General features: G+C 60.5%; 58 protein-coding genes and 1 tRNA gene (1 of these 59 cut by a window edge). 31 read left to right on the top strand and 28 right to left on the bottom strand.

Annotation, left to right across the window (positions count from 1 at the left end; genetic code table 11):
- Window positions 1-175, bottom strand: the beginning of a protein-coding gene (locus ACI2KA_RS12930; RefSeq protein WP_404502605.1) for a deoxyguanosinetriphosphate triphosphohydrolase. Its footprint begins 1043 nt before the window's first position; only the first 175 of its 1218 coding nucleotides appear in the window; the start codon lies at window positions 173-175; the stop codon falls past the left edge of the window.
- Window positions 176-390: 215 nt separating this feature from the next.
- On the opposite strand from ACI2KA_RS12930, the gene erpA reads away from it, so the two are divergent.
- Window positions 391-723, top strand: a complete 333-nt coding sequence (erpA, locus tag ACI2KA_RS12925; protein ID WP_404502603.1) for an iron-sulfur cluster insertion protein ErpA — start codon at window positions 391-393, stop codon at window positions 721-723.
- Between the two features lie 310 nt (window positions 724-1033).
- Window positions 1034-1831, top strand: coding sequence for an exodeoxyribonuclease III (gene xth / locus ACI2KA_RS12920; protein WP_404502601.1), 798 nt, complete (start codon window positions 1034-1036; stop codon window positions 1829-1831).
- 51 nt (window positions 1832-1882) lie between these two features.
- On the opposite strand, the gene exoR is transcribed toward xth, so the two are convergent.
- The 8 genes from exoR to ACI2KA_RS12880 all read right to left on the bottom strand — a co-directional run bounded on the left by exoR (window position 1883) and on the right by ACI2KA_RS12880 (window position 10797).
- The gene (exoR, locus tag ACI2KA_RS12915) at window positions 1883-2677 is read right to left on the bottom strand and encodes an exopolysaccharide production regulator ExoR (protein ID WP_404502599.1); all 795 of its coding nucleotides are present in this window, start codon (window positions 2675-2677) and stop codon (window positions 1883-1885) included.
- Window positions 2664-2972: a hypothetical protein gene (locus tag ACI2KA_RS12910; RefSeq protein WP_404502597.1), complete on the bottom strand. Its 309-nt coding sequence runs from the start codon at window positions 2970-2972 to the stop codon at window positions 2664-2666. Before ACI2KA_RS12910 ends, exoR begins: the two co-directional genes overlap by 14 nt.
- Before the next feature lie 269 nt (window positions 2973-3241).
- Complete coding sequence (locus ACI2KA_RS12905; protein WP_404502595.1) at window positions 3242-4525, bottom strand: outer membrane protein transport protein; 1284 nt, start codon at window positions 4523-4525, stop codon at window positions 3242-3244.
- 454 nt (window positions 4526-4979) lie between these two features.
- Complete coding sequence (locus ACI2KA_RS12900) at window positions 4980-7823, bottom strand: valine--tRNA ligase (RefSeq protein WP_404502593.1); 2844 nt, start codon at window positions 7821-7823, stop codon at window positions 4980-4982.
- Window positions 7824-8041: 218 nt separating this feature from the next.
- A complete protein-coding gene (gene popZ, locus ACI2KA_RS12895) occupies window positions 8042-9019 on the bottom strand; it encodes a cell division protein PopZ (RefSeq protein ID WP_404502591.1) in 978 nt (325 codons plus the stop codon).
- 397 nt (window positions 9020-9416) lie between these two features.
- Complete coding sequence (locus ACI2KA_RS12890) at window positions 9417-10088, bottom strand: protein-L-isoaspartate O-methyltransferase (RefSeq protein ID WP_404502589.1); 672 nt, start codon at window positions 10086-10088, stop codon at window positions 9417-9419.
- A 242-nt stretch (window positions 10089-10330) separates the two neighbouring features.
- Window positions 10331-10404 (bottom strand) — tRNA-Cys (locus ACI2KA_RS12885).
- Window positions 10405-10644: 240 nt separating this feature from the next.
- A complete protein-coding gene (locus tag ACI2KA_RS12880; protein WP_404502587.1) occupies window positions 10645-10797 on the bottom strand; it encodes a DUF3309 family protein in 153 nt (50 codons plus the stop codon).
- 748 nt (window positions 10798-11545) lie between these two features.
- Here ACI2KA_RS12880 and ACI2KA_RS12875 point away from each other — a divergent pair.
- Window positions 11546-11851, top strand: a complete 306-nt coding sequence (locus ACI2KA_RS12875; protein WP_404502585.1) for a hypothetical protein — start codon at window positions 11546-11548, stop codon at window positions 11849-11851.
- Window positions 11852-11934: 83 nt separating this feature from the next.
- A complete protein-coding gene (locus ACI2KA_RS12870; RefSeq protein ID WP_404502583.1) occupies window positions 11935-12180 on the top strand; it encodes a DUF982 domain-containing protein in 246 nt (81 codons plus the stop codon).
- Window positions 12181-12695: 515 nt separating this feature from the next.
- Here ACI2KA_RS12870 and wrbA read toward each other — a convergent pair.
- Window positions 12696-13295, bottom strand: coding sequence for an NAD(P)H:quinone oxidoreductase type IV (gene wrbA, locus ACI2KA_RS12865; RefSeq protein ID WP_404502984.1), 600 nt, complete (start codon window positions 13293-13295; stop codon window positions 12696-12698).
- 277 nt (window positions 13296-13572) lie between these two features.
- On the opposite strand from wrbA, the gene ACI2KA_RS12860 reads away from it, so the two are divergent.
- From ACI2KA_RS12860 to ACI2KA_RS12835, 6 genes are all read left to right on the top strand, one after another.
- On the top strand, window positions 13573-14364 hold the full coding sequence (locus tag ACI2KA_RS12860; protein ID WP_404502982.1) for a competence/damage-inducible protein A: 792 nt from the start codon (window positions 13573-13575) through the stop codon (window positions 14362-14364).
- Between the two features lie 104 nt (window positions 14365-14468).
- Window positions 14469-15314: a universal stress protein gene (locus ACI2KA_RS12855; protein ID WP_404502581.1), complete on the top strand. Its 846-nt coding sequence runs from the start codon at window positions 14469-14471 to the stop codon at window positions 15312-15314.
- 295 nt (window positions 15315-15609) lie between these two features.
- Window positions 15610-16107 (top strand): xanthine phosphoribosyltransferase, encoded by a 498-nt coding sequence (gene gpt / locus ACI2KA_RS12850; RefSeq protein ID WP_404502579.1) that lies wholly within the window; start codon window positions 15610-15612, stop codon window positions 16105-16107.
- Between the two features lie 830 nt (window positions 16108-16937).
- A complete protein-coding gene (locus ACI2KA_RS12845; protein WP_404502577.1) occupies window positions 16938-20756 on the top strand; it encodes a vitamin B12-dependent ribonucleotide reductase in 3819 nt (1272 codons plus the stop codon).
- A gap of 113 nt (window positions 20757-20869) precedes the next feature.
- On the top strand, window positions 20870-21148 hold the full coding sequence (locus tag ACI2KA_RS12840) for a BrnT family toxin (RefSeq protein ID WP_404502575.1): 279 nt from the start codon (window positions 20870-20872) through the stop codon (window positions 21146-21148).
- Entirely contained in the window at window positions 21138-21470 is a 333-nt protein-coding gene (locus ACI2KA_RS12835; RefSeq protein ID WP_404502573.1) for a helix-turn-helix domain-containing protein, read from the top strand. Before ACI2KA_RS12840 ends, ACI2KA_RS12835 begins: the two co-directional genes overlap by 11 nt.
- A 6-nt stretch (window positions 21471-21476) precedes the next feature.
- Here ACI2KA_RS12835 and ACI2KA_RS12830 read toward each other — a convergent pair whose 3' ends face one another.
- Entirely contained in the window at window positions 21477-22802 is a 1326-nt protein-coding gene (locus tag ACI2KA_RS12830; protein ID WP_404502571.1) for an Nramp family divalent metal transporter, read from the bottom strand.
- A gap of 318 nt (window positions 22803-23120) precedes the next feature.
- Between ACI2KA_RS12830 and ACI2KA_RS12825 the strand changes: the two genes are divergently transcribed.
- Together ACI2KA_RS12825 and ACI2KA_RS12820 are read left to right on the top strand one after the other, a co-directional pair.
- A complete protein-coding gene (locus ACI2KA_RS12825; protein WP_404502569.1) occupies window positions 23121-23486 on the top strand; it encodes a VOC family protein in 366 nt (121 codons plus the stop codon).
- A 198-nt stretch (window positions 23487-23684) separates the two neighbouring features.
- On the top strand, window positions 23685-23912 hold the full coding sequence (locus ACI2KA_RS12820) for a hypothetical protein (RefSeq protein ID WP_404502567.1): 228 nt from the start codon (window positions 23685-23687) through the stop codon (window positions 23910-23912).
- Between the two features lie 31 nt (window positions 23913-23943).
- On the opposite strand, the gene ACI2KA_RS12815 is transcribed toward ACI2KA_RS12820, so the two are convergent.
- Window positions 23944-25677 carry an ABC transporter ATP-binding protein gene (locus ACI2KA_RS12815; RefSeq protein ID WP_404502565.1) on the bottom strand — a complete coding sequence of 578 codons (1734 nt, stop codon included), beginning with the start codon at window positions 25675-25677 and terminating at the stop codon, window positions 23944-23946.
- 233 nt (window positions 25678-25910) lie between these two features.
- Between ACI2KA_RS12815 and ACI2KA_RS12810 the strand changes: the two genes are divergently transcribed.
- On the top strand, window positions 25911-27146 hold the full coding sequence (locus tag ACI2KA_RS12810) for an AI-2E family transporter (RefSeq protein WP_404502563.1): 1236 nt from the start codon (window positions 25911-25913) through the stop codon (window positions 27144-27146).
- 244 nt (window positions 27147-27390) lie between these two features.
- Here ACI2KA_RS12810 and ACI2KA_RS12805 read toward each other — a convergent pair whose 3' ends face one another.
- Window positions 27391-27846 carry a GNAT family N-acetyltransferase gene (locus ACI2KA_RS12805; RefSeq protein ID WP_404502561.1) on the bottom strand — a complete coding sequence of 152 codons (456 nt, stop codon included), beginning with the start codon at window positions 27844-27846 and terminating at the stop codon, window positions 27391-27393.
- 106 nt (window positions 27847-27952) lie between these two features.
- Here ACI2KA_RS12805 and ACI2KA_RS12800 point away from each other — a divergent pair, with 106 nt between their 5' ends.
- Window positions 27953-28372 (top strand): hypothetical protein, encoded by a 420-nt coding sequence (locus tag ACI2KA_RS12800; protein ID WP_404502559.1) that lies wholly within the window; start codon window positions 27953-27955, stop codon window positions 28370-28372.
- Between the two features lie 175 nt (window positions 28373-28547).
- On the opposite strand, the gene ACI2KA_RS12795 is transcribed toward ACI2KA_RS12800, so the two are convergent.
- From ACI2KA_RS12795 to ACI2KA_RS12785, 3 genes are all read right to left on the bottom strand, one after another.
- Window positions 28548-29702: a DUF2336 domain-containing protein gene (locus ACI2KA_RS12795; RefSeq protein ID WP_404502557.1), complete on the bottom strand. Its 1155-nt coding sequence runs from the start codon at window positions 29700-29702 to the stop codon at window positions 28548-28550.
- 106 nt (window positions 29703-29808) lie between these two features.
- Window positions 29809-30426 carry a flavin reductase family protein gene (locus tag ACI2KA_RS12790; protein ID WP_404502555.1) on the bottom strand — a complete coding sequence of 206 codons (618 nt, stop codon included), beginning with the start codon at window positions 30424-30426 and terminating at the stop codon, window positions 29809-29811.
- Window positions 30426-31007 carry a nitroreductase gene (locus ACI2KA_RS12785; RefSeq protein ID WP_404502554.1) on the bottom strand — a complete coding sequence of 194 codons (582 nt, stop codon included), beginning with the start codon at window positions 31005-31007 and terminating at the stop codon, window positions 30426-30428. The genes ACI2KA_RS12790 and ACI2KA_RS12785 overlap by 1 nt, the downstream gene beginning before the upstream one ends.
- Window positions 31008-31117: 110 nt before the next feature.
- Between ACI2KA_RS12785 and ACI2KA_RS12780 the strand changes: the two genes are divergently transcribed.
- The 4 genes from ACI2KA_RS12780 (at window position 31118) to ACI2KA_RS12765 (ending at window position 35445) form a co-directional block, all read left to right on the top strand.
- Window positions 31118-32110 carry a hypothetical protein gene (locus tag ACI2KA_RS12780; RefSeq protein WP_404502552.1) on the top strand — a complete coding sequence of 331 codons (993 nt, stop codon included), beginning with the start codon at window positions 31118-31120 and terminating at the stop codon, window positions 32108-32110.
- Between the two features lie 313 nt (window positions 32111-32423).
- Entirely contained in the window at window positions 32424-33575 is a 1152-nt protein-coding gene (locus ACI2KA_RS12775; RefSeq protein ID WP_404502550.1) for an ABC transporter substrate-binding protein, read from the top strand.
- Window positions 33575-34654: a FecCD family ABC transporter permease gene (locus tag ACI2KA_RS12770; RefSeq protein ID WP_404502549.1), complete on the top strand. Its 1080-nt coding sequence runs from the start codon at window positions 33575-33577 to the stop codon at window positions 34652-34654. The genes ACI2KA_RS12775 and ACI2KA_RS12770 overlap by 1 nt, the downstream gene beginning before the upstream one ends.
- Complete coding sequence (locus ACI2KA_RS12765) at window positions 34651-35445, top strand: ABC transporter ATP-binding protein (RefSeq protein WP_404502547.1); 795 nt, start codon at window positions 34651-34653, stop codon at window positions 35443-35445. Before ACI2KA_RS12770 ends, ACI2KA_RS12765 begins: the two co-directional genes overlap by 4 nt.
- A 64-nt stretch (window positions 35446-35509) precedes the next feature.
- Here ACI2KA_RS12765 and thrS read toward each other — a convergent pair whose 3' ends face one another.
- From thrS to ACI2KA_RS12745, 4 genes are all read right to left on the bottom strand, one after another.
- Complete coding sequence (gene thrS, locus ACI2KA_RS12760; RefSeq protein ID WP_404502545.1) at window positions 35510-37510, bottom strand: threonine--tRNA ligase; 2001 nt, start codon at window positions 37508-37510, stop codon at window positions 35510-35512.
- A gap of 125 nt (window positions 37511-37635) precedes the next feature.
- Window positions 37636-38160: a DUF1697 domain-containing protein gene (locus ACI2KA_RS12755; RefSeq protein WP_404502980.1), complete on the bottom strand. Its 525-nt coding sequence runs from the start codon at window positions 38158-38160 to the stop codon at window positions 37636-37638.
- A complete protein-coding gene (yidD, locus tag ACI2KA_RS12750; RefSeq protein ID WP_404502543.1) occupies window positions 38157-38516 on the bottom strand; it encodes a membrane protein insertion efficiency factor YidD in 360 nt (119 codons plus the stop codon). The genes ACI2KA_RS12755 and yidD overlap by 4 nt, the downstream gene beginning before the upstream one ends.
- 3 nt (window positions 38517-38519) lie before the next feature.
- On the bottom strand, window positions 38520-38966 hold the full coding sequence (locus ACI2KA_RS12745) for an iron-sulfur cluster assembly scaffold protein (protein ID WP_404502541.1): 447 nt from the start codon (window positions 38964-38966) through the stop codon (window positions 38520-38522).
- Between the two features lie 282 nt (window positions 38967-39248).
- Between ACI2KA_RS12745 and folE the strand changes: the two genes are divergently transcribed.
- From folE to ACI2KA_RS12725, 4 genes are all read left to right on the top strand, one after another.
- Window positions 39249-39875: a GTP cyclohydrolase I FolE gene (gene folE, locus ACI2KA_RS12740; RefSeq protein ID WP_404502539.1), complete on the top strand. Its 627-nt coding sequence runs from the start codon at window positions 39249-39251 to the stop codon at window positions 39873-39875.
- Between the two features lie 128 nt (window positions 39876-40003).
- Window positions 40004-40456: a phosphoribosyl-AMP cyclohydrolase gene (gene hisI / locus ACI2KA_RS12735; protein WP_404502537.1), complete on the top strand. Its 453-nt coding sequence runs from the start codon at window positions 40004-40006 to the stop codon at window positions 40454-40456.
- A 95-nt stretch (window positions 40457-40551) separates the two neighbouring features.
- Window positions 40552-41487, top strand: coding sequence for a patatin-like phospholipase family protein (locus ACI2KA_RS12730; RefSeq protein ID WP_404502535.1), 936 nt, complete (start codon window positions 40552-40554; stop codon window positions 41485-41487).
- 29 nt (window positions 41488-41516) lie between these two features.
- Entirely contained in the window at window positions 41517-41873 is a 357-nt protein-coding gene (locus tag ACI2KA_RS12725) for a hypothetical protein (protein ID WP_404502533.1), read from the top strand.
- 51 nt (window positions 41874-41924) lie between these two features.
- Here ACI2KA_RS12725 and ACI2KA_RS12720 read toward each other — a convergent pair whose 3' ends face one another.
- Together ACI2KA_RS12720 and ACI2KA_RS12715 are read right to left on the bottom strand one after the other, a co-directional pair.
- Window positions 41925-42359, bottom strand: a complete 435-nt coding sequence (locus ACI2KA_RS12720) for a CBS domain-containing protein (RefSeq protein WP_404502531.1) — start codon at window positions 42357-42359, stop codon at window positions 41925-41927.
- 177 nt (window positions 42360-42536) lie between these two features.
- Window positions 42537-43274, bottom strand: a complete 738-nt coding sequence (locus ACI2KA_RS12715) for a rhomboid family intramembrane serine protease (protein ID WP_404502529.1) — start codon at window positions 43272-43274, stop codon at window positions 42537-42539.
- A gap of 353 nt (window positions 43275-43627) precedes the next feature.
- Between ACI2KA_RS12715 and ACI2KA_RS12710 the strand changes: the two genes are divergently transcribed.
- Together ACI2KA_RS12710 and ACI2KA_RS12705 are read left to right on the top strand one after the other, a co-directional pair.
- Window positions 43628-44185, top strand: coding sequence for a PAS domain-containing protein (locus tag ACI2KA_RS12710; RefSeq protein WP_404502978.1), 558 nt, complete (start codon window positions 43628-43630; stop codon window positions 44183-44185).
- A 183-nt stretch (window positions 44186-44368) separates the two neighbouring features.
- A complete protein-coding gene (locus ACI2KA_RS12705; RefSeq protein ID WP_404502527.1) occupies window positions 44369-44986 on the top strand; it encodes a PilZ domain-containing protein in 618 nt (205 codons plus the stop codon).
- A 176-nt stretch (window positions 44987-45162) separates the two neighbouring features.
- Here the strand turns inward: ACI2KA_RS12705 and ACI2KA_RS12700 are convergent, their stop codons facing one another.
- On the bottom strand, window positions 45163-45453 hold the full coding sequence (locus tag ACI2KA_RS12700; RefSeq protein ID WP_404502525.1) for a hypothetical protein: 291 nt from the start codon (window positions 45451-45453) through the stop codon (window positions 45163-45165).
- A 239-nt stretch (window positions 45454-45692) separates the two neighbouring features.
- Between ACI2KA_RS12700 and ACI2KA_RS12695 the strand changes: the two genes are divergently transcribed.
- Window positions 45693-46298 (top strand): transglutaminase-like cysteine peptidase, encoded by a 606-nt coding sequence (locus ACI2KA_RS12695; protein ID WP_404502523.1) that lies wholly within the window; start codon window positions 45693-45695, stop codon window positions 46296-46298.
- A gap of 96 nt (window positions 46299-46394) precedes the next feature.
- On the opposite strand, the gene ACI2KA_RS12690 is transcribed toward ACI2KA_RS12695, so the two are convergent.
- Window positions 46395-46829, bottom strand: coding sequence for a DUF1489 family protein (locus ACI2KA_RS12690; protein ID WP_404502521.1), 435 nt, complete (start codon window positions 46827-46829; stop codon window positions 46395-46397).
- Window positions 46830-46894: 65 nt separating this feature from the next.
- Window positions 46895-48298, bottom strand: coding sequence for an L-serine ammonia-lyase (locus tag ACI2KA_RS12685; RefSeq protein WP_404502519.1), 1404 nt, complete (start codon window positions 48296-48298; stop codon window positions 46895-46897).
- Between ACI2KA_RS12685 and ACI2KA_RS12680 the strand changes: the two genes are divergently transcribed.
- Together ACI2KA_RS12680 and ACI2KA_RS12675 are read left to right on the top strand one after the other, a co-directional pair.
- Complete coding sequence (locus ACI2KA_RS12680) at window positions 48297-48623, top strand: hypothetical protein (protein ID WP_404502517.1); 327 nt, start codon at window positions 48297-48299, stop codon at window positions 48621-48623. The genes ACI2KA_RS12685 and ACI2KA_RS12680 overlap by 2 nt on opposite strands.
- A gap of 390 nt (window positions 48624-49013) precedes the next feature.
- Entirely contained in the window at window positions 49014-49364 is a 351-nt protein-coding gene (locus ACI2KA_RS12675; RefSeq protein WP_404502515.1) for a hypothetical protein, read from the top strand.
- Window positions 49365-49434: 70 nt separating this feature from the next.
- On the opposite strand, the gene ACI2KA_RS12670 is transcribed toward ACI2KA_RS12675, so the two are convergent.
- Both ACI2KA_RS12670 and ACI2KA_RS12665 read right to left on the bottom strand, forming a co-directional pair.
- Window positions 49435-50199 carry a phosphodiester glycosidase family protein gene (locus tag ACI2KA_RS12670; RefSeq protein WP_404502513.1) on the bottom strand — a complete coding sequence of 255 codons (765 nt, stop codon included), beginning with the start codon at window positions 50197-50199 and terminating at the stop codon, window positions 49435-49437.
- A gap of 106 nt (window positions 50200-50305) precedes the next feature.
- Window positions 50306-50467, bottom strand: a complete 162-nt coding sequence (locus ACI2KA_RS12665; RefSeq protein ID WP_004442283.1) for an entericidin A/B family lipoprotein — start codon at window positions 50465-50467, stop codon at window positions 50306-50308.
- Between the two features lie 192 nt (window positions 50468-50659).
- Here ACI2KA_RS12665 and ACI2KA_RS12660 point away from each other — a divergent pair, with 192 nt between their 5' ends.
- Both ACI2KA_RS12660 and ACI2KA_RS12655 read left to right on the top strand, forming a co-directional pair.
- Entirely contained in the window at window positions 50660-51436 is a 777-nt protein-coding gene (locus ACI2KA_RS12660; protein WP_404502977.1) for a formyl transferase, read from the top strand.
- An 88-nt stretch (window positions 51437-51524) separates the two neighbouring features.
- Complete coding sequence (locus ACI2KA_RS12655; RefSeq protein WP_404502511.1) at window positions 51525-52445, top strand: methylenetetrahydrofolate reductase; 921 nt, start codon at window positions 51525-51527, stop codon at window positions 52443-52445.
- Between the two features lie 27 nt (window positions 52446-52472).
- On the opposite strand, the gene ACI2KA_RS12650 is transcribed toward ACI2KA_RS12655, so the two are convergent.
- Window positions 52473-53411: a LysR family transcriptional regulator gene (locus tag ACI2KA_RS12650; protein ID WP_404502509.1), complete on the bottom strand. Its 939-nt coding sequence runs from the start codon at window positions 53409-53411 to the stop codon at window positions 52473-52475.
- Window positions 53412-53650: 239 nt separating this feature from the next.
- Between ACI2KA_RS12650 and ACI2KA_RS12645 the strand changes: the two genes are divergently transcribed.
- Together ACI2KA_RS12645 and ACI2KA_RS12640 are read left to right on the top strand one after the other, a co-directional pair.
- On the top strand, window positions 53651-53869 hold the full coding sequence (locus ACI2KA_RS12645) for a hypothetical protein (RefSeq protein WP_404502507.1): 219 nt from the start codon (window positions 53651-53653) through the stop codon (window positions 53867-53869).
- Window positions 53870-54138: 269 nt separating this feature from the next.
- The gene (locus ACI2KA_RS12640; RefSeq protein WP_035222987.1) at window positions 54139-55179 is read left to right on the top strand and encodes a GlxA family transcriptional regulator; all 1041 of its coding nucleotides are present in this window, start codon (window positions 54139-54141) and stop codon (window positions 55177-55179) included.
- Window positions 55180-55408 lie beyond the last annotated feature (229 nt).

Here is a 55408-nt window from a genome sequence, read left to right as displayed (position 1 = left end):
GCTTCAGGCGGCGAAAGGCGGTCGTGTGGACGATGCGATCCCGGTCGCGCTGGAATTCCGAGCGCGTCAGGCTTCCGGCTTCGGGAAAAAGACGCCCGCGCGTGGTCCATGGATCCGAGGCGAAAACCGCCCTCTCGCCGCTTCCGAAACCCAATGCGCGCTGGTCTATGATCATGCATCCACCTGTTGTCTTCGCCGGCCGGGGCTTCCTTTTGGTCTCGGCCATTGACCTTTTCATTCACCCTTCATACCTATCGCAGAGGTCGACGCAAAGCATCATCGCCGTGTTGACCGTCTTCACACAGGCTATAGACCGTTAATTTGACCGGTTTATAATGGTGACAACGAGATTATTGCTCTCCGGTTCTTGACCCCGGCAGGAGAAACGACATGGAAAACAGCGACATTACCCTTTCGGAAGCTGCGGCGAAGCGAATCGCGCAGATCGTTGCCGCCGACGCCGGCAAACAGGCGCTGCGCGTCTCGGTGGAAGGCGGCGGCTGCTCGGGCTTCTCCTACAAGTTCGATCTGGCCGAAGACCCCGCCGATGACGACATCGTGATTGCCCGCGGCGACGCCAGGGTGCTGATCGACAGCCTGTCGGTGGTCTACATGGCCGGCTCGGAAATCGACTTCGTCGACAATCTGCTCGGCCAGTCCTTCCAGATCAAGAACCCGAATGCCGTGGCAAGCTGCGGCTGCGGCACGAGCTTTTCTATTTGAGTGGGAAATACCGGCGCGCAATCCGCACGCCAGTCACCAAGCTTTGAAGTAACTCGCATCTCTCTCCTCCCTCATTCCTGTGCTTGTCACAGGAATCCAGTTGACGCGCGTCTGCGCGGCGGGAAGAGTCCTTTCAGCCCAAGGACTTGGGCCGGCTGGATTCCTGTGACAACCACAGGAATGAGGGAGGAGAAACGCAGCGACCCCGCCCGCCCGGCGTCTTTCCACCACATCCGCACCACCATTTTCCAAAAACGGTGGCAATCGCTTTTGCATCGGGTAAAAGTACCCTCGCAAAAGGGAAACTCCGATGAAGATTGCCACCTGGAACATCAACGGCGTCAAGGCGCGTATCGAAAACCTCTGCCAGTGGCTGAAGGATTCATCGCCCGATATCGTCTGCCTTCAGGAAATCAAGTCGGTTGACGAGGGTTTTCCCCGGCTGGAGCTGGAGGCGCTCGGTTATCACGTCGAGACCCACGGCCAGAAAGGTTTCAACGGCGTGGCGCTCTTGTCGAAGGTCAGGCCGGACGAGGTCAATCGTGGCCTGCCGGGCGACGATGCCGACGAACAGGCCCGTTTCATCGAAGGCGTGTTTTCCGTCGAAGGCGGCGCGATCCGCGTCTGCTCGCTTTACCTGCCAAACGGCAATCCGCCGGACGACCCGGTCAAATATCCCTACAAGCTCGCCTGGATGGAACGGCTGCGGCGCTTTGCCGAAGACCGCCTGGCGCTTGAGGAGCCGCTTGTCCTGGCGGGCGACTACAACGTCATTCCCGAACCCTTCGATTGCCACGACCCGCGCGTCTGGGAAGGCGATGCGCTTTTCCTGCCACAGACGCGCTCGGCGTTCCGCAGGCTGGAGCATCTGGGTCTCACCGACGCCGCGCGTGCGACGACGGACGAGGCCGGACTTTATTCCTTCTGGGACTATCAGGCCGGTGCATGGCCGAAGAATAACGGCATCCGCATCGATCACCTGATGCTCTCGGCGGAAGCGGCTGACAGGCTGCAATCCGTCAGCATCGAAAAACATGTGCGGGCTTGGGAAAAACCGTCCGATCACGTGCCGGTCTGCGGTTATTTCGATTTCCGGCCCGTGGGCTGACGGGCTCCGGTATCGGGTCGGGCGAATACAATCGCCCCAACGGATAGTCTCTTAATCGGGATCGTCAATGCGCATGTTCTGCGCCATGGCGATGGCGGCGCGGCGATCGTTTTCACCGGCCAGCGAAAAAGCCTGCTCCTGCAGGTTCTGGATCCAGGTACAGTCCGCCGCCGTGCATTTGTCGAGCGCCGCCGTCATGAAGGCCAGCCCCTGCGTCGTCTGGCCTTCCTGGAAGATCAGGTTGCCGAAGATCGACATGGCGCCGGCATGACCATGCTTGCGGGCCTGGTTTAGCCACTTCTTGGCCTGCTGCACATCGGCCCGGCCGCCCTCGCCGGCGAGGATCATCTCCGCCAGCCGGAACTGCGCTTCAGCCACGCCGAAGGTGGAAGCAACCTGGAAATAAAGCTGGCGGGCCTGCGAAAGGTCCATCTTCACCGGGCTGCCGGGAATGCCGTGACGGTAATAATCGGCAAGGGAGAGCAGCGCGTTGACGAAAAAGCCGGTATCCTCGGAACCCGGCTCGACGCCCTGGCTGGCGATCTCGCTGTAGATCTTGAAAGCTTCGAAGTCGTTCTTGGCGACGCCGTCGCCATAGGCATACATATTGGCAAGCGCCCAGCGCGAGCCGGTATGGCCCTTTTCGGCCGCGTAGCGATAGGCCTCGACGGCTTCACCCTTGTTGCCGTTCTTGTAGGCCTTGAAACCGAACTTGAACAGGTCGAAGGGGCCGGATTCCTTGGTCACGCCCGCATTGATGTCAAAAGCCGCGGCAGGCATTGCGAGCGACGCAAGCAACATGCCCATAAGGAGCGGCTTTAAAACGTTGGCTTCACATTTCAGCATTTCGGCGAACTTCTCTCACTCTTCCCGGCATATAGCCAATACTTGCGGAATACTGCAAAGCCGAACCCCGCCGGGTCGCGATTTTTCGAACACACTGCGTCTTTCCGGCAGCACTTCCCAGCGCACCACCGGTGGTTTTTCGCGGCCATTGCCCTAATTTTCCAGTGAAACAGATATAGGCATAATTTCCGGCAATATAACGGCATGTCGTCATCCGCCGGTCAGCGCCAAACAAGAAAACCGGGATCAATTCCCGCATTACTTGCTTAAACCCTGAATCCAAATCCGTTTTCACTCGTCGCAACTCCACAGGCCCACATCAAACGCCCGCATGTTCTTCCATTCCCGTGTCCCTAAACATAAGCCAAGCACCCTGTTTGTGGCGGGAAATGGACAGATATGCTCACATTCCAACGCGGCCCCACGCTTGCAGAAAAGTGTTGCCAAATCGTCACAAAACTTTCGGGCTAGAAAAATTTATCGAGCAGGAATCACAGTCGCCAATGAAAAAAGGCCCGGTTGGTAAACCGGACCTTTATTTTAGCATCAGCGGAAGAATGGGGGTCAGAACTTGACCTTGACGCCGGTGGAAATCGCCGCCACGAGGTCGCTGCCAAAGCTGTAGCCAGCCTCGTCACCGCAGGTCGCCGTACCGACCGAGCTGCAACGGCCGCCATTGATGGAGGATTCACCGGAGGTGAGCAGGCCGAGCGCACCGGCAATCTTGAACTCGAGGTTCGGGGTGGGCGAATAGACGACCTGGGTGCCGATCATCCACGTATCGGTCTGGGTGCCGATCACCGTCGAAGTACCACGATCCCAGGTAAGGCTGACGGCGCCGCTCCACTGATCGTTGAACTTGTGGCCGATACCGCCGGTCACCGTCCAGCCGTCACGATAATAAAGATCGAGCGTGGTGAGCGAGGTGACGCCCGCAATACAGGACGCAACACCGACCTGGCAGAAAGGCACGACCTGAATCTGGCTCCAGTCCGTCCACTTCACCGAACCGAAAGCAAGCCAGTCCGGCGCGATGCCCGACTGCACCTTCAGTTCCACGCTGTCCGGCATGGAGACCGAACCATAAACCGGCGTGATCTTGCCGCCATAGGCAATAAGGGCCGGACTGCCTGCAGCCGGCAGACCTCTAAGGTCAACAGTACCGTTCAGATCGTGATCGACGGCGCTGTTATAGACAAGGCTGGTACGGAACGCGATTTCGGGGATCTCATATGCGATACCCGCGCGCCATCCCCAGCCGTCACCTTCCATTTCCAGCTTGCCGACGCCGGAATAAATCGAAGGATAAGCCGGACCGAGCGCTGTCGGGGAAACGACCTGACGATATTTATAACCGCTGATCTCCTGATAGAAGCCGCCGCCGATGATCGAGAAATCGCCCTTGCCGAGATCGAATTTCACCCGGCAGGTGGTGGCGTAATTGTGCGACTTGACCTTGGTTTCGATGTTATAGCTCGATCCCTGCCAGATGCCGGGGTTGAGATCCGCGCCCCAAGGCTGCGAATAGTCGAACATGCAATCACCGAAATCGCCGATCGCGGCCTTCGCGCCAACACGTGTCGACCAGTAGTTTTCGGAATCATCGGCAGTCGTCGACCAGGACGACGGCAGGAGACCGCCGCTCTTTACCGGATTGTCGCGCGCATTCTCCACCTTGCGCTGCGGAGCGACGAAAGTGGCTGAACTGTCGAGAACATAATCGGACGGATCGAACAGCAGGTCGATATTGTAACCGCCGCGCTCAAGGCCGCCGGCCAGTGAAGGCGTGACCGCCGCGATGCTGACTGCGAAACATACCGCGCCGCGAAAAATTGCAGTTTTTGCCATCTCTCTCCCCAATCAAGGCAATGTGATCAAGGATAGAGTGAAATGCCGAAGGACAAATGACAATCCGCCGCAGGTCGCGGCTGCCGCGCAAATGCGGCAATTTTTTTACGTAAGAATTTCATGTCTGCCCCGTAAAATAATCATTTTAGGCTATTTTTCTAATCCGTTCGGAAAAATTGACACAAAACGAAACAAATTCCCAAAGCGGACCGGAAATGTCGCCAAATAACCACAGTGACACTTTCCCGAAGAAACCCGCTTATGAAGCCGTTTTTATTGGCTTTTTTCCGCTTTTCCGCGCCCTTCGCAGGCAGATCGCGATGAAATAATCGCGCTGTGGCGCAGAAATGATTCGGCGCTGCAACGCAGCAATGAAACGAAATCAAACGTGACGAACGGCAAAAAAAACGCCCCGCATTAGCGGGGCGTTTCTGTATCTGGACGAAACCGGAAATTATCCCGCTTCGCTGACCCGCTGCATGGCGGTCCTGAGGCTTGTCAGCTGCACCTCCAGTTCGGCCTTGCGCTCGCGCTCGGCGGCAACGACTTCCGGATCGGCATTGGCGACGAATTTTTCGTTCGACAGCTTCTTGTCGATACGCTCCATTTCCGCATCCACCTTGCCGATCGCCTTTTCCAGACGGGCCTTTTCCGCCGCGAGATCGACGAGGTTGCCGAGCGGCAAGCAGATGGTGGCTTCACCGACGATGATCTGGGCGGAGCCCTTCGGCGCCACATCGCCGCCGCGGATTTCATCGGCCCGCGCCAGGCGCCGGATGGCGGCGGCATGGCGGTCGAGCCGCGCTTCGGTGGAGGTGTTGGCGCCGACGACCACCAGCGAGGCGGTGGCGCCGGGCGGCACGTTCATCTCGGCGCGTGCGGAACGGATGCCGGAAACGAGATCGATCAGCCAGTTGATTTCCGCAGCTGCGGCATCGTCGCGGAACTCCGGTACCGGCCAGTCGGTGAGGCACAGCAGATCGTCGCGCTCCTCGCCCTCGCCGGCCGTATGCGCCCACAGCTCTTCCGTCATGAAAGGCATGAAGGGATGCAGCAGCTTGTAGATTTCGTCCAGAACATAGGCTGCGCAGGCCTGCGATTCCGTCTTCGCCTTTTCATCCTCGCCGCTGAAGACGGGCTTCAGCAGTTCCAGATACCAGTCGCAGAACTGGTTCCAGACGAAACGGTAGAGAATGCCGGAGGCATCGTTGAAGCGGAAATTCTCAAGCGCCGCCGTCACGTCGCGCGCGGTATTGGCAAGCTCGGTCAGGATCCAGCGGTTGATCGTCAGCGAGGCGGTTTCGGCGAGGAAGTGCGGGTCGCGCTTCACGCCGTTCATCTCGGCAAAGCGCGTGGCGTTCCACAGCTTGGTGCCGAAATTGCGGTAACCGGCGATACGCGCGGGATCGAGCTTCACGTCGCGCCCCTGAGCCGCCATGATGGCAAGCGTAAAGCGCAGCGCATCCGCGCCATATTCGTCGATCAGCTCCAGAGGATCGATGACGTTGCCCTTGGACTTCGACATCTTCTGGCCGTTCTTGTCGCGAACCAGCGCGTGAATATAGACCGTGCTGAAAGGCTCGACCGGGTTACCGGCGTCGTCCTTCATGAAATGCAGGCCCATCTGCATCATCCGCACCACCCAGAACGGAATGATGTCGAAGCCCGTGACCAGCACGTTGGTGGGGTAATAACGCGCCAGTTCCGGTGTCTGTTCGGGCCAGCCGAGCGTCGAGAACGGCCACAGCGCCGACGAGAACCAGGTGTCGAGCACATCTTCGTCGCGCGTCAGGATCTCGCCGGGCGCGAAATTCTCGAGCTTCTCCTCCACCCAGGCCTTCCATGGGCCTTCATGGGCGATATAGTGCTGGATCGCCGCCTGCAGCGCCTCTTCTTCGGTCTTCTCGACGAAGACCTGCCCATCCGGACCGTACCATGCGGGGATCTGGTGGCCCCACCACAATTGCCGGGAGATACACCAGGGCTGGATATTCTCCATCCACTGGAAGTAGGTGTTTTCCCAGTTCTTCGGCACGAAATTGGTGCGGCCTTCGCGCACCGAGGCGATTGCCGGCTGGGCCAGCGTCTTGTTGTCCACCCACCACTGGTCGGTCAGGCGCGGCTCGATCGGCACGCCGCCGCGATCGCCATGCGGCACCACATGCTTGTGCGGCTCGATCCTGTCGAGCAGGCCGGCTTCCTCGAAGATTTCGACGATGACCTTGCGGGCGAAGAAGCGATCCTGCCCTTCCAGACGATCCCACGCGCCGTGCAGGGCGGCGGGATGATCGAGACCTTCGAGAAAATCCTCATTCTCCTTGATGGTGATGGTGCCATCGATGTTCATGACGTTGATGGCGCGCAGGCCACAGCGCTTGCCGACCTCGAAATCGTTGAAGTCATGCGCAGGCGTGATCTTCACGGCGCCCGTGCCGGCTGTCGGATCGGCATAATCATCGGCAACGATCGGAATCTTGCGGCCGACGATCGGCAGGATGACATGCTTGCCGACAATGCCCTTGTAACGCTCGTCTTCCGGGTTCACCGCAACGCCGGTATCGCCGAGCATGGTTTCCGGGCGCGTCGTGGCGACAACGATATAATCGCGCGTCTCGAATTCGGTGGGTTTGCCCTCCTCGTCGAAGGCGACCGGATATTGATAGGTGACGCCCTTTTCCAGCGGATAACGCAGGTGCCACAGGTTGCCCTTCATCTCGATCTGCTCGACCTCCATGTCGGAAATCGCAGTCAGCAGTTTCGGGTCCCAGTTGACGAGGCGCTTGTCCTTGTAGATCAGGCCCTGCTTGTAGAGCGTGACGAACACCTCGAGAACGGCTTCTGACAGGCCCTCATCCATGGTGAAGCGCTCGCGCGACCAGTCGCAGGATGCGCCAAGGCGCTTCAGCTGGTTGAAGATCAGGCCGCCGGATTCAGCTTTCCACTCCCAGACCTTCTCCACGAAAGCTTCGCGACCCATGTCGCGGCGGCCCGGCAGCTGCTGTTCCATCAGCTTGCGCTCGACCACCATCTGGGTGGCGATGCCGGCATGGTCCATGCCGGGCTGCCACAGCACATCCTTGCCGCGCATGCGCTCGAAACGGACCAATATGTCCTGCAGCGTGTTGTTGAGCGCGTGGCCCATATGCAGGGAGCCCGTCACATTCGGCGGCGGAATGACGATGGTGAAGGTTTCCGCGCCCGGCTTGGCGTTGGCGCCGGCACGAAAAGCGTTCGCCTCGTCCCAGGCTTTGGCGATCTTCGGTTCGACGGCTGCGGAATCATAGGTCTTTTCGAGCATTTCCTGACCTGAATTTTAGAGTTCTTGTGTGGATTTTTTTAAATAAGGATGGACGGGAGAGAGTCAACAGAAACCCGCCCGCAAGCCACCATTGAGCGGCCCCACGGATGACTATGACCCCATAACACCTTCATCTTCAACAAAAAAGCCGCCCCGATGCCGGAGCGGCCCCTGTTTCGTCGCATCCACCGCGATTGCGGCGGGCGGCCGGATCGGCCCTAGCGGCGCGAACCGCGCGCCACGCGCTCGATTTCCTCGCGCACGAGACGCTCCACCAGCGTCGGCAGATTGTCTTCCAGCCAGTCCTGCAGCATCGGGCGCAGCATCTCGGCGGCCATGTCCTCGATCGAGCGCCGTCCGACGCCGTCGAACACCTCGGCCAGTTCACTGAAGGATTGGGCGATCTGCGCCCCGGCGGCAGCGGAAAGAAGATTGAGCGACAGGCCGCCCGCAACATCCGCCTCGTTTTCTCCCTCCCGCGCGGCGAGATCGAAAATCGCCGCATCGAGGACGGGTTCCTGCAGGGCGATATCGAAACGCTCGGCAGCCGCCGGCGTTTCAAGCGCGCCGCGCAGCGAAAGCTGATCGAAACGGCTTTCGGCCGAAGGCGCATTTTCGATTGCGGCAGCGGCGGCACGATCCTCCGACGCCTGAGGCGCGGGCTGCTCAGCGGCGCCGGCCGCGGCGGCGACCATCAGCGGGCGGACATCCGTCGGGCGCTGCGGGGCGGCGCGTTCGGACGAAGCCGCCGCCTGGGGCTGCGACACGCCGGAAGACGGCGCGGTGGCCTCGGCCGCGCCGCGCTGGGCCTGCGCGGCGAATGCCTGCGGCCCCATGGCGGCGTTGCGGTCGGCGGCTGCACGCACACGGGCGGCGACATCGGCGAGCGACATGGTCTTTTCAGGAGAGCTTTCCTGCGGGTCAGCCGCCGGTTTTTCAAAAGCCGGCGAAAAATCCTGTACCGGTCGCGCGGCATAGGCCTGATTTGCGGCGGGGGGAACGCGCGCCGGCGGACTGACCGGCTCGGCCACGAAGGCCGCCTCGCTTGCGGCATCGTCTTCATCGTCGTAGACGGGCGGCAACTGCCCGGAAAACGCGCCGGCGGGACCGACGGTCTCGTTGCTTTCGATGATCCGGCGAATGGACGCCAAAATCTCTTCCATGGACGGTTCACGCGCTACGCTTGGCTGAGCCATATCAATCCCCGGTTTCCACTCTTGCGCATCCCTGCCGCACCGTTCGGGCGCCGGACAGGGCGCTTCGCACCTGTTCAATTGTTGCATCGCGCCAACGACAACCCAACCGGCTGCCGTGCCGACGCTCTGAAACAGGTTGGAACAAAACCGCCGGGCGTTTTTGCCGTCCCTGTTGCAGGGTCATGCGGGGCAGAAATACGCACACCCCGAATCACCTTTAGTCTAGGGCAGCATAGCGCGGAACTAAATCACTGATTCGACAAGTTTCGCGGTGATGCACAGCTTTGTGGAAACCTCGCTCGGGGCGGGCATCGAACCGGGCCGCGCCCTGCCCGCAAAAACAAACGCCGGGATGGAAGGTCCACCCCGGCGTCACGAGCAGGACGATCGCCGTTGATCAGAAAACGAACTCGGCCGCCTTGGCAAAACCGGGCAGAGGCTTGACCGAGGCGTTGAAAGAGCTTGCGGCCGAGGTGCTGTTGCCATCGCGGCGATAGACGGTGGCCTTTGCGGCATTGCCATATCCGACGACAACGACCAGCCGACCGCCATCGCGCAGCTGATCGGTCAGCGCCGCCGGCACTTCCTCGACAGAACCGTTGACGAACACCAGATCATAGGGAGCCTCGCCCGCATAACCCTTTTCGAGATCGCCGGTGACGACGGCGACATTGTCATATCCAAGCGACACCAAAGTCTCGGTCGCCTGCGCCGCCAGCGCTTCGTCGCATTCGAGCGACACCACCGAACCGGCAAGCTGCGACAGGATGGCTGCCGCGTAACCGGAACCACCGCCGACTTCCAGCACCACATCTTCCTTGGAGACGGCGGCAAGCTGCAGCAGTTTCGCCAGCGGCGAAGCCTTCATGACGTAGCGCGCCGGGCGGCCGTCGCGGGCCGGACAGATCTGCATATCCTCATCCGCATAGGCAATCTGCCGCACGCCGGCCGGCACGAAAGCCTCGCGCGGCACGCTCAAGAACGCCTTCAACACCGAATGCGAGGTCACGTCGGTCGTGCGCAACTGGCTGTCGACCATATTGGCGCGCGCGGTTTCGAAATCCATCATGTCGTTATCGCCTCAATTTCACGGATGCCGGTCGGGAAGCCTCGGCCCCAAAAGCTCGAAATGACGCGGGTCTCCCCGCGCCTTTGGATAATCTCATAATTGCCAAGACGCGCGCTTTCAAGCGCGGTAAGGCGGATGGGCGGGAAAAAGCGAATGGGCGGGGATTTTCTGAACCGGAACAAAGGCAAATGACCGCGAAACCGGACCGTTTGCTCTGACAACACCGATGTTCTTGGAATTTTTGGAGGCCTCGCCCGGAATTGAACCGGGGTACAAGGATTTGCAGTCCTCTGCGTCACCACTCCGCCACGAGGCCTCACGCGCTCATCAATCAAGCGATGGCGGGCATTTAGAACGAATCCATTTTGGGCGCAAGAGGGTTCGTTCCGAATGTAGTGTTTTTTCAGGCCGGATCGGCGCAATGCCCTTATGCGCCATCCAAGTGCTTCAGATTACGGTATTTTTTGTATCTTACACATATGTCAGAAAAAACAATGCCCGCAGCCGTCGCATTTACGGCGCTGCGGGCGATTGCTGCCGTCTTGACGGCGATCGATCAGAGCCGCCCGAGCAGAACGAGGATCAGGACGATGACGAGAACCAGTCCGAGACCGCCCGAAGGACCATAGCCGTAATTATGGTAACCCCAGCTTGGCAGCGCGCCGATCAGGAACAGAATGAGCAGGACGACGAGGATGGTGCCGAGCATGTTTAACCCTCCACTATTGGCATGTTTCCTGCTGGCTTGAATGACGAAAGCCGCAAAAGGTTCCCTTGCGGGCCGGACCGCCATGGCGGGCTGAGGAAAAGCCGTTCATTCCGGTTCAAAGGGTTAGCCTCCCTCGACGGAGCGACGGCGGATTGCGCGGCAGCCTCGCGGAAGAATGTTTCGCCCGCGTCATCTGAGAAAATTCGCCGGATAATAATGGCGCGCGCAGAGGGCCGCGCGGCGGCCTTCCCCGGGATCGGCCATGGCAATGATTTATTCGAGGTAATTTTTCGGCCTATGTATATTAGCAATCACTCGCCATACTGATCGAAGTCGCCCGTACCCTGAAACTGGCGGGAGACGGAGAGACCTGGCATCACTGGCAGTGCGCCAGGTCTCCCCCGGCGCGACAGCGCAGCCCCCGGCAAATTCCTGTCGTCTTGCATCTCTTCATTCTCTGGACACACGGACATTTTACCCCTGACAGGGCACGCCGCTCTTGCCTCGTCGCCCTCTGCCCGGCTACACCCCGGATCGGGAGGGAGAAACGAGAATCACATGTCCGGTTTTGCGAACCTCATCCCGCTTTTCATCTTTGGCCTCCTCGTCTATTTTTTCTTTCGCTGGGTCGCGCGCGATATTCAGAATCCGAAAAGCAAATAGCCGGGACGAATTGCCTCCGATCTTCTTGCTCGCCGGAACCGCTGCGCCTCTCTGTCGTTTTTAAAGACGCACTTCGGAGGACAGGATGAAAACGCTCCTATCATCGGCCATCGTCACGCTTGCGCTGGCGCTTTCAGGATGCACGACCGCCGGACCAGCCGGTTACGCCGGGCCTGCGCCCTATGTCGAACCCATCCCCGGCAGCATCATCTACAGGGGCCAGCCGCGCACCAAGCTGACGAAATCGCCGATCGGCAGCACCTTCACGCATGAGTTCCGCATCGACGGCAGCACGAGAGCGGTGGAAACCTATCGCATCGCGCCTGACCGCTCGCTGGAACTTATCGACCGGCGCATCATCCGCGACTGGCTGTTCGGGCGCGACGACTGACCGCACCGAACCGGCCCGCCGGCGGGATTGCACATCGCGGCAGCTTCGTTTAGAGCCGGGCACGGTAACAAAACGGATAGGCGATGAATACGCGCTGGCAAAAACCCGTCCTGATCGCGTTTGAAACGCCGGGCGACTATACGAGCATCGAAACCACGCAGGCCGCTTCCTGGGCGCTGATCGAGGACTGGCCGGTCGAGGACGGCGAAGCGCTGGACAAGGCGCTGCTGATCTGCGCCGCCGTCGATGCCGGCCGCAAGAAACCGGAAGATGCGCGCAAGGCCTTCATCGCCGCCGCCATCGAGGCGGGCCTCGACATCAAGGCCTGACGGCGGGGACGAAGGGCCGCGCACCGGACATACATGCCGCGCGCGGCGTCCTATTTTCAGCAATACAGGTTCAATGGATCGCAACAGATGGAAGCTTCAGGAAACATGAAAAAAGCCCTGTTCATTTTTCTCCTCTCCTGCCTGGCGATCGGCCTTGTCGGCCACCTGGTGGTGGCCTTCGTCGTCACCGGCTGAAGCGCCGTCCGCCTCGCAGCCCACCGTCGCAAGGTCGCGTGTTAAAAATCTCTAAATTTCATTCTTCTGTTATGGAACCGCAATAGGCTCCGCCCGTTCTCTTTTCGCTCAATACAAGGAGGATTGGAATGCGTGACGGACTGAACGGTTTTCTCGAAATCTCGATGCTCGGCTTCGTGGTTGCAAGCTGCCTTCTCATGGTCAACCTGCCGATCTGAACCGCCTGGAAATCCCCTCGCCGCGGCTGAGATGATCCGACGCTGTCGGACCAAGAAAATGCGGCCTTTCGGGCCGCATTTCTTTTCAATCAGGCTTCAGGCTCAGGCCGAAAGCTTGGCCGCGATCTTCGCCACATGCGCGCCCTGGAAGCGTGCGCCTTCCAGTTCGATGTCGGATGGCTGGCGCGAACCGTCGCCATCGGTAATGGTGGAAGCGCCATAGGGCGAACCGCCCTTGATCTCGTCGACGCCCATCTGGCCCTGGAAGGCATAGGGCAGACCGACAACAGCCATGCCATGGTGCAGGAAGGTGGGAATGAAACCGAGAATGGTCGATTCCTGACCGCCGTGCTGGGTGGCGGACGAAGTGAAGGCCGAACCGACCTTGCCCACCAGCTTGCCATTAAACCACAGGCCGCCGGTCTGGTCCCAGAAATTGCGCATCTGCGAGGCGACCGTGCCGAAGCGCGTGCCGGCGCCGACGATGATGGCGTCGTAATCGGCAAGTTCGTCCACCGTCGCCACCGGTGCGGGCTGGTCCAGCTTGAAATGGGAGGACTTGGCCACCTCTTCCGGAACGAGTTCGGGAACGCGCTTGACCACGGCTTGTGCGCCGGTGGACGTCACACCCTCGGCGACGGCATAGGCCATCTTCTCGATATGGCCGTATGAAGAGTAATACAGTACCAGAACCTTCGTCATTCTCTTGGTTTCCTTTGCTGGAATGGTTTCCGGCGTACCGGCGACAAGCTTCTTCAAAAACTCGATGATCATCGGCGTTGACCCGTAAAAACATATGCCGGGAAGGTAGCGGACCGGTCGGCATCCCGCCAGTTGGGGATTGGCATACGCACTGTTCACCATGAGTGAACGCGCAGTGCCATCGTCAACCATTCCCCAGCTTGCCTTTCTTCAAAACCGCTTTGCATTCGCACTGGCGCGGCGTTAACGTCGGCTGAAACAGATGACGAGTGCAACCATGTCCAATCCCTCCTCCACCTCCTCCGTTGTCACCGCCGCCATGCTCGCCATCGGCGACGAGCTGCTGTCGGGGCGCACCAAGGACAAGAATATCGGCCATCTCGCGGATGTGCTGACCATGTCCGGGATCGATCTCAAGGAAGTGCGCATCGTCGCCGACGAGGAGGAAGCGATCGTCGAGGCGCTGAATGCGCTGCGCAGCCGCCATGATTATGTCTTTACGTCGGGTGGCATCGGCCCGACCCATGACGACATCACCGCGGATGCGGTATCCGTGGCCTTCGGCCTGCCCTGCGAACACGATGCCGAGGCCTTGCGCCTGCTGGGGGATATGTACCGCGTCCGCGAGATGGAATTCACCGAGGCGCGCAAGCGCATGGCGCGCATGCCAAAAGGTGCCGCACACATCGCCAATCCGGTTTCCGTCGCCCCCGGCTTCGTCATCGGCAATGTTTATGTCATGGCCGGCGTGCCGCAGGTGTTCCAGGCCATGCTCGACAATGTCATGCCGACCCTGCGCACCGGCGCGAAGGTCATGTCGCAGGCCGTGCGCTCGCCCTATGGCGAGGGCGATATCGGCACGCCGCTGACGGCCATCCAGAAGGCCCATCCCGAAACCAGCATCGGCTCCTATCCGAAATATGACGGGCAGCGCTTCTCGACGGAAATCGTCGTGCGCGCCCGTGACGCCGGCGTGCTGAAGGCGGCGACCGATGCGGTTGCCGCCATGATCGAAACCATCGGCCAGGAAAAAAGGCTGGCGGCCGGAAAGGGCGATGCAACCGCCTGAAACGGAAACGGCCCGAGACAAAAAGGGTTGACCAAAATCAAGGTGGCCATCGGCAAAGACGGCCACTCTCCCCCTAGAAACGACATGTCACCGAGGAGAGAGAAATGGGTTACAAAACGATATTGGCAGTGGTCGACAATGTTGCGAACACGCAGAAGCTCGGCGAATTCGTGGTAAGCCTTGCCGATCAGTTTTCCTCGCATGTGATCGGCCTGCACATGGAAACGCTGGCCGCCGTTCCGCTGGTCGCGCCGATGGAAATTCCCGATCCCGCCACCGTGCAGGCGCTGCAGGACGTGGCGCACAAGGAAACCACCGATGTCGGAACGCTTTTCGAGCGTACCCTGTCTGCCAACGGCGTCTCGCATGAATGGCGCAGCTTCGTCACATCGGTGGGTTACGCCTCCGCATCGGCGATCGACAGCGCCCGCTGCGCCGATTTGATCGTCGCCCGCCAGAGCAGCGCCTCGGCGCTTTCCGACAGCCGCTCGGACATTGACGGCTTCCTTTATGAAAGCGGTCGCCCGGTTCTGCTCGTGCCGCATGTGCTGACGGTGGCCAAGCCGATCAAGCGTGTCCTGATCGCCTGGAACGGCTCCCGCGAGGCGACACGCGCCACCTTCGATGCCCTGCCCTTCCTCAAGGCGGCCGACAGCGTCGAGATTTTCTCCGTCGACCAGAGCGAAAGCGAAACCCAGTCCTCGGGCCTGGCCGGCACGGAACTGGCCGCCACGCTTGCCCGCCACGGCGTGAATGTCACGGTCACTTCGCAGGAAAAGATCGCCGGCGTCTCGCCGCAGGCGGCCATCGAAAACCGGCTGTCCGATCACAGCATCGACCTTCTGGTCATGGGCGCCTATGGCCATTCGCGCTGGTGGGAACTGCTGTTCGGCGGCGTGACGCGCACCCTGCTCGATTCCATGACGGCGATGACGCTTTTGTCGCGTTAAGGCGCAAACAGCGCCGCAATGCCCTCCGCGTCTCGCACGGCACAAGCGCGCGCCGCTTGTTTCTTCTCCCCGCCGGGGAGAAGTCCGCGGCAACGGGATGAGGGATAAGGGAAAAGGGCAGCGAGATACGGCGACGTTGCCCCTCGTCCGGCCCTTCGGGCCACCGTCTCCCCGGCGGGGAGAAGAAACAAGCGGCAATCTCCAGCTCTGTCCTTGAAGCGGAAAGCTTGCCTTTTTGCCGGTCTTGCGGCTATTAGCCAAAGCCATCGACAATTTTGACCAGATGGTAGACGACATGTCCCTTCCCGATAAAGCCTTTCCCGTCTCCTGGGACCAGTTCCACCGTGATGCCCGCGCGCTTGCCTGGCGTCTTGCTGGTCTCGACAAAGAGTTCCGGGCGATCGTCTGTATCACCCGCGGCGGCCTCGTGCCGGCGGCGATCATTTCCCGCGAGCTGAACATTCGCCTGATCGACACCGTCTGCATCGCCACCCGCCATGACTACGTCAATCAGGGCGAAACGGTTCTGCTGAAGGGCGTCGCCCCGGAACTTTCGGCCGATGGCGGCGAAGGCGTGCTCGTGCTGGACGACCTGACCGATACCGGCAAGACGGCACTGGAAGTGCGCGAAATGCTGCCGCGAGCCCATTTCGCCTGCGTCTACGCCAAGCCGAAAGGCGTGCCGACCATCGACACGTTTGTCACCGAAGTCAGCCAGGACACCTGGATTTATTTTCCCTGGGACATGGGTTTCACCTATCAGGAGCCGATCGCCAAGGGATCGCGCGGCTGATTGCCCACAGGGGAACCCATTTCTCTTCCGTCATTCCGGCCTTGAGCCGGAATCCAGCCACGGCGCGTCTGCGCCGTGAGAAGAGTCTCTCGCGATCAAGGACTTGATCGCGCTGGACCCCGGATCTGGTCCGGGGTTACAGAGTGCGGATGCACCAACCGCGCAAAACTTCGCCCCCAGCAATATCCACTCTTTCGCCGCTCCGCCGGGGCGGTTTTTTGTGGAGAAAAGCCTTCTTTTACGACAGCGGAAAAAACACGGAAAAACCGCAGTGTCGCCATTATGCCTCACCCCGGAAATGCGGGGTTTTGCCTTTCCGTTGCGGAAACCAGCCTCGCGCAAGCTTCAAACTTTCCCGCCAAGTCACTGATTTTTCTGAGCGCTTTTGCTTTCCCCGTTTTCCACAGGCGCTTCACACAATATCTTGTGGTTAAAAATGCGTTTCAATCTAGCGCTTGACGAATCTACGCCGTAGGAGGAAAGTGACAGTTATGTTGCGGCGGCAACGGACCGGAAAGTAACGAGGCCGGTTCTTCTCCATCTTTAGCGCGCAAGTCCAAACGGCGCCCCGGCCATGAGGGGGCGGTTCGCCGGTGGTTTTTCTGCGCCTTGCGGAACCGCCAAAAACATGATGCAGGGACTGGCAGCAGGAAAGTGTTAACACTATATATAGTAGGCTTGCAGCCATCTTAAACACGAGATACAGGGATGACATCCAAGGATGAACATCCCTTTCAGATCGGCAACAACCGGCTGCGCGAAGGCATCGCACGGCTGGACCGGATTTTTGCGCCCTTGACCGGGCGCCCAATGGACGAGGACAGGAAACCATGCGCATTGAACGCCGCTTCACGAAGCCCGGCCAATCGCCTTATGCGGAGATCGACTTCCGCAAGGCCGTCAGTGAAATCAAGAACCCGGACGGATCGATCGTGTTCCGTCTGGCGGACATCGACGTTCCCGCGCAGTTCAGCCAGGTTGCCACCGACGTTCTGGCGCAGAAATATTTCCGCAAGGCCGGCGTGCCGAAGTTCCTGAAGAAGGTCGAGGAAAACGATGTTCCTTCCTTCCTGTGGCGCTCCGTTCCCGACGAAAAGGCCCTGAAGGATGTGCCGGAAGCCGAGCGTTTCGGCTCCGAAACCGATGCGCGTCAGGTTTTCGACCGTCTGGCTGGCACCTGGGCCTATTGGGGCTGGAAGGGCAAATATTTCTCGTCCGAAGAAGATGCTCTGGCCTTCCGCGACGAGCTTGCCTACATGCTCGCCACCCAGCGCGTTGCGCCGAATTCCCCGCAATGGTTCAACACCGGCCTGCACTGGGCCTATGGCATCGATGGCCCCGGCCAGGGCCATTTCTATGTCGACCCCTTCACCGGCAAGCTGACCAAGTCCAAGTCCGCTTACGAACATCCGCAGCCGCATGCCTGCTTCATCCAGTCCGTTGAGGACGACCTCGTCAATGAAGGCGGCATCATGGACCTGTGGGTGCGTGAAGCCCGCCTGTTCAAATACGGTTCCGGCACCGGCTCCAACTTCTCCTATCTGCGCGGCGAAGGCGAAAAGCTTTCCGGCGGCGGCCGCTCCTCCGGCCTGATGAGCTTCCTCAAGATCGGCGACCGCGCAGCCGGCGCCATCAAGTCCGGCGGCACCACTCGCCGGGCGGCGAAGATGGTCGTTGTCGATGCCGACCATCCGGATATCGAAGCCTATATCGACTGGAAGGTGAACGAGGAGCAGAAGGTTGCCGCTCTCGTGACCGGCTCCAAGATCGTCGCCAAGCACCTGAAGGCGATCATGAAGGCCTGCGTCAACTGCGAGGCTGACAATGGCGATTGCTTCGACCCGGCCAGAAACCCTGCCCTGAAGCGCGAAATTCGCGCTGCCAAGAAGGACATGGTGCCGGAGAACTACGTCAAGCGCGTCATCCAGTTCGCCGAACAGGGTTACAAGGACATCCAGTTCAAGACCTATGACACGGACTGGGATTCGGAAGCCTATCTGACGGTATCCGGCCAGAACTCCAACAATTCCGTATCCTTGAAGGATGACTTCCTGCGCGCTGTCGAAAATGACGGCGACTGGAACCTCACCGCCCGCAAGGACGGCAAGGTCATGAAGACGCTGAAGGCCCGCGACCTCTGGGAAAAGATTTCCCACGCCGCCTGGGCATCGGCAGACCCCGGCCTGCACTTCAACACCACCATGAACGACTGGCACACCTCGCCGGCCGCCGGCCCGATCCGCGCCTCCAACCCGTGCTCGGAATATATGTTCCTCGACGACACGGCCTGCAACCTCGCCTCGCTGAACCTTCTGCAGTTCAAGGATCAGGCGACGAAGCGCATCGATATCGCCGATTACGAACATGCCGTTCGTCTGTGGACCGTCGTGCTCGAAGTCTCGGTGATGATGGCGCAGTTCCCGTCGCGCCAGATCGCCGAACTCTCCTATGAATACCGCACGCTCGGCCTCGGTTACGCCAATATCGGCGGCCTCCTGATGTCCTCGGGCATTCCCTATGACAGCGCCGAAGGCCGCGCCATCGCCGGTGCGCTCACCGCCATCATGACCGGCGTGTCTTACGCCACCTCGGCCGAAATGGCCGGCGAGCTTGGCCCCTTCCCGGGCTTTGCCCCGAACCGCGACAACATGCTGCGCGTCATCCGCAACCACCGCCGCGCCGCCCTTGGCGAGGCGAATGGTTATGAAGGCCTGTCGGTCAACCCGGTCGCACTCATCCATGGCGATTGCCCGGATCAGGACCTGATCGCCCATGCCGTCGCCGCCTGGGACAAGGCGCTGGCGCTTGGCGAACAGCACGGCTACCGCAACGCCCAGACGACGGTTATCGCGCCCACCGGCACGATCGGCCTCGTGATGGATTGCGACACGACCGGCATCGAGCCCGATTTCGCGCTGGTGAAGTTCAAGAAGCTCGCCGGCGGCGGTTACTTCAAGATCATCAACCGTGCGGTTCCGGATGCGCTGCGTTCGCTTGGGTATTCCGAAAGCCAGATCGCCGAGATCGAGGCTTATGCCGTCGGTCATGGCAATCTCAACCAGGCGCCCGGCATCAACCCCTCGACGCTGAAGGCCAAGGGCTTCACCGATGAGAAGATCGAGGCCGTCAACGGCGCGCTGAAAAGCGCCTTCGACATCAAATTCGTCTTCAACCAGTGGACGCTCGGCGCCGACTTCCTCAAGGAGACGCTGAAAGTTTCCGACGAGCAGCTCGCCGACATGAGCTTCAACCTGCTGGAGCACCTCGGCTTCGGCAAGAAGGACATCGAAGCGGCGAACGTTCACGTCTGCGGCGCGATGACGCTGGAAGGCGCACCGTTCCTGAAGGCAGAGCACCTGGCGGTGTTCGATTGCGCCAACCCCTGCGGCAAGATCGGCAAGCGGTATCTCTCGGTCGAATCGCATATCCGCATGATGGCGGCGGCACAGCCCTTCATCTCGGGTGCGATCTCCAAGACGATCAACATGCCGAACGACGCGACGGTTGAGGATTGCGGCAGCGCCTACATGCTCTCCTGGAAACTGGCGCTGAAGGCAAACGCCCTTTACCGCGATGGCTCCAAGCTTTCCCAGCCGCTCAACGCCTCGCTGGTGGAAGACGAGGACGAAGAAGACCTGATCGAAGAGCTGATCCAGCAGCCGGCTGCCCAGCAGGCCGTGACGATCACCGAAAAGATCGTCGAGCGCGTCATCGAGCGTGTCTCGCGCGAGCGGGAAAAGCTGCCGAACCGCCGTCAGGGTTACACCCAGAAGGCGACCGTCGGCGGGCACAAGGTCTATCTGCGCACCGGCGAATTCGGTGACGGCCGCATCGGCGAAATCTTCATCGACATGCACAAGGAAGGTGCGGCCTTCCGTGCGATGATGAACAACTTCGCCATCGCCATTTCGCTCGGCCTGCAATATGGCGTGCCGCTGGAAGAATATGTGGAGGCCTTCACCTTCACCAAGTTCGAACCGGCCGGCATGGTGCAGGGCAACGACGCGATTAAGAACGCGACCTCGATCCTCGACTACGTGTTCCGCGAACTCGCCGTCTCCTATCTCGGCCGCCACGATCTGGCCCATGTCGATACGTCGGATTTCTCCAATACGGCGCTCGGCAAGGGTATCCAGGAAGGCAAGACCAACCTCGTTTCCACCGGCTGGACCCGCGGCTACAAGCCGACGCTGGTGTCCAGCAATGGCGGCGAACGTTCGTCTTCCGAACCGAAGGGGGCGGCAACGGCAGCCCCTGCCCGCGCCTCGGCCAACGTGACCTCCTTTGCCGGCTCCGCCGCCCGCAAGCTGGAACCGACTGTCGCCATCGCGACCTCCGAAATCGTCTCCTTCAAACGGGACTATGAAGAGCGCGCCAAGGAACTGGCCGAAGAAATCGCCGAGGAAGTGATAGACGAGGTCGTCCAGGAATCCCAGCAGACCGCCACCGCCCTCTTCTCCGACAAGGCCGCCGCAGACGCTGCTTCGGCCAAGACGGAAGCCAAGAAGGTGGAAAACGAACGCCGCATGCGCTCGATTGCTCAAGGGTATACCGGCAACATGTGCTCGGAATGCCAGAACTTCACGATGGTGCGGAATGGCACTTGCGAGAAGTGCGATACTTGCGGTGCGACGAGCGGTTGCAGCTAAGCGTTAGCTTAGGCACCAAAAAATGATTAATCTTGAGGGCTCTTTCAGATATGAAGGAGCCCTTATTGTTTTGATGTTTTATTTATTGCACTACTGGAAACCCGTAGTTCACAATGTTATATTTCGAATGGGATGCACATAAGGCGTCAACCAATCTCGCCAAACATGGCGTCAGTTTTGAAACCGCCCGCAACGTTTTTGACGATCCCTTCGCTGTGGATATGGAAGACCGTTCGGCGAATTATGGTGAAGTTCGACGGCGTATAGTGGGATTAGGCAACGGATTGGTTCTGACCGTTATCTACACCGAACGAAGCGAAACAATCCGCATCATTTCCGCACGAAAAGCGACACGTGCAGAGCGTAAGGAATATGGCGACGATGGCTGGTAAAATCGATCAAACCGACTGGGTCCGTCTTCACGCCATGACCGACGAAGAAGCGGAAGCCAATGCGCTGGCCGATCCAGACAATCCGCCGCTTTCCGCCAAACAGCTCGCCTCGGCACCCAGAATGCCGCGCATCAAGATCATCCGCCGGGCGCTGAAGCTGACACAGGAAGAGTTCTCCGTCCGTTATCATATTCCGCTCGGGACCCTGCGCGATTGGGAACAGGGCCGCAGCGAGCCGGATCAACCGGCCCGCGCCTATCTGAAAGTCATCGCCGTTGACCCCGAGGGAACGGCAGCCGCGCTCCGAAAGGGCGCGGCCTGACCCGCCTCACCCCATAAAATCCAGCAGCAACTTCACATTCAACCCCGCAATCACCACCGCGATCAGCCAGGCAAAGGCCGAGAGCCACAGCGGCGAGCGCAACTCACCCATCTTGGCCTTGTCGGCGGTGAACATCACCAGCGGGAAGACGGCGAAGGAGAGTTGCAGGCTGAGCACCACCTGCGTCAGGATCAGCAGTTCCGCCGTGCCGCTGTCGCCATAGAAGATGGTGACGCAGGCGGCGGGTACGATGGCGATGGCGCGGGTGATGAGGCGGCGCAGCCAGGGGGCGAGCCGCATCTTGAGAAACCCTTCCATCACGATCTGGCCGGCAAGCGTTGCCGTGACGGTGGAATTGATGCCGCAGCATAAAAGCGCCACGCCGAACAGCGTCGGCGCAATGGCAAGGCCGAGCAGCGGCGCCAGCAGATTATGCGCTTCGCCGAGTTCGGCGACATTGGTCTGCCCCGCCTTGTTGAAGGTCGCCGCCGCCAGAATGAGGATCGAGGCGTTGATGAGCAGCGCAAACATCAGCGCGATGGTGGAATCGAGCGTCGCGAATTTCAGCGCCTCGCGTTTTTCGGCAAGGGTTTCGCCGATTTCGCGGGTCTGCACGATGCCGGAATGCAGATAGAGATTATGCGGCATGACAGTCGCACCCAGAATGCCGAGCGCCAGATAGAGCATGTCCGGATTGGTAACGATCTCGGTCGTCGGCGCAAAACCGAGGATCACCTGCCCCCAGTCGGGATCGGCGAGCGCCACCTGAATGGCGAAACACACGGCGATGACGCCAAGCAGCGTGATGACCAGCGCCTCCACCCAGCGGAAACCGAGCTTCTGCAGATAAAGGATCAGGAAGACATCGAGCGCGGTGATGAGAACGCCCAGTTCCAGCGGAATGCCGAAGATCAGGTTGAGGCCGATGGCCGTGCCGATCACCTCGGCAATATCGGTGGCGATGATGGCGATTTCCGCCAGCAGCCACAGAACCATGGCCACGGGTTTCGGATAGGCGTCACGACACGCCTGGGCGAGATCGCGGCCGGAGGCGATCGCCAGACGGGCGCAGAGCGATTGCAGCACGATCGCCATGATGTTCGAAACCAGCGCGACGGTGAGCAGCGTGTAACCGAATTTGGAGCCGCCGGCGAGCGATGTCGCCCAGTTGCCCGGATCCATGTAACCGACCGCAACGAGATAGCCCGGTCCGAAAAACGCCATCGCCCGGCGAAACGTGCCGGCATTCGGCTTGATCCTGATCGAACCATGCACGTCGGACAGCGACAGATCGTCGCCATTCCGCCGCCATCCAAAGACAGGCCTGTCCATTATCTGAACTTTCAAAAGGGAGGATGATGTGATGCAATTGCAAATCATTCGCATAAACGGAAGAGGCTGGCAAGCGGGCTTTTGAGCGGCATGCGCTCACCGGCGATGGCCGGGCGTTTTGCCGGCGCGCATCGCCGCACGGGAACGTTGAATAAGCCGGAACCGGCCTCCTCCAGCGCGCGCAGAAGGCCCGCAATGCGCGCCGGCCCGCGGCAGGCTTGCGCCTGTCGACGGCGCCGGCCCATTGACAGTTGTGATGACGTACCATGTACACAGAGGCGCGATACACATCAGGCATCTTTCAGAAGGAGCAGCCGCGTGAACCTGATTGCCCATGTCGAAATCCCCGTCGTTGATATTGAAAGGGCGATGCGTTTTTACGGCGCCGTTTTCGATGTGAGCTTTGCGGAAATCGTCACGATCCACGACAATAAAATGGCCTATTTTCCCTTCGAGGAAGGCAAGGACGGCGCAAGCGGCGCGCTCGCGCAAGGTGAGACCTATGTTCCGACGAAAGACGGGGCGATCATCTATCTTGGCGTGAAGGACATTGACGACGTGCTCGAGAGAGCCGTGCGGCAAGGCAGCGAAATCCTGTTTGCCAAAACGCCGGTCGATGACACGCTCTTCGTCGCCGAAATTTCCGACAGCGAGGGAAACCGCATCGCGATCCAGTCCGCCTGATCGGCCGGTTGCGTCGCGAACCGAAGAATGGACGGGACATCCTTCCGGTTTGCGCGCCGCGCCCGTTGCTGCGAAAGCTCCGGCCGCGCCTGTCACGGTCCTCACGGCCTTGTCATTGCGCCTGCCCGGCGGGCGCGGAACAGCCGCGCGCATGCCGGCGTTGATCTTTCAGGAAGCAACTGAATTCCGGGGAAGCTCATGCGACACCGCAATAAATTCAGCCTGGTGAACCATCCGAGCCGATGGCCGGAATATATCATGGCGCATCGACGGCCGCGCGACTGGCTGATGACGATCAGCGGCATCGTGCTCTTGTTCGTGGTCGCCGCCGCCGTCGCCATGGGTTATCTGGTCACCAGCCATCCCGGCAAGCCGGAGCCCAATTCCGGCATCGTGGAGGAACGGGCAGCGGAAAACGGCGGATAAGCGAAAACAGCGCAGCACACGCCGCGCTCAATCAGCTGAGGCCGGCAAGATGCCCGCTGAACTGCGCCTCGTGCAGGCGGCTGTAATGGCCCTTGGCGGCCAGAAGTTCGGCATGGCCGCCGGTTTCAGCAATGCCTGTCTGGTCCACCACCACGATGCGCGAGGCATCGCGGATCGTCGCCAGCCGGTGGGCGATGACGAGCGTGGTGCGGCCTCTGGCAAGCTCCGTCAGCGATTGCTGGATGGCCCGTTCGGTTTCCGTGTCGAGCGCCGAGGTCGCCTCGTCCAGAATGAGGATCGGCGGGTTCTTGAGGAACATGCGGGCGATGGCAAGGCGTTGCTTCTGCCCGCCCGACAATTTCACACCACGCTCGCCGATGACAGTATCAAGCCCGAGCGGCATGGCCTCGATGACGCTGTCGAGACGCGCGCGACGCGCGGCATCCATGATCTGCGCGTCAGAAGCGCCAAGCCGGCCATATTCGATATTCTCGCGGATCGTGCCGCCGAACAGGAAGACATCCTGCTGCACGATGCCGATCTGGTTGCGCAGCGACGCGAGCTTCATCTTGCGGATATCGATGCCGTCAATGGTGATCGCACCGCTGGTGACATCGTAAAAGCGCGGCAGAAGCGAGCAGAGCGTCGTCTTGCCTGCCCCGGACGGGCCAACGAAAGCGACCGTCTCGCCGGCGCTGATCTTCAGGTCGATATTGGTAAGCACCTGTTTGCCCTCGGCATAACCGAAACCGACATGGCGATATTCGATGGCGCCGGAAAGCGCCGGCGCCTCAATCGCATCCGGCGCATCGACGATATCGGGCGCGGTATCCAGAAGTTCAGTGAAGCGGCGGAACCCGGCAATGCCCTTCGGATAGGTCTCGATGACCGAATTGATCTTTTCCACCGGCCGGAAAAACACGCCGACCAGCAGCAGGAAGCCGACAAAACCGCCTTCCGTCAGGCTACCCGTCAGCACGAACCAGGCGCCGCAGATCATCACGATCATCTGCGTCAGGCGCATGCTCATATAGCTGAGCGAGGTGCTGGCCGCCATGATCTTGTAGGCGTCGAGCTTGGTGCGGCGGTATTTCTGGTTGTCCTTCTCGAACAGCGCGCGCTCGTGGTCCTCGTTGGCGAAGGCCTGCACCACCCGCATGCCGCCGACATTTTCCTCGATACGGGCGTTGAAGTCCCCCACCCGGCCATAAAGCGCGCGGAAATTCTGCGTCATGCGGCCGCCGTAACGGCTGGTCACCCAGGCGGTAACCGGCACGACGGCGGCGGTGATGAGCGCCAGCGGCACGTTGACCGACAGCATCAGCAGGAAGGCGCCGATGAAGGTCATGATGGCGATGAACAGATCTTCCGGACCGTGATGGGCCACCTCGCCGATCTCTTCCAGATCCTTGGTCAGCCGCCCGACCAGATGCCCGGTCTTCTGGTTGTCGAAATAACGGAAGGAGAGCTTCTGCAGATGATCGAAGGCAAGCCGCCGCATGTCGGTTTCGATATTGATGCCGAGCATGTGTCCCCAATAGGTGACGGTCGCCATCAGCCCGGTATTCAGCACGTAGATGACAAGCAGCCCCACGGAGGCGGCCAGGATGATGGCCCATTCACCGCCCGGCAAAAGCACGTCGACAAAGGCCTTCACGGCCATCGGAAAACCGAGTTCCAGCACGCCGGACAAAACCGCGCAGGAAAAGTCGAGGATGAAGAGACCACGATAGGGACGGTAATAGGCGAAGAAACGGCGCAGCATGGCATGACCTGGAGAGCGGGCGCGGCAAAACGCGCGCCGCGGAAAAACGGGAGTTTAATTGTCATATTTCAATGCGCGCGCCAAGACCGATGTTCTATTTTTACCAAAATCGTTCAATAGCTTCCGCAATAAACACACAACGGTAATGTGATCGGATTATATTGCACTTATATGTATCGGTGTGACAGAGTGAATGCACCCCTTTTGGGGGAGAATGCGAGAAAGAGCCTGCCGTGAGTAACAATGACAGCCGTAAGCAGAGTGGCGAACCGAGATGGCTTGGTCCCGCCAGCCCGACGCGGATCGCCCTGATCCCGCCGATTTCGGCTGCGCGCTGGCTTCTCGTTCTCGTCGCCCTTGCGGGCATTTATTTCTTCCACGGTTTTCTGGTTCCGGTTCTCGCCGCCCTCGTCATCGGCTTCGCCAGCTGGCCGGTCTATACCCGGCTTTTGCGGCAGGTGGGCGGCAACACCACGCTCGGCGCCACCATCGCCATCATCCTCATCCTCGCCTTCCTCGTGGTGCCGATCTTCATCGCCGCCTCCTATACGGCAAGTGAAATCCGCGAATGGTTCGGCTGGGCGGTGCATGTCAACAAGACCGGCGCGCCGGTGCCCGAATGGATCGCGGCGCTGCCCGGCATCGGCCCGTGGCTCAGCGAGCAATGGGTGAAATATATCGGCACGCCGGGCGCCATCGGCGAGGTCATCCAGCTCGTCAGCGGCGCCAATATCGGCAATATCTACCGGGCGATCCTGGCCGCCGGCAACGGCGCCTTCCATCTGGTGCTGACCCTGCTCTTCATGCTGATCGCGCTGTTCTTCGTTTACCGCAACGGCGCGGGCTTCACCCGCCAGGTCGACCTCGTAGGCGAACGCATCCTGCCGACACGCTGGGAGCGCATTTCCCGCGTCGTGCCCGCCACCATCAGCTCCACCGTCACCGGCATGACGCTGATCGCCATCGGCGAAGGCATCATCCTCGGCGTCGCCTACTGGATCGCCGGCGTGCCCTCGCCCGTCACGCTGGGCGTGCTCACCGGCGTCATGGCGCTCATTCCCGGCGGCGCACCGCTCTCGTTTACGCTGGTGTCGATCTATCTGGTCGCCAGCGGCTCGCCTGCCTACGGTCTGGCGCTGTTCGTCTGGGGTTCGGTCGAACTCTTCATCGTCGACAAGACCATCCGCCCGAAACTCGTCGGCGGACCGATCAAGCTGCCATTCCTGCCCACCTTTTTCGGCCTTGTCGGCGGCGTCAAGACCATGGGTTTCCTCGGCCTCTTCATCGGCCCGGTGCTGATGGCGCTTCTGGTCGCGATCTGGCGCGAATGGGTGCGTGAAGTGGAACTCTCTTCCGCCAGCGCCGAGGCTGCGCCTCCGCCGCCCAAGCAGGAAGACGCCGTTGATGAGATTGCCGCGCTTGAAGACAATAGCGAGGAAACGACGGCGTTTCGCAAAGCAGCGTTTTGAGATTGGTGAGGCCGGCGGCAGACGCCGCTGCTCCGGGCCGACAGATAATCCTCAAGCCCCGCATCCGTCATGCTCGGGCCTGTGTCCCGAGCATCTGCCGCCGGTTGATCCCACGATACGGGACCGGATCCTAGGCGTGGGGCCGAGGATGACGCCGAGAGAATGTTTACCCGTGGAATCCAGACCGGACAGCCGTGGCTGGGCGGAGGACGGCGTGCAGGATGCGGTAATATCCCGCGTAGGCTTAAAGCGCCTTCTCCATGAACAGACTCAGCGGATCCGGCCTGTAGGGCGCAAAAGCCTCGATCTCCACAAATCCCGCCTTGCGGTAAAGACCGATCGCTTCCGGCTGGCTGATGCCGGTTTCGAGCCGGATGGCGGAAAGGCCAAGTTCGACGCCACGCGCAACGAGCGTATCCATGATCAGCTTGCCGATCCGCAATCCCCGCGCATCGGGATCGACGAACATGCGCTTGACCTCCGCAGTGCCGTCGCCCGCCTCCACCAGCGCGCCGCAGCCGACCACGCGGCCCTCGTGCCGGGCCACGAAAAACGAGACATTGTCCTTCTCCAGCTGGCCGATATCGACCAGATGATTGCTCTCGGCGGGATAAAGCGAGGCCATATAGGCGTTGGAAAGGTCGATGAGCCGCAAGACCGCTTCCTGCCGGGGAGTTTCAAGCTTGATTTCGGTGGCCAATGCGATGCCTGCTTTCTCTCAAAAAATGCGTATTTCGTCGTAATGTCACTGCAATCGCGATAGATGAGTTTCTAGAGCATTATTCCCGACAGAGGCAACACACCCCATGAAAACAGCCCTCGTTCTCATGACCTTCCTTGGCTGCGACGACAGCGCCACCGATTGCCATTATCTCGCCACCTCGCAGCAGCGCTGGACAAGCATCGAGCTCTGCGACGCCGTGTCGGAAAAGGAACTGGAACGCTACGCCAATGCGTCCTACCCGGTCGTGGTGGCCGTGTGCCAGACGCCGGGCGAACAGAGCCCGCAGACGGCCGGCACGCAGCCCCCTGCTGCGGCACCCGCCGATGCACAGCCGGCAACGGCGGCGGTTACGCCGAAGGAAGAGGAAAGCCTCACCAGACAGGCGATCAGCCGCGTCAGCCGCATCCTGCCTTCCACCGAGGGCATAAAGCACTTCCTGGGAACGCCGGTCAGGATGGTCGAAAACAGCTATTCGTGGATTGCCAAGCGGTTCGATAAGTGATTGCGGGAAATGCCACGCCAGTTTCTTTGCCGCTGCGACGCAGAGTTTTCCTCTGAGAGGAAAGCGCCCACGCCCTCATTCCTGTGCTTGTCACAGGAATGAGGGTGAGAGGATGCACTTCATCGGAAAATTAGGGCACTCAGGGGATTTGCATAAGCCGGAAAACAACCAGCTCTTACGCCGCCTCGACCGAAAGCGCTTGCGCATAATACCGCGCCTTCTGCCGTTCTTCCGCAACAGCGAGCTTGCGCACGGCATGCAGCAGTTCGAACAGCGTTTCCGAGCCGTCGACGTCGCGAAAATGCGCCAGCAACTCGGCCGAGACGGAGGCCGCCGCCTCCGAAAGCTGCGAACGGGCGGCGCGCCGCCACATCAGCGTCGCCTCGATGAAGACGTCGACGACATCGCCAGAAAGACCGATCGACTGGAACAGGGCCTTCAGCGCATGCGGCCGGCCGGTTGCCAGAATGGCGCGTACCTTGCGGTCTTCGAGGCCGGAGAGATTGACCATCGCCGCAGTGAAGAATTCCAGACGCCCCGAACAGACGGCGTGGATGAGCAGCGCCGGCGTCAGCTCCAGCCTCTGGCGCAGATGTTCCACCAGCGCCGGCATTTCCGGCGAGGGAACGCCGGCGGCGATGAGGATGGTGGCGGAATCCTCCGCCTCGCGGAAAAGACTGTCGGCGCGGCTGCGCGCGATCATCGCATGAACCAGCCCTGAACCCGCCAGCGCTTCGCTGATGCGGCCCATCAGCAGATGACGCGCATCGGCGGGCAACTCGTCGCGGCGCAGCAGGAGGTCGCGGATGTCGGCGTCCGAACCATGGCGCTCGGCAATGCGCCGCAGTGAAAACGGCGTGATGAAGGCCTCTTCATTTTCGAGCAGGATGATGGTTTCCGGCAGGTCGCCGACTTCGGCAAGCGCCGCGCAGACCCCGCGCGGCAGGCCGGGCCTTGCGGCAATCAGGGACCGCGTCAGGCTTTCGCCGCGGCCGGCGAGATCGACCAGATCGGCCTCGCCGAGAGCCGGTGAACGGGCAATCACCGTGCAGGCGATTTCCGGCTGATCTTCGGCAAGGGAAACAAGAATGGCGCGCGGCGCGTCCTGGGCGTCCGCCAGCGCCTCGGCGAGCGCCAACCGTACCCGCGGCGACGGATCGTCGAGCAGATAGGTCATCGCCATATAGGCGGCGTCGCGGTTTTCCCGCGCCATGCCGGACTGCAGATAGGCGCGGCCGAGGGCATTGGCAGCCTTTGCCCGCTCGGTCGATCCAGCCTTTTCAGACCAGCGAAGAAATGCCTGTACGATCACCTGAGCCTCGAAACACATTCGCAACAATGGATGGCGGCATCATCGCCGCCGCCATGTATAAAACTCTAGGCGCAAATGGTTTACGTTTGGTTCACCATAAAGATTAACCTTCGCCGGCGAAGGACTATATTGACGGGGCAGCGGTCGGTCGCTGCAGCTGGAAGACATCGCTGCCGCCGTCGCAGTAATCCATATAGCCCATGCGCGCCACGGGTCGCGCAAGCCCCATGTCGATACGGCCGTCGCGAATGATCGTTTCATCGATATGGATCGCCATGACCTGGCCGATCACCATCCACGAATCCGTCGGTCGATCCTCGATGTCCCTGAGCTGCTGTATCTGGGTCGCGCGGCATTCGAGAACGGCCAGCGCCTCGCCCACCAAGGGCGCATCCACCGCCCGGCCATCGACGGCGGTGAGACCGGCAAGGGCGAATTCATCGACATCATAGGCAACCGGTGCGGAAGAGGCATTCATCCGGTCGATCAGGTGACGGCTGACGAGATTGGCGGTGAAAACGCCGGTCTCCTCGACATTGCGCAGACTGTCCTTCCTGCCGCTGGAAGAGAACATGACAAGCTTCGGCCGGTCCGAAATCGCGTTGAAGAAGGAATAGGGCGAGAGGTTGATGGAACCGTCCCTGCCCTTGGAGCCGATCCAGCCGATCGGCCGCGGCGCGACGATGGCCTTGAACGGATCATGCGGCAGACCGTGCTGGTTGGTGTCGGTGGTGTAGAACATCAATTGTCCCCAACCCAGGTGACGACATCGGCAAGCTCCGGCCGCGGCCGTTCCACCGGCGGGAATGTCGTCGAGCCGATGTGAATATAGCCCGCCACCTTCTCTTCCTGGCCGACACCGGTTTGCGCCAGGAAGGCCGGGTCGAAGGCAAGCCATTCCGTCAGCCAGTTCGCGGCAAAGCCGCTGGCATTGGCGGCGAAGATGACGTTGAGGCACACGGCGCCGGCGGACATGACCTGTTCCCATTCCGGAATCTTGAAATGCGGCTTTGCGGTGCTGATGACGGCAATGACGACGGGCGCGCGGGTAAAGCGGGTACGCTCTGCTTCCTGCTGCTGCGGGTCGAGCGCGGGGTTCTTCTCGAGTGCGATCCGCAGCGCCGTCTCACCGAGACGCACGCGCTCCTCGCCGCGATAGACCACGAAACGCCAGGGCGCGAGCTTGCCGTGATCCGGCACGCGGACGGCAAGGCGCAGGATGTCCTCGATTTGCCCCTTGGAAGGTCCCGGCTCGGCAAGTTGCAGGGCGGGCGTCGAACGGCGAACCTTGAGATAGTCGAGGAGCTTGATATCGCTTGTCATGATCAAAAATCTTCCATTCTGCTGTCATCGCGAAAACATGGGCCTTGAAATAGCCACGGCATTGGTTTTGAAGTGATGCGGGAAAATCAAGAAGTCAATCGGTATCGAAAATGTCGGCAATCAAAATCGCGGCCAAATTCGCGACATGTCTCGCCATTGCATGCGCCGCGCTCGGCGTTTTGTCACAAGCCGCTTTGTCGCAGGACGCCTTTAAGGACTTCAAGCAGCTCGGCGGCACGCCGAAAATGCCGAAACTCAATGCTTTCACCGCGCCTTCCACTCCCAACGCCCCGGAAAGCACCGCCCGCGATATCGCCATGGAAGCCAAGCTGACGAGCGAGGGCGAAGCGGTGAAGGAAGGCCTGTCCTGGCGCGTCTTCAGCCCCATTCCGGGTGCGGACGGCAAATTGCCGATGCTGGCAAGCTCGGAAGGCGGCTCGGCGGAATTCCATCTGGTGCCGGGCGAATATTTCGTCAACGTCGCCTTTGGCCGCGCCGGGGTCACCAAGAAGCTCAACGTCCCGACCTCCGGCAACGTCCAGAAGCAGGTGCTCATCCTCGACGCCGGCGGCTTCGTGCTGAATGCGGTCGCGGGCTCCGACAGGCAGATTTCCGGCAACCAGCTGAAATTTTCCGTCTATTCCTCCGATGCCCGCGCCGATGGCGAACGCGGCCTCGTCATGGCCGACATCAAGCCCAACACCATTGTCCGCCTCAATGCCGGCACCTATCACGTGGTTTCCGAATATGGCAATGTCAACGCGGTGGTGCGCGCCGATATCCAGGTGGAGGCCGGCAAGCTTACCGAAGCGACCCTGCAGCACCGGGCGGCGCAGATCACCCTGAAGCTGGTATCCGAAGAAGGCGGCGAAGCCATCGCCGATACCGCCTGGTCGGTGCTGAACGGCGGCGGCGACGTGGTGAATGAAAGCGTCAGCGCCTTTTCGACCATGGTGCTGGCGGAAGGTGAATATACCGCCATCGCCCGCAACAAGGACAAGGTTTTCCAGCGCAACTTCAAGGTCACGTCCGGCCGGGATTCCGATGTGGAAGTGCTGATGAAGGACCAGGCGCCGGAAGACATGACCGGCGATTTCGAGTGATCTGCACTCCCCCGCAAGAGCGGAGCAGCCCGATAGCGACAACATGTCACGCCACCCGGAAATGAGACGGTTTTCGCAAAAAACCTGTCTCAACGTCTCCATCCGCCGATAAAATCGCTCCCATCTGAAAAATTCATTCGCACCGCATCCACAGGCTGCGCGTTCAGGCCGCCATGCGGGCCAAAACTTGATTGACATAATCAAATTTAACGCCGATTGAAACCTCGACGTGGGCAGTCGTCGGCCGGGCAACCGGTGAGGAACGCCGGGGGGAGCGCGTATTGTCATTGCTTTCTTAAGGAAAGGACGTTCCGTGTCTCGATTTAGTCATTTGTCAAAATTCTTTGCCGTCGTCGCCACGGTCACGGCGGCCGCTTTCAGCGCCGCGGCGACAGAATACCCCGTTACCGTCACCGACATTTCCGGTCGCAGCGTCGAGATAAAATCCGAGCCGCAGCGCATCGTGGTCCAGGACGGCCGCGACATATTCGCGCTTTCGCTGCTGGATCGCGACGACCCGTTGAAGCGCGTGGTCGCCTGGAACAACATCGTCTCCCGCTCCGATCCCCAGAGCTGGAACGTCTTCAAGACGACATGGCCCGAAAGCGCCGCGAAGGCGGTCGACATGAAATTCGGTGACGAAGGCCAGATCAATTTCGAACAGGTCGTCGCCGCCAAGCCGGATCTCATCATCTACCAGGTCCGCGTCCGCAATGCGCTGGAGGAGGGCGATGCGCTCAAGCGTTTCGAAAGCCTCGGCGTCCCCGTTCTCTTGATCGACACAGAGCTGGAGCCGGCGATCAACGCGCCGAAAACGGTATCCTTGCTCGGCACCGCCCTGAACCGGGAAAAGGAAGCCAAGGAATATACCGATTTTTATGCGGCAAGGCTTGCCGAGATCAACAAGGCGATCGAAGGCAAGGAAAAACCGAAAGTCTTCGTTGAGGCAAAGGCGGGACAAAAAGGCCCTGAATCCTGCTGCTTCACCCATGGCGACGTTTATTGGGGCAAGCTTGTTTCCGAAGCCGGCGGCATCAACCTCGGCAGTGCGCTCGTCAAGGGCCGCACGGGCGACGTCACGCTGGAAACCATCATCTCGTCGGCTCCCGATGTTTTCGTCATGACCGGCTCGCCATTCTCCAACGACGGCTCCGTCTCCCCGCCCTTCGGCATCGGTGCGGACAAGGCCGGGATCGAGGCCGCCCTCGGCGCGCTGGAAAAACGCAAGGGCTTCGACCTGATCAAGGCCGTGAAGAACGACCGCGTTTACGGCATCTATCATCAGCTTTATGCCAGCGCCATGAACATCTATGCGCTCGAATATCTTGCGAAGGCCTTCTATCCGGATGCCCTGAAAAATCTGGATCCGGAAGCGGATCTGGAAAAGATCGTCACCGAGTTCACCGGCCTGCCGAAGACCATGAAGGTCGTCTTTGGCGCCAAGGCGCCTGGAGCCGGCAACTGATGAGTGACAGCACCGCGCCGCTGGCGGACGCTTCCGCCACCAGCCGCTATCAGACGACGATCGCCACCCGTGTGGCGATCGTTATCGTATTGGCCCTGGCGGCTTTGGCGGCCTTTATCATCGACATCATGCTGGGTTCGGGAACGCTGCCGCTCAAGACGGTCCTGCTGGCGCTCTGGTCGCCTGAAACGGCGGATGCCGGCGCCGTCTTTATCGTCTGGGAACTGCGCATGCCGATGACGCTCATGGCGCTGATCACCGGAATCAGCCTTTCGCTCTCCGGCCTGTTGATGCAGACGATCCTTGACAACCCTCTTGCCGAACCCTTCACGCTCGGCGTCTCGTCGGCGGCAGGTTTTGGCGCTTCGCTCTCGCTCGGTTACAGCGTATCGCTTGCCGGCCTGCTGCCGTGGCTGCCCGGAGAACTGATAACGGCGGTCAACGCGTTCTTATTCGCGCTTCTGGCGGCGCTGCTCGTCCTGGGCCTTTCGCGCGGCGGCGCCAGCGTCCAGTCCGTAACGCTGCTGGGCATCGCCCTACATTTCGTTTTCAGCTCGCTGCTGTCGCTCGTGCAATATATGGCAAGCGTCGATCAGCTGCAGAGCATCGTCTTCTGGCTGATGGGATCCCTGCAACGGGCAACCTGGCTGAAGGTTTCGATCACCGCCGCCGCCGGCGCGCTTCTGATACCCGTGGTGCTGCTTAACGCCTGGTCGCTGACGGCGCTCAAAAGCTTCGGTGAACAGGCAACGGTGCTGGGCGTCAACGTCAAGCGCCTGCGGGTGGTCATGCTGATCATCTCCGCCCTCCTTGCCGGCATGGTGACCGCCGTGGTCGGCATCATCGGCTTCATCGGTCTCGTCGCCCCGCATGTGGCGCGAATGCTGGTCGGCGAGGACCACCGTTTCAGTATAGCGGCGACGATTGCCGTCGGCGCGGTTTTCGCGACCTTTGCCTCCATCGCCACCAAAATGATCGTCCCCGGCGCCGTCCTGCCGCTCGGCATGGTCACGGCGCTGACCGGCCTGCCCTTCTTCATCGTGCTGGTCATGCGCAACATGAAGGGAGGAGGCCTGTGACAAGACTGGAACTCTCCGCTTACGACGTCGCCATCGGCGGGAAAAATGTCGTCAGAAATATCGGCCTTCGCCTCGAGGGCGGAATCGTCACGGCGGTACTCGGACCCAACGGGGCAGGCAAATCGACCTTCATGAAAGGGCTGTGCGGCCTGCGCAAGGCGCGCGGCCAGGCGCTTCTGGACGGTGCCGACCTGCTGACCATGCCGCCCTCCGCCCGCGCCAATCTCGTCGGATACGTGGCGCAGGACACCTCGCATCTTTCCGTTCGCCTCAGCGTCTTCGAACTGCTGATGCTGGCGCAGAACGGCGGCCGCCATAGCTGGCGGGCGACGCCGCAAAGCGGCAGGCGCGCCGAAAATATTCTGGCGGTGCTGGGATTGGAACGGTTCACGCACGCAACGCCTGCCGGCCTTTCGGGAGGCGAGCGCCAGATGATCGCACTCGCGCTCGCGCTCGTGCGTCAGCCGAAACTGCTGCTCCTCGACGAACCGACCTCGGCGCTCGATCTCGCCAATCAGCTGCATATGCTGGACGTTGTTCAGAAATACACGCGCGAGCACGGGATCGTCACGATCACGATCCTGCATGACCTGAACCTCGCCACGCGTTATGCCGATCTGGCGCTGCTGCTTGACCAGGGGGAGGAAATCTCCAAGGGACCGACGCGTGAAATCCTCACCGTCGAACAACTGGCGCGGCTATACCGGGTCGAATGCCGCATGGTCGATGTCGATAACGGGGCTTATTCGGCGATCTACCCGCTGGCGGTCATTCCGGCGGTCTCCGGGTAAATCCGGCGTCAGATCCAAAAATCGTCAAAATAAAAAGGGGACCGGTTACCGGTCCCCTTTTGCGTCATGCAGCCTTCTTTGCCGCAAGCTTGCGCTTCACATCCGGCGGCGTCGCCTCGTCCACGAGGCTGGTGATCGCCTCCTCGAGCGACATCGGCGTCTGGTTCTGCGAACCGAGACGGCGGATGTTGACGGTGCGCTCTTCCGCTTCCTTGCGGCCACAGACGATGATGACCGGAACCTTGGTCACCGAATGTTCGCGGATCTTGTAGTTGATCTTCTCGTTGCGGAAGTCGGTCTCGACCGCCATGCCCGCCTCGCGCAGCGCTTCGGCAACCTCACGGCCGTAATCATCCGCATCCGAGGTGATCGTCGCGACCACGACCTGGAGCGGCGCGAACCAAAGCGGCATGTGGCCGGCGAAGTTCTCGATCAGAATGCCGAGGAAGCGCTCCATCGAGCCGCAGATGGCGCGATGGATCATCACCGGCTGCGTCTTTTCGGAGTTCTGGTCGATATAGAAGGCGCCAAAGCGCTCCGGCAGGTTGAAGTCCACCTGCGTCGTGCCGCATTGCCATTCACGGCCGATGGCGTCCTTCAGCGTATATTCGAACTTCGGCCCGTAGAACGCACCCTCGCCCGGCAGGATGCCGGTCTTGATGCGGCCTTCGGACTGTTCCTCGATGGTCTTCAGAACATCCATCATCACGCTTTCGGCGCGATCCCAGAGATCGTCGGAACCGACGCGCTTTTCCGGGCGCGTGGAGAGCTTGACGACGACTTCGCTGAAGCCGAAATCCTCATAGACGGAAAGGATCAGGTCGTTGATGCGCAGGCATTCCGCCGCCATCTGCTCTTCCGTGCAGAAGACATGCGCATCGTCCTGCGTGAAGCCGCGAACGCGCATCAGGCCATGCAGTGCGCCGGAGGCCTCATAACGATGCACGGTGCCGAATTCCGCAAGGCGGACAGGCATTTCGCGGTAGGACTTCAAGCCATGCTTGAAAATCTGCACGTGGCCCGGGCAGTTCATCGGCTTTAAGGCAAAGACGCGCTGATCGGCTTCCTCGTCATCGGGATGGGTAAAGGCATGGGCGGATTTCACCGCGAACATGTTTTCCTGATACCAGCCCCAGTGACCGGAGGTTTCCCACAGAGACTTGTCGAGCACCTGCGGCGCGTTGACTTCCTGATAGGTGTTGGCGAGCCGGCGGCGCATATAGGCCGTCAGCGTCTGGAACATGCGCCAGCCCTTGCCGTGCCAGAAGACGACGCCCGGCCCCTCTTCCTGGAAATGGAACAGGTCCATTTCACGGCCGAGGCGGCGGTGGTCGCGCTTTTCGGCTTCGGCCAGAACGTGCAGGTAATTGTCCAGCTCTTCCTGCGTCGCCCAGGCGGTGCCATAGATGCGCGACAGCATCGCATTGTTGCTGTCGCCGCGCCAATAGGCGCCGGCCACCTTCATCAGCTTGAAGGCCGTGCCGATCTGGCCCGTGGAGGCCATATGCGGGCCACGGCAAAGATCGAACCAGTCGCCTTGATAATAGATCTTCAGGTCCTGGCCTGCCGGGATCGCGTCCACGAGTTCGACCTTGTAGTTCTCGCCCTTGGCGGCGAAGACTTCCTTGGCCTTTTCGCGCGACCAGATTTCGCGGGTGAACGGCTTGTTGCGCTGGATGATTTCCTTCATCCGCTTTTCGATCTTCGGCAGATCTTCCGGCGTGAAGGGCTCGTTCTTGGCGAAGTCGTAATAAAAGCCGTTCTCGATGACGGGACCGATCGTCACCTGCGTGCCGGGCCACAGTTCCTGCACGGCTTCCGCCATGACGTGGGCGGCATCGTGGCGGATGAGCTCCAGCGCACGCCCGTCTTCCCGCGTGACGATCTCTATTTTGCCATCGGTGATGGTCTCGGACAAATCGCGCACGGTGCCGTCAAGCGCAATGGCGACGGCCTTCTTGGCAAGCGATTTGGAGATGGATTCGGCGACCTCGCGGCCGGTCGTACCGGCGGGGTAGCTGCGCACGGATCCATCGGGAAATGTAAGGGAAATGGCTTCAGACATCGTCTCGTGCTCCTGTCCAGTCCCGCCAACGAATGCGGGTGGTGTTGGAATAAAAATCGCCCGACTTTGAACGGGCACGCAGGCTGATAAAGGCTTTTGCCATTCCAGTCAAAGGTGAAGGCGGTTCAGCGAAGCATTTCCGCCAGTCCCTTCACCGTATTGGCGTTGCGGGTCGTGCCGATACCGAGCCTTCTGGTGGTCAGCACCGACAGCAGCCGGCTCTCGCTGGGCTTGCCGCCAAAATCGATCCACAGATCACCGCCGGCAAGAGCAATCTTTTCCCTCTCGCGGTATTTTTCCAGCAATTCAAGGACACCGTTGTTCAACGGCGCCCGCATCACCCGGACGCAGACATCCGGCGGATTGCCTTGGGCAAAGGGATTGTCCGCCGCCAGCTTCAGCCAGTCGTCGCCCGAACGAACGAGAATATCGACATGTTTGCCGAAGCGGTCTGCAAAGGCGCGCTCCAGCCTGCCCTCAATCTCACGAACAGGCGCCGCCTCGGCGCGAAAAACCAGATTTCCAGTCGCGACCAGCGTCCTGCATTCGGCAAACCCCAGCCCTTTCGCCAGCGCCCTGAGATCGGCCATGACAAGCCGCTTGCCGGCCCCCAGAACGATGCTGTGCAGCAGCGCCACATATTCGCTCATCGATGCCGGCTCCAGTAACGCCATGGCGCCCACCAGCGCTGCTTTTCGCCGAGCACCTCCGGCACCGGGTCCAGCCCGCTGGTGCCGCCCGGCCCGCAGCGGCCGACACGAAACAGCGTCATCCATCCGCCGGCCCAAAGCCCGTGACGGGCGATGGCTTCATAACCATACTCGGAACAGGTGGGGATATGGCGGCAGGAATTGCCGATGAAGCCCGACAGCGTGAGTTGATACAGCCTGATAAAGCCGACGCCGAAAAGCCGTCCCGGTGTCTTGGCGAAGCTGCCCGCCCAATTGCGGGATCGCCCGGTTTTCACCGCTGTCTGCTGGTGCCGGCAGCCCGGTTCGCCGCACATCGCCTAACCCGCGGCATTCAGAACCGACCGGCCTTCGATCTGGTCGAGCGCATCGACAACCGCTTCGAATGTCAGCATGGTGGACGCGTGGCGCGCCTTGAAATCGCGCACGGGCTGCAGCACCCGCATGTCTTGGAAACGACCTGTCGGCCCCTCGCCGGCCTGTTTCAGCATGGCCAGCATATCTTCCCGCGCCTGCCGGATCTCGCCGCTGGAAGCGCCAACGATATGATGCGCCATGATGGAGGCGGACGCCTGGCCGAGCGCGCAGGCGCGCACTTCATGGGCGAAAGCCGTCACGATGCCGCCCTCGACCTTCAGATAGACCTTGAGTTTCGAACCGCACAGCCGCGAGTGTTTTTCAGCGCTGGCATCGGCATCGTCCAGGACGCCGATGAGCGGAATATTTCCGGCAAATTCCAGAATGCGATTATTGTAGATGTCGTCCATCGTCAGTGCCCGGCGCGCTCAAGAATGCCCAAAAACAGGACAGGTCAGATTTTTCAAACATAGCGTTTGTCATGGTGAAGCTTTCCTGCCCTTCATTCTCATTATATGCTAACGAGCTTTCTGGACATCAAGCCGTGATCACATTAACGGCTCCGATACCGAAATAACAGCAGCGGCCTTGCCAAAACGCTGTAAAACAACCAGATAGCAGCAGCTGCGAACATGAGTTCGCGATGAAAAACGAATTCAGGTGCGGCCTTTACCCGCATCGGGAGAGACGAAATGGATGCGATCGTGAAGAATTTCCCCGGCGCTGGCGCAAAACCCGACGTGGCCGAGGCTCGCCCAAGCCAGGCGGAAGCAGAAGAGGCAGTCCGTGTTCTTTTGCGTTGGGCAGGAGAAAACCCCGGCCGCGAAGGCCTGCTGGATACGCCCAAGCGCGTTGCCAAGGCCTATCGCGAGCTATTCGCCGGTTACGAGCTGAATGTTCAGGACGTGCTCGGCACGACCTTCGAGGAAGTCGGCGGTTATGACGATGTCGTGCTGGTGCGCGACATTCCGTTCTTCTCCCATTGCGAACACCATATGGTGCCGATCGTCGGCAAGGCGCATGTCGCCTATCTTCCGGCCGGCCGCGTGCTTGGCCTGTCGAAGATCGCCCGTGTCGTCGAAATCTTCGGCCGCCGCCTGCAGACGCAGGAAAACATGACGGCGCAGATCGCAAGATCGATCGAGGAGACGTTGAAACCGCGCGGCGTCGCCGTCATGATCGACGCCGAACATATGTGCATGTCCATGCGCGGCGTCAACAAGCAGGGATCGACGACGCTGACCACCAGCTTTACCGGCACGTTCAAGAACGACCCGGCAGAGCAGGTCCGTTTCATGACCATGGTGCGGAACCGCTAGACATCGGACGGACACGCGCAAGCGCGGTTTACGGCAAATCCGGTGATCAGATAAATCCTGGAGCGGCGGAATCGATTCCGTTTTTTCGCCGCTCTGACCGTTCCGCCAGTTCAGTTTCCGGGGTTACCATGTCCATTCCCTTTCCATCCGCGCCTGCGGATAAGGAAGCGCTCGAAAACGCAGGCTTTTTTTCACCGAAATTTGATGAACACGGGCTGGTCACCGCCGTGGTGACCGACGCCCGTGACGGCGAATTGCTGATGGTCGCCCATATGAATGCCGAGGCACTGTCGCTGACGCTGGAAACCGGCATCGCCCACTATTACAGCCGCTCGCGCAGCAAGATCTGGAAAAAGGGCGAAACCTCCGGCAACCTGCAGACGGTGAAGGAATTCCGTACCGATTGCGATCAGGACGCCGTCTGGCTGAAGGTCTCCGTCGCCGGCCACGACGCCACCTGCCACACCGGTCGCCGCTCCTGCTTCTACCGCACGGTGAAGCTGGCCGATGGCAGGGCCGTGACCACGATTACCGACGACACCCGTCATTTCGATCCGGCGACCACCTATTCCGGCACCTGAACGGCCGCCTTCCATCGGCCGCACCAATTTGCTACCAATATAGCGGGTTCCGGGGATAAGGGCGGAGCCTTATTGAACTGGCAGGGAGTGCGGTCATGTTGGGATGGGGAAATCGTCACAATCAGCTTGCGGCTGGAAACCCCGAAGACCTTGAGCCACCCGTCGTCGACGCGCGTGTCGATACGCGCCGCATTGCGCTGGCGCTCGGCGGCGGCGCCGCCCGCGGCTGGGCGCATATCGGCGTCCTGCGGGCGCTCGACGAGGCCGGCGTGAAGATCGGCATGATTGCCGGAACCTCGATCGGTGCCCTGGTGGGCGGTTGTTATCTCGCCGGCAAGCTCGATGAACTGGAAGAATTCGCCCGCTCCCTGACGATGCGCCGCATCGCCGGCCTTCTCGATCTGACGATCGGCGGCGGCGGACTTTTCGGCGGCATGCGGCTGACCAAACGCATGCAGGAGCATCTGGAAGGCCTGCGCGTCGAAAACCTCGAACACCCCTTCATCGCGGTCGCCACCGAACTGCGCACCGGCCACGAGGTCTGGATCCATCAGGGCGATCTCGTCACGGCGCTTCGTTCATCCTATGCGCTGCCGGGAATTTTCGAACCCGTGCAATGCAACGGCCGCACCCTGATCGACGGCGCGCTCGTCAACCCCGTGCCGGTTTCGGTTTGCCGGGCCTATGAGCAGGCGCTCGTTGTCGCCGTCAACCTCAATTACGATCTTTTCGGCCGCTCCGCCGTGGTCAAACACGCCGCATCCTCGACGGGCGGCGGCGCATCGGCGACGGACAGCGCCCCGCGCCCCGGCCTGCCGGGCGTCATGGTGCAGGCCTTCAACATCATTCAGGACCGAATTTCACGCTCGCGTCTGGCCGGCGATCCGCCGGACCTCATGCTGCACCCGCGCATCAACGATATCGGCCTGTCGGAATTCCACCGCGCCAGCGAAGCCATCGACAGGGGCTATGAGGAAACACGCTCCCGCATTCCGGAACTGGAGCGCATGCAGCAGGCGTTCCGGCGCTAGCGTACCGCTTTAAAGCGCAAAACGGATAGATGGAAACACCCAGCCATGGTGAGAGCATGTATTGGTATATCTCAGTCCTGCCCCCGACCGACGAAAACATACTGTGCGACACGAATCGATTGATCGGGTTTCTGGAACGACAGCCCGAACTCAAACGGACAAATGACGTCACCTTTGCATCGGCGGAAGGCCAGCCGTGGATCGACATCACCATTGTGAAAGGAAGGGCCGATGGCAACTGGTCCAGCAGCGGCACATTCATTCCACAGTTTAATCGGGTTGAAATCGTCTGCTCCGATGATGAGCAGCAAAACTTCTATGGGGAAATATCGGCCAAGATAGCCGACTTTCTCGCATGGCGACTTATCACCAAGGGTGATGTGTGAACCCGGCCCGAGACTGAAGCTTTTCAAGCTGTCCGACGCCGGGACGCAGGATCATCCGGCAATATAGGCCTTGATATGCTCGGCCTCGGCCTCGATCTCGCCGATGCGCGCCTTAACAACGTCGCCGATGGAAATGATGCCGGCAAGGCGGCCATCCTCTTCCACCGGAATATGACGGAACCGCCCGCCCGTCATGATTTCCATCAGCTCGTCGGTGGTGGAATTGTGATGACAGCGGATGACGTTCTTGGTCATGGCCACCGAAACGGATTGCAGAAGGGAAGCGGCGCCCTGGGCTGCGACGGCCTTTACCAGATCGCGCTCCGTGAAGATGCCGAGCACCACACCGTCGGCATCGGTCACGACGACGGAACCGATCTTGTGTGCATGCAGCGTTCCCGCCGCCTCGCCGATGCTGACTTCCGGCCCGACCGTCACGACGTCCCTGCCCTTGCGGTCGAGAAGATCCTTTACGAATGTTGGCATGCCTTCCTCCTGTTTTCCGCAATCCGCAGCGCGCCGCAGTCTCCCCCGGCGGTTGCAAATCATGAAGTATCGTGCGCTGAGGCCGGCGTGAATGCAATCCCGGATGGGACGCGCCCGCGCAAATTTGCGCCATGGCCGACAAGGAGCGTGATCGCGCCGGCGAGCGTCCGGCCCGCTCTAGCGCAAGGGGCGGTCGAACAGGCCGAAGAAAAGGAAGCCGAGCACAAAACCGAAGACATGCGCGTCCCAGGCGATTTCACCGCCGACATCGCCGAACAGCGGCACGCCGACCGCGATCAGCACATTGCCGAACAGCCACATCAGCGTGAAGATCAGCACCGTTCGGTTGGACAACGCGCCGAGAATGCTCTGCCGCGGCATGAGGTGGCCGAAAGAGGCGCTGTAGCCGCCGCGGGCGGGAAAGGCAAAACGGCAGGCCGCGCCCATCAGCGCGGAAACGACACCGGAAGCGCCGATCAGCACCGTCACGTCCCCCCAGTTCAGCGCCGCATGGCCAAAGGCGGAAACGGCAGCGGAAATGCCCCATAACAGCACGAAACGCCATGGCCCGATTCGACGCAGAACCGGCGCGCCGAAGGCCATCAGCCACAATCCGTTGAACAGGATATGCTCGATGCCGCCATGCAGGAACGAATAGGTGACCGGCGTCCAGAGCCATTCCAGACCCTGCTGCGAAAAAGGCACGGCATAACGCAGCGGAATGAAGCCGAAGGTGAAGACGAACCAGCCATTGCCCTCCTCCGACAGGAGATAGGCGGGAACCACATAGGCAAAGAGCAGCGCCGCCAATATGCCGACCAGGAGCGGCGGCAGGTTGAAGACGGGATTGCTCGTGTCGTCTTTCGGTTCCGGCGCTTGCGAAACCGGCGGCTGTTCGCCGTCCCCGTAGGACATGATCCCACCCCTGTCTTGTCGAAATTTCTGTCTTGCGAGCAATATAGGAAGCCCGGGCGAAAAAAAAGCCGTCCTGCCTTTCGAGCAAATGACGCAAAAACCAGAACCGGTTCCAGCGCCGTCGCCAAAGGCGGTCCGGCTTGGGCCAGGCCGCAAGATCACCGGCGCGGCCATGAAGTGTGCTGACGGGAGCTTTCCCTGACATGGCCGCCTCGATGCCACGCGCTTTGCCGCCGCGCAATATCAACCCTTTGTTAACCTTAACAAAACCGCGTGGCACGAAAATCGCATCGCCTCCACATACGGACGTTCGGATGGACATGATGTCCCAAAAACGAACATGGAGAAATGCTATGAAGAGCATGGCCGGACTGGACATATATGCCTATTGGGACGAATTGCGCGGCAGGAAAGCCGCGCCGCACCGCGAGGATATCGATCCCGCGAAGCTGAAACACCATCTCGGCGACCTTTTCATCCTGACGGACAAGGGACAGAACACCCCGTTCTTCCGCCTCGCCGGCACCCGTCTGTGCGACCTGTTCGGCCGCGAATTGCGGGATCGCCCGTTTTCGGAACTGTGGCAGCCGACAAACGCCACCTTCCCCTGCCGCGTTGCACGCGGCATCCTGCAACACCAGTTGCCGGTCGTCTTCGATATCGAAGCGGAGGACGATTACGGCGCCGCGCCGCTGGCGTTCGAGATGCTGCTGCTGCCGCTGCGGACGGATATTGACACTGCGCCGAGGCTGCTTGGCGCGCTGCTTCCGGAACGGTCGCGACATGAATTCGCCGCGCCAATTCAGTGCCTGTCGATGAAAGGCAGCCGCCTGCTGCGTTTGGACATCGCGCCGGCGGGACGTTCGGCGGAGCCGGGGTCCCTCAGCACGCCGAGTGCGGGGCGTTTTTGAAAGCGCCGCACGGCGTTCCGGTCGGCAGCGGGAAGGCGGCAACCGGCCCTGGCCTGCAACAAAATACGCCAAAGCCGTAACGATATTGCCGATCAGAAAAATTGTAGAGATTAAACAATACAGTCTGTTAACTCGCGCAAGGTACAAACTGACCATCATCATTCATTACAATTGCGCTGCTTCATGTTTTCGTCCCGCTCGGTCAACACCGCCCAAATCCTGCGCCCGGTTGAGGAAGCTCATCTCGACGACGCCGTCCGCGTGTCCTTCACCGGCCGCCTGATGTTGCCCGACCATGAAGAATATGATTGCACCGCGACCGAGATGACCGCCGAACGGGCGCAGTTCACCTGCCCGGGCATCGCCCGCAATGGCGATCGCGTCATCGCCTATCTCCAGCATATCGGCCGGATCGAAGGCACGGTGACGGCGCTGACCGCATCGGGCTTCCTCATCGCCATCAATGCGCCCGAACGCAAGCGCGAGAAGCTGGCCGCCCAGCTCGCCTGGATCGCCAAGCGTCAGCTGCTCGGCCTGCCGGAAGACCGCCGCCATGACCGCCTGACGCCGCGCAACGCCAAAGCGCAGCTGGTGCTGGAAGACGGCGTGCTTGTCGCCTGCCGGCTGATCGACCTGTCGCTCTCGGGCGCCGCAATCGAAATAGAAAACCGGCCGCCGCTCGGCAGCCGTGTCCAGCTCGGCAAGAACATGAGCGGCAAGATCGTACGCCACTTCATGGAAGGCGTCGCGGTGGAGTTCGACCGGGTACAATCACCCGACGCGCTGATCGAATTTCTCTAGAGCGCGCCGACAGACGCGACCGGTTTGCACCGGTAAAATACACGCGGCATTTTCCGCGCGCATAACGCTTGCCATCACCTCCTGAGTGAGGCGATCGCCGAGCCGGTGCATGACAATCCATGCCTTATCCTTCGCCGCAGCGTCAGGCTCAAACGCCGCTCATGGCGTCCGACGCTTCACTCTGCCGCTCTCGCTGGCGAATTTCCATTTTCATGCCCTGACATCCGGCACATGCGCGGCATGCCGCTCGAAAAACGCGGCGACCCGGAACAATTGCGCGCCAGACCGGCCAGGAACACCAAAAAAAGCCCCCGGAAAAATCGGCAGGAGACATTTTTCAAAGAAAAAAGCAGTTTTTTCAAAGTTTTTTTGGCCGCCTTTGTGGTCTGTTCCCACCTGAAACACTTATCCCAAAACGGGAAATCCGCCTCTTCGAGACTTGCCGCCGATGTGCCGAACAGGATCATAAAAATAGCACCGCGCCGAAAACCGCTTTGAATACAGCCACCTGTATGGCTACCGAAATCCTAAGGCCGCGACCGCTAAAATTGTAATAAAATTTGCCTCAAACACGCGTAAAAACTCACTCAAATACAGTTCAAAACAACGGCTAATTTGCTGAAATTTAAGATCAAATTGCCTCACCCAAATTTCCGCCGGGTCAAAATATACCTGCGAATGTCTCTCCAACACGGGGAGACAAGCAATGAACAACAACCGTATCGTTTTCACGCTGATCGCATTCATAGTCAGCGCCTTCGCCCATCAGGCCAGCGCTTCGCCGGCTGCCGTCATGCGCGTTATCGGCAAAGCCAACCCGCCGATCGGCCATTATGAATTCTGCCAGACCTATCAGAGCGAATGCCAGCCGACCTCGCTGGATACCGGCCCGATGAAGCTGACGGAAGAGCGTTGGAAAACGATGCTCGACGTCAATTACACCGTAAACACCACCATCACGCCGATGACCGACATGGAAATCTATGGCGTCGAAGAACGCTGGGCTTACCCCACCACTGTCGGCGATTGCGAAGACTTCGTGCTGCTGAAGCGCAAAATGCTGATGAACAAGGGCTTTTCCGCCTCCAACCTGCTCATCACCGTGGTTCTGCAGCCAAATGGCGAAGGCCATGCCGTTCTGACGGTCCGCACCGACCGCGGCGATTTCGTTCTCGACAACATGCGCAACAAGGTCATGAACTGGTCGGAGACCGAATATACCTATCTGAAGCGCCAGGACACCGCCAATCCGGGCCGCTGGGTGAAAATTCAGGATGGCCGCGCGACGAATGCGGTCGGCGGCATCCGGTAAAACCATTTGACCTCAAAACCATAACATCTCCCCGAATGAAAAAGCCGGCCCCGCAAGGAAGCCGGCTTTTTCATTTCCGTAAGGCATCACCGAGGATCAGAGCAGGCCAAGCTCGGCGAGTTCGCGCCTCAGGTCGGAAGGCATGTCTTCACTGCCGCCTGCGCCGCCGAGATCGCGCGGCGCTTCGTCGTCCTTCAGGTAACGCCAGCCCTGGAACGGCCGTTTCGGCGCGGGCGAGGTCTCGATGACCTCGGGGCCGAGAATGAGGTTGCAGCGGGAAATGCCGTCCTCCCCCTTGAAGGAACGGATATCGATGAGGTTCTGCCGCGCCTGCACCTGTCCCTTGATGACCCAGTAAAGTGAACCGCCTTCCAGCAATTCCTCGACCCGTTTCGGGATCATCCGCGTGGTGTGCACGCTATGCGGCTCCAGGCCTGCGGCCATGGCGGTCAGCGAGCGCTCAGCGACCCAGTCTCTCAAATCCTGGAGTGAATCCGCGCCGACGCAAAGTTTGATGAGATGTAGAGGCATGCCCCTATCAATGCCTTTTTGCGGCGGGCGTCAAGCATCTGGACGATGCCGGGCGCCCTGCCCGCTCAGCACTCCACAACGTTGACGGCGAGGCCGCCGGTGGAGGTTTCCTTGTATTTCTCGCTCATGTCGTTGCCCGTCTGGCGCATCGTCTCGATACAGGCGTCGAGCGGCACGAAATGCTGGCCGTCGCCCTTCAGCGCCAGCGACGCCGCCGTCACCGCCTTGACGGCGCCCAGCGCGTTGCGTTCGATGCAGGGCACCTGCACCAACCCGGCAATCGGGTCGCAGGTCATGCCGAGATGATGCTCAAGCGCGATTTCGGCGGCATTTTCGATCTGTTCGGGCGATCCGCCCATGACCGCGGCAAGACCCGCCGCCGCCATGGCCGCCGCCGATCCGACTTCGCCCTGACAGCCCACTTCCGCGCCGGAAATAGAGGCATTGTGCTTGATGATGCCGCCAATCGCCGCCGCCGTCAGCAGGAAGTCGCGCACGTCGTCCACCGTCGCATCCTCATGGAAGTGCCGGAAATATCGCACCGTGGCCGGCACGACGCCCGCCGCGCCATTGGTCGGCGCGGTGACCACCCGGCCGCCGGCGGCATTTTCTTCATTGACGGCCATGGCGTAGACGCTCAGCCAGTCATTCGCCATCACCGGGTTCAGCCGGTTGCTGCGCCATTCCGCATTCAGCTTCTCATAGATCGAGCGGGCGCGGCGGCGCACCTTCAGGCCGCCCGGCATGATGCCGTCCACCTTCAGCCCGCGCTCGATGCAGCCATTCATGGCGTCCCAGATCTGGTCCAGGCGCTCGTTCAGCGCCTCGCGGGACACTACGGTCTCCTCGTTCGCCCGTTTCATCTGGGCAATGGTGCGGCCGGAACGCGCAGCCATTTCCAGCATTTCCTTTGCCGAAGCGAAGGGATAGGGCACACGCGGACCGTTATCGATGGTCTTGCCGCGCTGCTTGATCGCCTCCAATTCGGTATCGGTCACGACAAAGCCGCCGCCGACCGAATAATAGATGCGCTTGACCAGCAGCCGGCCCTGATTGTCGAAGGCGGAAAAGGTCATGCCATTGGCATGGCCGGGCAGCGGGTTCTTCTTGTCGAACACCAGATCCTCGGCCGGCCGGAACTCATAGGCCGGATGACCGGGCGGCGTGACCGTACCAGCCTTTTCCACCGTCTCGATGATCGCATCCATGGCGTCGGGATCAACGAGGTCGGGCCGCTCGCCCGTCAGGCCGAGAATGACGGCGCGACCGGTGCCATGGCCGATGCCGGTGAAGGCGAGAGAGCCGTGCAGGCTGACCTTCAGGCGCGACACATGCGCCCCAGCCGGACGCGGCCACTCGTCGCTGAGGATCAGCGCCAGAAAGCGGTTGGCCGCCGTCATCGGCCCCATCGTGTGGGAACTTGAAGGACCGATACCGATCTTGAAGACGTCGAAGACCGAAAGAAACATGAAGTTTTTCCTGACTGATGGATTCCGCCACCATCATATCCAAAGCCGCAATGGATCGCCACCGGCGCATCGGACGCAAAAGTGTATCGCGATTTTCGGAAAAATCCGCCGCTTCGGCAAGAACGAAGAGCGTCACCGGCTTTTGCGGCTGCGACATGAAAGCCGCTCAAACGAAAACAGCACGGTCTCCAGAGGAGAACCGCGCCGTTTCAAAACCCGTCAATTCAGGAGAAGTGCTTATGGGCTGCCAAAAATGTACGTCAATGCGAGAAAAGCGGCAAAGCCTGCAAGTGCGCGCAAGGTGACGCCCCAGCAGGATTTCTGAGCGGTTTCTTCCATGATTACTCCAGCTATTCACTCTCCGAGCGATCTTCAAGACCCGGCCCGTGGGAGAAGCATTTATTAAAATCCGACGGCGAAGGCAAATGCAAAAAGCGGCTAAATGAAGGCGTTTTCGCCGGTCTGCCATTCGCTCGGTGCATAGGTATATGAAAAAACAACGCGTTAGCCCGAGGCTGCAAAAGGCGCCGTTTTTGGCATCGCCTCAATTTAGTCTAAAGTGTAACTGTTATTTAAAGCTTCTCTACAAACGCCTGTTGAAAACCCCTGCCGGCGGCACGCAACGGTCGAATTAATGCCGCCGAAACGCCGCGCCTTGAAAGGCCGCAGGCGCTGCTTTATCGACGAAGACAACAGCAACGATGCGAGTCTCTCCATGCAGCAGGCATCCTCTTTTCCCGACCGCGACACGGTCGCATCGAAACTGACCTCGCTGACAAGCGAGGACAAGGCCTGGGTATCGTTGCTGATGGAAAATGCGCTCCAGGATGAAAACCTGCTGGCCGGCCTCGATCTTTATCTCGACCGGCAGGCCGATGCCCGCTTCCTCAACAGCCTGAAGCTGGAAGCGGCCGGCGAATGGCTTGGCGGCAATGCCCCTGCCCGCCTGCAGATCCGCCTTGCGGAAATTGCCAGGGCCAGCCAGCACCCGGCCTACCTCGCCTTCCGCAAGGGGCTGACGGCATCGGCCGGCCTGGAAAAAGCCTATCCCAAAGCGCCGATCTGATCTTTCCGGCTAGAGCGTTTCCAGCGGAAGTGTGGAGCGGTTTCGCCATTCGAGGAAAAGCAAAGGTGCCCTAATCCGGCACCCTGTCGACGACGGCGATGATCGGCCCCATTGGAAACAGCGCGTCCCGCCGCTTCATCGCGGGAATATCGACACTGGATATCGTGCCGTCGAGATAAAGCGCATTGGGCGCATCCAGCACATCGCGGAACAGGGTGGCGAAATCATAAAAGCGCACGGTATTTTCCGAGATGGCGAAATGCACCATGCCGTTGCGGGAGACGCCGACGCCGTTGCGCCGCTTCAGACTGTCGCTGTCCGGCAAGAAACGCGGATGCAGCTTGCCGTCGATCACCAGCATCGGGCCGGACTGCGTGGCGAAATCGGGTTTGGGATCCGCCGCCAGATAGGCCTGCGTCTCCAGCACCCCGGCCTTGGCGCCCTTCAGATAAAACACGCCATTCGGCAGAAGGTGAAAATTGCCCCAGCCGCCGCGGGTGCTGGCCGGCGAACGTTCGATGCCGTTTTCGACGAAGAGGCCGACCGGAGAATAATCGGAATGATACATGCCGCCATTCATGGCGAAGATGCTGAACATGTGCTGCCGCCACAGGGCGGAGGACAGGTCGGCAAAGGTCCGGTATCCCTGGCCGGAGACATGATCGCGATCGTAGATGCGGATGGTATTTTTCGCCGGATCGAAACTGCAGACGGTGTAGCGCCCGCCCGCGTGCTCCACGCTCCTGCAGAAATCCGCCTGCCCGCCGGCATGCGCCGAAAAAGGCAGGAACAATGGCAGCAGCAACTGCGCCAGTTTTTTCATCGATGCCATCATGCCCGCCCCCTTGATTCGCATCAGCGCACATTCGCAGGGAAATTCGGACAAAGAAAAGGCGTCACCCGGCTTTTCGGGTAACGCCTTTCCGGGAGGGGAGCTGTGATTAACGACGCGCTGCGCGGTCTACGCTGCGGCCGGCATCCTGTGTCGCGTCAACGGCATTTGCCGTATCCCGGCCCATGCCGCGAATGGTATTGCCGCAGGAACTCAAGGTCACGACGGTCAACAGAGCCACGAAAACGGTCGAAAGAATGCGTGTGATCATTTGAAACTACTCCCCTATGACTTGCCGTCCAAAGGCAAGCGCCGATGTGATATGCGTCACAATAACGTGAGTCCCGAAAATCGGTTCCAGCGGCATTTCAAAAATTCCTGTCGATGAAAATTAACAGGGTTTTGAACTTCGCGAGAGAAACTCCGTGGACGGATCATGGTTGAGGAAAGTCCCGTGGGTGATATGACTGACATCAACAATCGGCTTCTGGTGATGACGGCGGGCGGCGTGAACCCCAATGTCATGATCAATGCATTGGCCGCCCGCTTTCCGGATATTCACGTCTTCCTGGAGCAGCCGGAAAGCAAGTCGGCCATTCTGCGGCGGCGTGCACGGCGGCTCGGCTGGATCGCCGCCGCGGGCCAGATGGCGACGATGGTCGCCTCCCGCCTCGGCAAACGCTTCACGCTTCGCAGAAGCCAGCAGATCATCGCCGCACACGGCCTCTGCGCCGAACTTGACCCTGCCATCCCCGTCTCGCACTTTGCCGCGCTGAACGACGAGGACTGCCACAGGGCCGCCAGTCTGCTGAAGCCGGCGGCGATCTTCACCATTTCCTGCCGCCTTCTGACACCGGCGACACTGCAGGCCCTGCAATGCCCGGTCATCAATTTCCACGCCGGCATCAATCCCGCCTATCGCGGCCAGATGGGGGGTTACTGGGCGCTGGTGGAACGGGACCGCGGCAATTTCGGCGCGACCGTACATCTGGTCGACAGGGGCGTCGATACCGGCGCCATCCTCTATGAAAAACGGCTCAAACCTTCGCCTGCCGACACCATAGCCACCTATCCGCTGCTTCTCACCGCCGCCTCGGTGGATATCGCCGTCAACGCCATCGAAGACGCCCTTTCCGGCAGCCTCGCGCCGCAGCCGCCTTCATCCGGAAAATCAGTGCTACGCTTTCCGCCGACGATCTGGACCTGGCTGTGGAACGGCATGACGAAACGCATCTGGTGACCCCGCGCCGCGCCCTGTTGCCTAGCGTCGTCGCAGATGCAGGGCTGTCTTGCCGCAACAGGCACAGACTTCGCCGCAAAATCGGTGCATGATGATAAAAAGGATCAAGCACAAATTGCCCGATATTTCCGCCTCTTCCATCATCCCCGCCTCCATTGAAGCCTCACCTGCGCAGGTGCTCGGCCCGGCAAGCCTGGCCGGTGTTTTTCCGCAGGCTGTACGCGTCTATCTGACCGATACCGGCGCGGCCTCGCAGGAAAGGCTCGTCGATGCGGCGAGACATCTGCGCGATCTCGGTTACGAACCGGTGCCGCATCTTGCGGCGCGACGCATCGCCTCACGCGGGGAATTCGACGAACAGGTGAAGCGGCTGGCGGGCGAAGCGGGGGTCAGGGACGTGCTGGTTGTCGGCGGCGGCGTCGACAGGCCGGCCGGTCCTTTCGCCTCCAGCATGGACATGCTCTCCACCGGTATTTTCGACCGTCACGGAATAAGCCGGATCGCGATTGCCGGTCACCCGGAAGGCAGTCCCGATTTCAGCGACGAAACGGCGATGGCGGCATTGCGGCTGAAACGCGACTTTGCCGAAAGAAGCGATGCGGCGATGCGCATCGTCACCCAGTTCGGTTTCGATCCCGCACGCTTCATCGCCTGGGCGGAAGGGCTTGCCGCATCCGGCATCGACCTGCCGGTACATATCGGCGTTTCCGGCCCGGCCAGGATCACGACGCTGCTGAAATATGCCGCACTGTGCGGCGTGGGCAATTCCATCGCCTATCTCAAGAAGAATGCGCTGTCGCTCACGACCCTGGCCAAGGGCCACTCGCCGGAAAGCATCGTCGGGCCGATCGAGCAGCACTGGCAGGCCAATCCGCAGGGGCCGATCCGGCAAATTCACGTCTTCCCCTTTGGCGGGTTGCAGGCATCCTCCGACTGGCTGGTCAAACGCGGAAGCTGGCAAACCGGCGACGCGGACCGTTCCGCATCGCCGGATTCCGTCGCCGTCTGACGACGCCGCCCTGCGCCCGCCCCGTTGTCAGGCCGCCTTGGCAGCCTCGACAAAGGCATTGCGGATGCTTTCCGCCACCGCAAGAACGGGGCGCGACGGCTTGTCAACGGTGATCAGGCGAATATCGAAACAGCCAAGTTCCGGCAGGCCTTCCTTGTCGCCCAGAATGACCATGTCGTTCTGCACATAAGAACGCGGCAGCGGCGCAATGGCAAGATCGGCGGCAATCGCCGCGCGCTGCGCCATCGTATGGCCGCTGAGATAGGCGACGCGGAAATTGCGTCCGCGCTTTTCCAGCGAATGGATCGCCTCCGACCGCCAGATACAGCCCTCTTCCCAGATGGAAATCGGCAGAGGGTCGCGCAGATAGGCCGTGCCGCATTTGGCGCCGGCCCACACGAGACGCTCGCGCATCAGCACCTCGCCCGTATTCCTTAAGGGATGCGAGGCGCAGTTGATGAGGGCGAGATCGAGCCGCTGCTCGTCCATGCGCTTGTAGAGATTGGAACTGGAATCGATGGTCACATCGATCATGATGCCCGGGAAGGCCTCGGCGAAACGCTTGAGAATGCCCGGCAGCAGGCCACGCTCGCCAATATCCTCCGGCGCGCCGAGACGCACGACCCCGGAAAGCTCGGGCATGACGAAACGCGACACGGCTTCGTTGGACAGCGCGATCATGCGCCGCGCATAGGTCAGAAGCGTCTCCCCATGCGCCGTCAATGTCACCGAGCGGGCGTCGCGCAGGAACAGCGTCGTCTTCAGCTGCTCCTCGAGCTTCTTGATCTGCATGGAAACGGCGGAAGGCGTTCTGAACACCACTTCGGCGGCCGTGGAAAAATTTCCCGTTTCCGCAATGGCGACGAAGGTTCTCAATATGTCGTTATCCAGCAACGGCAGCGGTTGGCGGAAAGTCACGGTCATGGCACGCACCTTCAAATATTTTGATTTATAGATGGATATCATTTCGTTTGATTGAATGTCAACAAGCGCGCACCATCCGGGACATCGAATGACGAGGACCGCACGTCATCTGCCCGATGTGCGGAGCCGCCCCGAATGGGAAAGGCCGGTACAGCCGGCAGACGCCTCGGAAAGTCATTCTTAAAATTGATGAATGATATGAAATACATTCTCTTGTTTGATGGAATATGCAGGCGCATACCGACATCGCAAACGATCGTGGTTCAGGAAAGGATCAAGACATGACCATGATACATTATCTCCCTGCGGCGAACCGTTCTCCGCATCGCCCCTCCTCCCACAACTGGCTTCATCGCCTGTCCGATCACGTTTCCGCGCGTTACGCAGCCTGGCGCCGCGCAAGGATGCTTCGCGCACTGGAGGCGTTGCCGCCTGAAACACTGAAGGATATCGGATGGCCGACGACAGACACCCATCGCATAAACGTCATCCGCAGATGACCCGTGGCCGGTGGTTCGCAACCGTTTCGACAGCTGCGAACCATCTCCCCGAGACCGACGGCCGCGGCGGCGACGCAAACCGGCCTGCCTGTTTTACATGCGACACAACGCCTTTTTAAAAGGCTTGTCGTGAATTTTGCATATTTCAAAAGCGATTTTTTGACAGCCCCGATTCCACGGCGTATTTTTCGTTAAAGATGTCGTAAACAGGACATCCAGAAGACCAATTCCAAGAGAGGAATTGCGTATTCGCAACGGAGCACGGGCAAATGAGCAAGAATTCCCAGAAGAAGCGCTCAATCGTCTTTTTTCTCATTCCGCAATTTACCATGCTGCCCTTCGCCGCAGCGGTCGAAACGCTGCGCATCGCCAACCGGATGTTGGGCTATCAGGCCTATGAATGGCGCATCGCGTCGCTCGATGGCCAGAAGGTCATGTCCTCCAGCGGCATCTGTCTTGAGGCCGATACCTGTCTTGCCGACGAGCGGCGTTATGTCAGCGGCGAAAATCGCCCGGAAATGGCGATCATCTGTTCCGGCATCGATGTGGACCAGCACATCAACAAATCCGTCAATGCCTGGTTGCGCGAAGCCTATAATCGCGGCATCGCCATAGGCAGCCTCTGTACCGCCGCCCATATCCTCGCACAGGCGGGCCTCCTCAACGGCAAGCGCTGCGCGATCCACTGGGAGAACCTGCCGGGTTTTTCCGAGGCCTTCCCGCAGGTGGAGGTCTATGCCGATCTCTTCGAGGTCGACAGCAACATCTATACCTGCGCCGGCGGCACGGCCTCGCTTGACATGATGCTGAGCCTGATCGGCCAGGATTTCGGCGAAAACCTCGTCAACCGCGTCTGCGAACAGCAATTGACCGACCGGGTGCGCAGCCCCAACGACCGCCAGCGCCTGCCGCTGCGCGCCCGCCTGGGGGTGCAGAACAGCAAGGTGCTCTCGATCATCGAACTGATGGAAGGCAATCTCGCCGAGCCGCTGTCGCTGCTCGACATCGCCGACGCCGCCGATCTGTCGCGCCGGCAGGTGGAGCGCCTCTTCCGCCAGGAAATGGGCCGTTCGCCCGCCCGCTATTATCTCGAAATCCGCCTCGACCGCGCCCGTCACCTGCTGGTGCAATCGGCCATGCCGGTGGTCGAAGTCGCCGTCGCCTGCGGTTTCGTCTCCGCCTCACATTTTTCCAAGTGTTATCGCGAAATCTACAATCGCACGCCGCAGCAGGAGCGCGCCGAGCGCAAGCTCCTGATCAGCGCCTCGCGAATGGCGATGGCGAGCCAGGCAGGCAAGGCCGCGCATTGAAGGCGGAGTTGAAGGCCTCAAACGCGACAGAACTTGTCTCAGAGCAAAAACCTCTCCTCCGTCATGCCGGACTAGATCCGGCATCCAGCCACGGTGCGTCTGCGCCGTGAGAAGAGTCTTTCGCGATCAAGGACTTGATCGCGCTGGCAACTGTATTGGTGGATATTATTCTCAGGATGTTTTGAATGTGGTTTTGTCCCTGAGAATGGCGTTTGCGATGACGAGCAGT

Origin of the sequence: Agrobacterium sp. NPDC089420, from assembly GCF_044900305.1 — a bacterium.
Taxonomy (GTDB): Bacteria; Pseudomonadota; Alphaproteobacteria; order Rhizobiales; family Rhizobiaceae; genus Agrobacterium.
This window is presented reverse-complemented; position numbering and strand designations above follow the sequence as displayed.

Excerpts from the sequence above, each read along its gene's own strand:
- erpA (WP_404502603.1), top strand. The coding sequence starts at position 391 with ATGGAAAACAGCGACATTACCCTTTCGGAAGCTGCGGCGAAGCGAATC.
- xth (WP_404502601.1), top strand. The coding sequence starts at position 1,034 with ATGAAGATTGCCACCTGGAACATCAACGGCGTCAAGGCGCGTATCGAA.
- exoR (WP_404502599.1), bottom strand. The coding sequence starts at position 2,677 with ATGCTGAAATGTGAAGCCAACGTTTTAAAGCCGCTCCTTATGGGCATG.
- ACI2KA_RS12905 (WP_404502595.1), bottom strand. The coding sequence starts at position 4,525 with ATGGCAAAAACTGCAATTTTTCGCGGCGCGGTATGTTTCGCAGTCAGC.
- ACI2KA_RS12900 (WP_404502593.1), bottom strand. The coding sequence starts at position 7,823 with ATGCTCGAAAAGACCTATGATTCCGCAGCCGTCGAACCGAAGATCGCC.
- popZ (WP_404502591.1), bottom strand. The coding sequence starts at position 9,019 with ATGGCTCAGCCAAGCGTAGCGCGTGAACCGTCCATGGAAGAGATTTTG.
- ACI2KA_RS12890 (WP_404502589.1), bottom strand. The coding sequence starts at position 10,088 with ATGATGGATTTCGAAACCGCGCGCGCCAATATGGTCGACAGCCAGTTG.
- ACI2KA_RS12880 (WP_404502587.1), bottom strand. The coding sequence starts at position 10,797 with ATGCTCGGCACCATCCTCGTCGTCCTGCTCATTCTGTTCCTGATCGGC.
- ACI2KA_RS12875 (WP_404502585.1), top strand. The coding sequence starts at position 11,546 with ATGAAAACGCTCCTATCATCGGCCATCGTCACGCTTGCGCTGGCGCTT.
- ACI2KA_RS12870 (WP_404502583.1), top strand. The coding sequence starts at position 11,935 with ATGAATACGCGCTGGCAAAAACCCGTCCTGATCGCGTTTGAAACGCCG.
- wrbA (WP_404502984.1), bottom strand. The coding sequence starts at position 13,295 with ATGACGAAGGTTCTGGTACTGTATTACTCTTCATACGGCCATATCGAG.
- ACI2KA_RS12860 (WP_404502982.1), top strand. The coding sequence starts at position 13,573 with ATGTCCAATCCCTCCTCCACCTCCTCCGTTGTCACCGCCGCCATGCTC.
- ACI2KA_RS12855 (WP_404502581.1), top strand. The coding sequence starts at position 14,469 with ATGGGTTACAAAACGATATTGGCAGTGGTCGACAATGTTGCGAACACG.
- gpt (WP_404502579.1), top strand. The coding sequence starts at position 15,610 with ATGTCCCTTCCCGATAAAGCCTTTCCCGTCTCCTGGGACCAGTTCCAC.
- ACI2KA_RS12845 (WP_404502577.1), top strand. The coding sequence starts at position 16,938 with ATGCGCATTGAACGCCGCTTCACGAAGCCCGGCCAATCGCCTTATGCG.
- ACI2KA_RS12840 (WP_404502575.1), top strand. The coding sequence starts at position 20,870 with ATGTTATATTTCGAATGGGATGCACATAAGGCGTCAACCAATCTCGCC.
- ACI2KA_RS12835 (WP_404502573.1), top strand. The coding sequence starts at position 21,138 with ATGGCTGGTAAAATCGATCAAACCGACTGGGTCCGTCTTCACGCCATG.
- ACI2KA_RS12830 (WP_404502571.1), bottom strand. The coding sequence starts at position 22,802 with ATGGACAGGCCTGTCTTTGGATGGCGGCGGAATGGCGACGATCTGTCG.
- ACI2KA_RS12820 (WP_404502567.1), top strand. The coding sequence starts at position 23,685 with ATGCGACACCGCAATAAATTCAGCCTGGTGAACCATCCGAGCCGATGG.
- ACI2KA_RS12815 (WP_404502565.1), bottom strand. The coding sequence starts at position 25,677 with ATGCTGCGCCGTTTCTTCGCCTATTACCGTCCCTATCGTGGTCTCTTC.
- ACI2KA_RS12800 (WP_404502559.1), top strand. The coding sequence starts at position 27,953 with ATGAAAACAGCCCTCGTTCTCATGACCTTCCTTGGCTGCGACGACAGC.
- ACI2KA_RS12795 (WP_404502557.1), bottom strand. The coding sequence starts at position 29,702 with ATGTGTTTCGAGGCTCAGGTGATCGTACAGGCATTTCTTCGCTGGTCT.
- ACI2KA_RS12790 (WP_404502555.1), bottom strand. The coding sequence starts at position 30,426 with ATGTTCTACACCACCGACACCAACCAGCACGGTCTGCCGCATGATCCG.
- ACI2KA_RS12785 (WP_404502554.1), bottom strand. The coding sequence starts at position 31,007 with ATGACAAGCGATATCAAGCTCCTCGACTATCTCAAGGTTCGCCGTTCG.
- ACI2KA_RS12780 (WP_404502552.1), top strand. The coding sequence starts at position 31,118 with ATGTCGGCAATCAAAATCGCGGCCAAATTCGCGACATGTCTCGCCATT.
- ACI2KA_RS12770 (WP_404502549.1), top strand. The coding sequence starts at position 33,575 with ATGAGTGACAGCACCGCGCCGCTGGCGGACGCTTCCGCCACCAGCCGC.
- thrS (WP_404502545.1), bottom strand. The coding sequence starts at position 37,510 with ATGTCTGAAGCCATTTCCCTTACATTTCCCGATGGATCCGTGCGCAGC.
- ACI2KA_RS12755 (WP_404502980.1), bottom strand. The coding sequence starts at position 38,160 with ATGAGCGAATATGTGGCGCTGCTGCACAGCATCGTTCTGGGGGCCGGC.
- yidD (WP_404502543.1), bottom strand. The coding sequence starts at position 38,516 with ATGTGCGGCGAACCGGGCTGCCGGCACCAGCAGACAGCGGTGAAAACC.
- ACI2KA_RS12745 (WP_404502541.1), bottom strand. The coding sequence starts at position 38,966 with ATGGACGACATCTACAATAATCGCATTCTGGAATTTGCCGGAAATATT.
- folE (WP_404502539.1), top strand. The coding sequence starts at position 39,249 with ATGGATGCGATCGTGAAGAATTTCCCCGGCGCTGGCGCAAAACCCGAC.
- hisI (WP_404502537.1), top strand. The coding sequence starts at position 40,004 with ATGTCCATTCCCTTTCCATCCGCGCCTGCGGATAAGGAAGCGCTCGAA.
- ACI2KA_RS12730 (WP_404502535.1), top strand. The coding sequence starts at position 40,552 with ATGTTGGGATGGGGAAATCGTCACAATCAGCTTGCGGCTGGAAACCCC.
- ACI2KA_RS12725 (WP_404502533.1), top strand. The coding sequence starts at position 41,517 with ATGGAAACACCCAGCCATGGTGAGAGCATGTATTGGTATATCTCAGTC.
- ACI2KA_RS12720 (WP_404502531.1), bottom strand. The coding sequence starts at position 42,359 with ATGCCAACATTCGTAAAGGATCTTCTCGACCGCAAGGGCAGGGACGTC.
- ACI2KA_RS12715 (WP_404502529.1), bottom strand. The coding sequence starts at position 43,274 with ATGTCCTACGGGGACGGCGAACAGCCGCCGGTTTCGCAAGCGCCGGAA.
- ACI2KA_RS12710 (WP_404502978.1), top strand. The coding sequence starts at position 43,628 with ATGAAGAGCATGGCCGGACTGGACATATATGCCTATTGGGACGAATTG.
- ACI2KA_RS12705 (WP_404502527.1), top strand. The coding sequence starts at position 44,369 with ATGTTTTCGTCCCGCTCGGTCAACACCGCCCAAATCCTGCGCCCGGTT.
- ACI2KA_RS12700 (WP_404502525.1), bottom strand. The coding sequence starts at position 45,453 with ATGATCCTGTTCGGCACATCGGCGGCAAGTCTCGAAGAGGCGGATTTC.
- ACI2KA_RS12695 (WP_404502523.1), top strand. The coding sequence starts at position 45,693 with ATGAACAACAACCGTATCGTTTTCACGCTGATCGCATTCATAGTCAGC.
- ACI2KA_RS12690 (WP_404502521.1), bottom strand. The coding sequence starts at position 46,829 with ATGCCTCTACATCTCATCAAACTTTGCGTCGGCGCGGATTCACTCCAG.
- ACI2KA_RS12680 (WP_404502517.1), top strand. The coding sequence starts at position 48,297 with ATGAAGTTTTTCCTGACTGATGGATTCCGCCACCATCATATCCAAAGC.
- ACI2KA_RS12685 (WP_404502519.1), bottom strand. The coding sequence starts at position 48,298 with ATGTTTCTTTCGGTCTTCGACGTCTTCAAGATCGGTATCGGTCCTTCA.
- ACI2KA_RS12675 (WP_404502515.1), top strand. The coding sequence starts at position 49,014 with ATGCAGCAGGCATCCTCTTTTCCCGACCGCGACACGGTCGCATCGAAA.
- ACI2KA_RS12670 (WP_404502513.1), bottom strand. The coding sequence starts at position 50,199 with ATGATGGCATCGATGAAAAAACTGGCGCAGTTGCTGCTGCCATTGTTC.
- ACI2KA_RS12665 (WP_004442283.1), bottom strand. The coding sequence starts at position 50,467 with ATGATCACACGCATTCTTTCGACCGTTTTCGTGGCTCTGTTGACCGTC.
- ACI2KA_RS12660 (WP_404502977.1), top strand. The coding sequence starts at position 50,660 with ATGACTGACATCAACAATCGGCTTCTGGTGATGACGGCGGGCGGCGTG.
- ACI2KA_RS12655 (WP_404502511.1), top strand. The coding sequence starts at position 51,525 with ATGATGATAAAAAGGATCAAGCACAAATTGCCCGATATTTCCGCCTCT.
- ACI2KA_RS12650 (WP_404502509.1), bottom strand. The coding sequence starts at position 53,411 with ATGATATCCATCTATAAATCAAAATATTTGAAGGTGCGTGCCATGACC.
- ACI2KA_RS12645 (WP_404502507.1), top strand. The coding sequence starts at position 53,651 with ATGACCATGATACATTATCTCCCTGCGGCGAACCGTTCTCCGCATCGC.
- ACI2KA_RS12640 (WP_035222987.1), top strand. The coding sequence starts at position 54,139 with ATGAGCAAGAATTCCCAGAAGAAGCGCTCAATCGTCTTTTTTCTCATT.